The 57,671-nt window shown below is 68.9% G+C and carries 41 protein-coding genes and 1 pseudogene (1 of these 42 only partly in view); 23 read left to right on the forward strand and 19 right to left on the reverse strand.

Annotation, left to right across the window (positions count from 1 at the left end; translation table 11 throughout):
* Positions 1 to 58: 58 nt before the first annotated feature.
* From ACWGPE_RS02420 to ACWGPE_RS02450, 7 genes are all read right to left on the reverse strand, one after another.
* Positions 59 to 6,544 (reverse strand): DUF4011 domain-containing protein, encoded by a 6,486-nt coding sequence (locus ACWGPE_RS02420; RefSeq protein WP_452048042.1) that lies wholly within the window; start codon positions 6,542 to 6,544, stop codon positions 59 to 61.
* Between the two features lie 160 nt (positions 6,545 to 6,704).
* Entirely contained in the window at positions 6,705 to 9,884 is a 3,180-nt protein-coding gene (locus ACWGPE_RS02425; protein ID WP_452048043.1) for a type I restriction endonuclease subunit R, read from the reverse strand.
* The gene (locus ACWGPE_RS02430; RefSeq protein WP_452048044.1) at positions 9,881 to 11,356 is read right to left on the reverse strand and encodes a hypothetical protein; all 1,476 of its coding nucleotides are present in this window, start codon (positions 11,354 to 11,356) and stop codon (positions 9,881 to 9,883) included. Before ACWGPE_RS02430 ends, ACWGPE_RS02425 begins: the two co-directional genes overlap by 4 nt.
* Positions 11,304 to 12,542 (reverse strand): exonuclease domain-containing protein, encoded by a 1,239-nt coding sequence (locus tag ACWGPE_RS02435; RefSeq protein ID WP_452048045.1) that lies wholly within the window; start codon positions 12,540 to 12,542, stop codon positions 11,304 to 11,306. Before ACWGPE_RS02435 ends, ACWGPE_RS02430 begins: the two co-directional genes overlap by 53 nt.
* Positions 12,542 to 13,750 (reverse strand): restriction endonuclease subunit S, encoded by a 1,209-nt coding sequence (locus ACWGPE_RS02440; RefSeq protein ID WP_452048046.1) that lies wholly within the window; start codon positions 13,748 to 13,750, stop codon positions 12,542 to 12,544. The genes ACWGPE_RS02435 and ACWGPE_RS02440 overlap by 1 nt, the downstream gene beginning before the upstream one ends.
* Entirely contained in the window at positions 13,743 to 15,356 is a 1,614-nt protein-coding gene (locus ACWGPE_RS02445) for a class I SAM-dependent DNA methyltransferase (protein ID WP_452048047.1), read from the reverse strand. The genes ACWGPE_RS02440 and ACWGPE_RS02445 overlap by 8 nt, the downstream gene beginning before the upstream one ends.
* Before the next feature lie 8 nt (positions 15,357 to 15,364).
* Positions 15,365 to 17,989 (reverse strand): hypothetical protein, encoded by a 2,625-nt coding sequence (locus ACWGPE_RS02450; RefSeq protein WP_452048130.1) that lies wholly within the window; start codon positions 17,987 to 17,989, stop codon positions 15,365 to 15,367.
* Here ACWGPE_RS02450 and ACWGPE_RS02455 point away from each other — a divergent pair.
* The 3 genes from ACWGPE_RS02455 (at position 17,921) to ACWGPE_RS02465 (ending at position 21,995) form a co-directional block, all read left to right on the forward strand.
* Positions 17,921 to 18,718 (forward strand): DUF2130 domain-containing protein, encoded by a 798-nt coding sequence (locus tag ACWGPE_RS02455; RefSeq protein ID WP_452048126.1) that lies wholly within the window; start codon positions 17,921 to 17,923, stop codon positions 18,716 to 18,718. The two genes, ACWGPE_RS02450 and ACWGPE_RS02455, sit on opposite strands and share 69 nt — an antisense overlap.
* A gap of 195 nt (positions 18,719 to 18,913) precedes the next feature.
* Positions 18,914 to 19,768, forward strand: a complete 855-nt coding sequence (locus tag ACWGPE_RS02460) for an NYN domain-containing protein (RefSeq protein ID WP_452048048.1) — start codon at positions 18,914 to 18,916, stop codon at positions 19,766 to 19,768.
* Positions 19,769 to 19,889: 121 nt separating this feature from the next.
* Positions 19,890 to 21,995 (forward strand): GmrSD restriction endonuclease domain-containing protein, encoded by a 2,106-nt coding sequence (locus ACWGPE_RS02465; protein WP_452048049.1) that lies wholly within the window; start codon positions 19,890 to 19,892, stop codon positions 21,993 to 21,995.
* 75 nt (positions 21,996 to 22,070) lie between these two features.
* Here the strand turns inward: ACWGPE_RS02465 and ACWGPE_RS02470 are convergent, their stop codons facing one another.
* Positions 22,071 to 22,592, reverse strand: coding sequence for a hypothetical protein (locus ACWGPE_RS02470; RefSeq protein ID WP_452048050.1), 522 nt, complete (start codon positions 22,590 to 22,592; stop codon positions 22,071 to 22,073).
* Between the two features lie 174 nt (positions 22,593 to 22,766).
* On the opposite strand from ACWGPE_RS02470, the gene ACWGPE_RS02475 reads away from it, so the two are divergent.
* The 3 genes from ACWGPE_RS02475 (at position 22,767) to ACWGPE_RS02485 (ending at position 25,472) form a co-directional block, all read left to right on the forward strand.
* A complete protein-coding gene (locus tag ACWGPE_RS02475; RefSeq protein WP_452048051.1) occupies positions 22,767 to 24,044 on the forward strand; it encodes a sensor histidine kinase in 1,278 nt (425 codons plus the stop codon).
* A 77-nt stretch (positions 24,045 to 24,121) separates the two neighbouring features.
* Positions 24,122 to 24,712: a response regulator transcription factor gene (locus tag ACWGPE_RS02480; RefSeq protein ID WP_452048127.1), complete on the forward strand. Its 591-nt coding sequence runs from the start codon at positions 24,122 to 24,124 to the stop codon at positions 24,710 to 24,712.
* 55 nt (positions 24,713 to 24,767) lie between these two features.
* Positions 24,768 to 25,472, forward strand: coding sequence for an NADase-type glycan-binding domain-containing protein (locus tag ACWGPE_RS02485; RefSeq protein ID WP_452048052.1), 705 nt, complete (start codon positions 24,768 to 24,770; stop codon positions 25,470 to 25,472).
* A gap of 47 nt (positions 25,473 to 25,519) precedes the next feature.
* Here ACWGPE_RS02485 and ACWGPE_RS02490 read toward each other — a convergent pair whose 3' ends face one another.
* The 3 genes from ACWGPE_RS02490 to ACWGPE_RS02500 form a co-directional block, all read right to left on the reverse strand.
* Positions 25,520 to 26,284, reverse strand: a complete 765-nt coding sequence (locus tag ACWGPE_RS02490; RefSeq protein WP_452048053.1) for a DUF4328 domain-containing protein — start codon at positions 26,282 to 26,284, stop codon at positions 25,520 to 25,522.
* Between the two features lie 128 nt (positions 26,285 to 26,412).
* The gene (locus ACWGPE_RS02495) at positions 26,413 to 27,216 is read right to left on the reverse strand and encodes a hypothetical protein (protein ID WP_452048054.1); all 804 of its coding nucleotides are present in this window, start codon (positions 27,214 to 27,216) and stop codon (positions 26,413 to 26,415) included.
* A 56-nt stretch (positions 27,217 to 27,272) separates the two neighbouring features.
* Positions 27,273 to 27,542, reverse strand: coding sequence for a DUF1876 domain-containing protein (locus tag ACWGPE_RS02500; protein WP_275505342.1), 270 nt, complete (start codon positions 27,540 to 27,542; stop codon positions 27,273 to 27,275).
* A gap of 256 nt (positions 27,543 to 27,798) precedes the next feature.
* On the opposite strand from ACWGPE_RS02500, the gene ACWGPE_RS02505 reads away from it, so the two are divergent.
* Positions 27,799 to 27,984, forward strand: a complete 186-nt coding sequence (locus ACWGPE_RS02505; RefSeq protein WP_231429909.1) for a hypothetical protein — start codon at positions 27,799 to 27,801, stop codon at positions 27,982 to 27,984.
* 49 nt (positions 27,985 to 28,033) lie between these two features.
* Here ACWGPE_RS02505 and ACWGPE_RS02510 read toward each other — a convergent pair whose 3' ends face one another.
* Complete coding sequence (locus ACWGPE_RS02510; RefSeq protein ID WP_452048055.1) at positions 28,034 to 28,477, reverse strand: nitroreductase family deazaflavin-dependent oxidoreductase; 444 nt, start codon at positions 28,475 to 28,477, stop codon at positions 28,034 to 28,036.
* Positions 28,478 to 28,664: 187 nt separating this feature from the next.
* On the opposite strand from ACWGPE_RS02510, the gene ACWGPE_RS02515 reads away from it, so the two are divergent.
* Positions 28,665 to 29,072, forward strand: coding sequence for a hypothetical protein (locus ACWGPE_RS02515; protein WP_376930531.1), 408 nt, complete (start codon positions 28,665 to 28,667; stop codon positions 29,070 to 29,072).
* 287 nt (positions 29,073 to 29,359) lie between these two features.
* Positions 29,360 to 30,811 carry a hypothetical protein gene (locus ACWGPE_RS02520; RefSeq protein WP_452048056.1) on the forward strand — a complete coding sequence of 484 codons (1,452 nt, stop codon included), beginning with the start codon at positions 29,360 to 29,362 and terminating at the stop codon, positions 30,809 to 30,811.
* 49 nt (positions 30,812 to 30,860) lie between these two features.
* Here the strand turns inward: ACWGPE_RS02520 and glsA are convergent, their stop codons facing one another.
* The gene (glsA, locus tag ACWGPE_RS02525; protein ID WP_452048057.1) at positions 30,861 to 32,102 is read right to left on the reverse strand and encodes a glutaminase A; all 1,242 of its coding nucleotides are present in this window, start codon (positions 32,100 to 32,102) and stop codon (positions 30,861 to 30,863) included.
* Between glsA and ACWGPE_RS02530 the strand changes: the two genes are divergently transcribed.
* From ACWGPE_RS02530 to ACWGPE_RS02570, 9 genes are all read left to right on the forward strand, one after another.
* A complete protein-coding gene (locus tag ACWGPE_RS02530; RefSeq protein ID WP_452048058.1) occupies positions 32,101 to 32,862 on the forward strand; it encodes an NAD(P)-binding domain-containing protein in 762 nt (253 codons plus the stop codon). The two genes, glsA and ACWGPE_RS02530, sit on opposite strands and share 2 nt — an antisense overlap.
* 199 nt (positions 32,863 to 33,061) lie before the next feature.
* A complete protein-coding gene (locus ACWGPE_RS02535) occupies positions 33,062 to 33,862 on the forward strand; it encodes a hypothetical protein (protein ID WP_452048059.1) in 801 nt (266 codons plus the stop codon).
* Between the two features lie 5 nt (positions 33,863 to 33,867).
* A complete protein-coding gene (locus ACWGPE_RS02540) occupies positions 33,868 to 34,533 on the forward strand; it encodes a DUF5684 domain-containing protein (RefSeq protein ID WP_452048128.1) in 666 nt (221 codons plus the stop codon).
* Positions 34,534 to 34,536: 3 nt separating this feature from the next.
* The gene (locus ACWGPE_RS02545; RefSeq protein WP_231429915.1) at positions 34,537 to 34,902 is read left to right on the forward strand and encodes a hypothetical protein; all 366 of its coding nucleotides are present in this window, start codon (positions 34,537 to 34,539) and stop codon (positions 34,900 to 34,902) included.
* 302 nt (positions 34,903 to 35,204) lie between these two features.
* Positions 35,205 to 36,404, forward strand: a complete 1,200-nt coding sequence (locus ACWGPE_RS02550; RefSeq protein WP_452048060.1) for an ROK family protein — start codon at positions 35,205 to 35,207, stop codon at positions 36,402 to 36,404.
* Positions 36,405 to 36,732: 328 nt separating this feature from the next.
* Entirely contained in the window at positions 36,733 to 38,085 is a 1,353-nt protein-coding gene (locus ACWGPE_RS02555) for an extracellular solute-binding protein (protein WP_275505349.1), read from the forward strand.
* 4 nt (positions 38,086 to 38,089) lie between these two features.
* Positions 38,090 to 39,049 (forward strand): carbohydrate ABC transporter permease, encoded by a 960-nt coding sequence (locus ACWGPE_RS02560; protein ID WP_376930528.1) that lies wholly within the window; start codon positions 38,090 to 38,092, stop codon positions 39,047 to 39,049.
* Positions 39,046 to 39,882, forward strand: a complete 837-nt coding sequence (locus tag ACWGPE_RS02565; RefSeq protein WP_231429918.1) for a carbohydrate ABC transporter permease — start codon at positions 39,046 to 39,048, stop codon at positions 39,880 to 39,882. The genes ACWGPE_RS02560 and ACWGPE_RS02565 overlap by 4 nt, the downstream gene beginning before the upstream one ends.
* A gap of 12 nt (positions 39,883 to 39,894) precedes the next feature.
* Positions 39,895 to 43,221: a glycoside hydrolase family 38 N-terminal domain-containing protein gene (locus ACWGPE_RS02570; RefSeq protein ID WP_452048061.1), complete on the forward strand. Its 3,327-nt coding sequence runs from the start codon at positions 39,895 to 39,897 to the stop codon at positions 43,219 to 43,221.
* A 94-nt stretch (positions 43,222 to 43,315) separates the two neighbouring features.
* On the opposite strand, the gene ACWGPE_RS02575 is transcribed toward ACWGPE_RS02570, so the two are convergent.
* A complete protein-coding gene (locus ACWGPE_RS02575; RefSeq protein ID WP_452048062.1) occupies positions 43,316 to 44,287 on the reverse strand; it encodes a patatin-like phospholipase family protein in 972 nt (323 codons plus the stop codon).
* Positions 44,288 to 44,473: 186 nt separating this feature from the next.
* Between ACWGPE_RS02575 and ACWGPE_RS02580 the strand changes: the two genes are divergently transcribed.
* Positions 44,474 to 45,391 (forward strand): LLM class F420-dependent oxidoreductase, encoded by a 918-nt coding sequence (locus ACWGPE_RS02580; RefSeq protein ID WP_452048063.1) that lies wholly within the window; start codon positions 44,474 to 44,476, stop codon positions 45,389 to 45,391.
* A gap of 16 nt (positions 45,392 to 45,407) precedes the next feature.
* Here the strand turns inward: ACWGPE_RS02580 and ACWGPE_RS02585 are convergent, their stop codons facing one another.
* Complete coding sequence (locus ACWGPE_RS02585; RefSeq protein WP_452048064.1) at positions 45,408 to 45,722, reverse strand: DUF1905 domain-containing protein; 315 nt, start codon at positions 45,720 to 45,722, stop codon at positions 45,408 to 45,410.
* 135 nt (positions 45,723 to 45,857) lie between these two features.
* On the opposite strand from ACWGPE_RS02585, the gene ACWGPE_RS02590 reads away from it, so the two are divergent.
* From ACWGPE_RS02590 to ACWGPE_RS02600, 3 genes are all read left to right on the forward strand, one after another.
* On the forward strand, positions 45,858 to 46,370 hold the full coding sequence (locus tag ACWGPE_RS02590; RefSeq protein ID WP_452048065.1) for a methylated-DNA--[protein]-cysteine S-methyltransferase: 513 nt from the start codon (positions 45,858 to 45,860) through the stop codon (positions 46,368 to 46,370).
* Between the two features lie 164 nt (positions 46,371 to 46,534).
* Entirely contained in the window at positions 46,535 to 47,008 is a 474-nt protein-coding gene (locus ACWGPE_RS02595; protein ID WP_231429924.1) for a MarR family winged helix-turn-helix transcriptional regulator, read from the forward strand.
* 45 nt (positions 47,009 to 47,053) lie between these two features.
* Positions 47,054 to 47,914, forward strand: a complete 861-nt coding sequence (locus ACWGPE_RS02600; RefSeq protein ID WP_231429925.1) for a 3-hydroxyacyl-CoA dehydrogenase — start codon at positions 47,054 to 47,056, stop codon at positions 47,912 to 47,914.
* A 137-nt stretch (positions 47,915 to 48,051) separates the two neighbouring features.
* Here the strand turns inward: ACWGPE_RS02600 and ACWGPE_RS02605 are convergent, their stop codons facing one another.
* From ACWGPE_RS02605 to ACWGPE_RS02620, 4 genes and pseudogenes are all read right to left on the reverse strand, one after another.
* Complete coding sequence (locus tag ACWGPE_RS02605) at positions 48,052 to 51,159, reverse strand: M14 family zinc carboxypeptidase (RefSeq protein WP_452048066.1); 3,108 nt, start codon at positions 51,157 to 51,159, stop codon at positions 48,052 to 48,054.
* A 202-nt stretch (positions 51,160 to 51,361) separates the two neighbouring features.
* Positions 51,362 to 52,699 (reverse strand): annotated as a pseudogene (locus ACWGPE_RS02610) (MFS transporter).
* Positions 52,700 to 52,800: 101 nt separating this feature from the next.
* Entirely contained in the window at positions 52,801 to 54,888 is a 2,088-nt protein-coding gene (locus tag ACWGPE_RS02615; RefSeq protein ID WP_452048067.1) for an ABC transporter ATP-binding protein, read from the reverse strand.
* Positions 54,885 to 56,618: an ABC transporter ATP-binding protein gene (locus ACWGPE_RS02620; RefSeq protein ID WP_452048068.1), complete on the reverse strand. Its 1,734-nt coding sequence runs from the start codon at positions 56,616 to 56,618 to the stop codon at positions 54,885 to 54,887. Before ACWGPE_RS02620 ends, ACWGPE_RS02615 begins: the two co-directional genes overlap by 4 nt.
* A 288-nt stretch (positions 56,619 to 56,906) precedes the next feature.
* Between ACWGPE_RS02620 and ACWGPE_RS02625 the strand changes: the two genes are divergently transcribed.
* Positions 56,907 to 57,671 carry the 5' portion of an acyl-CoA dehydrogenase family protein gene (locus tag ACWGPE_RS02625; RefSeq protein ID WP_452048069.1) on the forward strand. 969 nt of this gene lie beyond the right edge of the window, so 765 of the gene's 1,734 nt are visible here — the first part of the coding sequence; its start codon is at positions 56,907 to 56,909; its stop codon lies beyond the right edge, outside the window.

Genomic DNA, 57,671 nt, shown 5'->3' on the forward strand with positions numbered 1-57,671 from the left:
GGTCGACTGTCGCACGACGAACTCTGCGCGAGTCAAGTGATTCGGCGCAGCGTCGGAGTCAGCGCCCGCGCAAACCATTGACGACATACCCGGCGGAATCTCGATCGAGACGTCGCGACTCAAGGCCGAACGCTAGCCCCGCTTCGAGGCGCTCGTTGATCGCCGTGGTGAGGCGCTTTCCGCCGAACATGGCAAGCGCTTCGCGCTTGACTTCGTCCTCGGTCATCCCACCCGACAGGTCGGCGGCAACGCGCATCGCGTTGGCGATCTCTACCAGCGAGATGTGTTCGACCTCGCGCGACGCCCCGGGCATGACCGCTTGAACACCGAGCCATGCGTCGGGATCGATCTGCTCCGGCCAGAGGAAGGTGCGTTCACCGTTCGCTCGATTGAGTTCCGATGGCACACAACGAAGGATCGCCGTTGCACGAGATTGAGCGACCTTCTGGAGCCCGAATCCGGATGCGACAAGCTTCGCCGCTCGAATTCGGTGGATCGGACCTTCAGTTCGGACGGCCGCGCGGATCGCCTCCTGTACTTCGGCAGTGGCCCGGCGGTTGCCCGGAAGCGCGTCGAGGACCGCGATGGGCCCGAGCCTGCCGGGCGCCCATTCCGAGAACTCCACGACGTCGGGGTGGCGGCGAGCAGTGGGAGCCGCCGACGACACTGGAGTCGCGAGCATACTCGGTGCCGCTCGGAACACATCCGCGACGGGATCGAGCGCAACAGGATCGGTGTGGTCGTCGAGGTCGGCAAGGTGAAGCGCACGAGCGTCAGTAGTCGCAACATGGAGCCCGGCCTCAGCCGCCTCCGCCGCCCGAGTCTTTGCCGCCTCGAGGAACTCCTTCGCGTCCTCGACTGCCTCACCCAGCCGCTTCATCGCGCCCTCGCGATCGTGCAACCATTCCGGCAGCCATACACGCTCGACGCTCGGCCAACGCATGAGTCCCTTCAGGACATCGACGGGGAGGCCGTCACGGTCGGCGACCGTCTGGCGCGCTCGCCAGTTCTCGCCGTCGAGGAGTACCGCGACGAGTGGTTGATCGGGATCATCGGCGTCGGCAATGCTGAGGTCGACACGGAACTCGGAAAGACCGACATCGGTGAGCACGACGTACCCTTCGGCCCGAAGCGCGGCAGCGATCTCGTCGCGGTGTCGGTCGATGCGCGGCATCCGACGCGCCTCGTCGGTGACTGCTTCGACTCCGCGAGCTGCGAGCTCGAGGTAAGCCTTGAGGTGCTTGATGCCGACAGAGCCGGTCTGCTCTGCACGTAGCTGGTCGGGGTCGAAGCTCGCAAACAGCACCACCTGGCGACGAGCGCGGGTGATCGCAACGTTGAGCCGCCGCTCTCCGCCGGCGCGGGACAATGGACCGAAGTTCAATGGGAGGACACCCCGGTCGTTCACGCTGAACGCGATCGAGAACAAGATCGTGTCGCGCTCATCTCCCTGTACGTTCTCGAGGTTCTTCACGAACAATCCATCGCGCGCATCCAACGCCGCGAGGATTCGCTCATCCCCGGTATCACGGAGCAGGTTGTCGACGAGGTCGCGCTGCTGAGCGTTGAACGTGATGATGCCGAGTGAGGGAATCGCGTCAGGGGATACTGCGAATCGACGGCGCACTTCATCGACGATCGCTTCAGCTTCGACGCGGTTCGTGCGCAGCGACTTTCCCTTTCCGGACCGTTCGAAGTGCCCGTTCACACGGGCGAACGCGATGCCGTGACCGTCGACGCCGTCGTCTGCTGCCGTGGGCATGGGAGCGGGGAACGAAGAAAGGCGGTTCTCGTAATAGTGGTGGTTGCTGAATGCGATGAGCGACTCCTCCTGGCTGCGGTAGTGCCACGAGAGCCACTTGCGAGGAACCTGCGCTTGAACGCTCTCGGAGAGGATCGACTCTTCGTCGACGACGGTCTCGGGCGTGTAATCGGTGTCATCATCGATCGACGCTCCGGCGTCGGCGAATGTGGTCGGCGGCATCTGCTTGCTGTCACCGACGACGACCACGGCCCGCCCGCGTCCCATTGCACCGACGGCATCGGCCACACGGATCTGCGACGCCTCGTCGAAAACGACGATGTCGAACAGGTCGGCTCGCGCGGGGAAGAAGCGGGCAACGGACTCGGGACTCATCAACGTGCACGGCATGAGCTCGACGATGAGATCGCCGTAGTTCTCGAGCATCGTGCGCACCGACATGCCGCCGCGTTGACGGTCGAGCTGACGGCGAAGCGCCCCCATCTTGCCGCCCGCGCTGGTCGAGATCCGTCGGTGTTGCAGCAGCTCGGCGGGAATCGCGCGAGGCAGTTCCGAGCGCACCGCATGCGTGGCCTGGGTAAAGCGGCCGATCGCGCGATTGTGCGCCTGCAGGTCGAACCCGACGAGCGCTGTGGCGTCCTGTCGTTCGAGCATCGAGGCGTCGGCGACGCCCTTGTCGAAGGCGATCGCGGCGTACTCTGCCGGGACTTCTCCGGTCACGAGCGATCTGCGTGCCGTCTCGAGGCCCGACGCCCGGAGCGGTTCGAGCGCGCGAATGAAGTCGAGCCACCGAGCCAGCCCGATTTGGCCGTTCTCGTTGATGCGACGCGCGGCACGGGTCATCCACCATCGAGTCACGAAGTGCGAGTCGCCCACCCACTCGACGGCAGCCGTGGAATCCGTCTGGGCGGCGGACTGCAGGTCGAGCCACGCCTTCTGGAATCGATCGAGCTCTCCGGCGGATGCGCCCGCCGGTGTGCTCGCGAAATAACCCCGTACGACCTGCACGAACGGGTCGGTGTGGTTGCCCAGCGTCGTGCAGAGCCATCCGATCCAGCCGAGCCGGGACAGGACCGCCTCCGTGTCGCCTCCGATGAGCGGATTGAACGATGCATCCGCAAGCGGGACCGGTACCTTGCTGAGGCGCTCTCGGAGAGCATCGAGCGACGTCGCCGTCGTGTCCATCTCGGCGGTGAGGAGCGAGAGCTCCTTCAACCGAATCGACTTCGCGTCGACCTCGAGCTCGTCGGTGAAGCGGGCGAGCACCGCACGTCGACGCTTCTTGCGGCCGAAGAATCCGGACGCGTCGGCGGCGATGGCGTCGCGGTGGATGCCGTGGACGTCGCGGGAGAGCACAGTCGGGCGCACCTGCGCGAGCCAGCCGGGCTTCGGGAAATTCGTCACCTCGTCGCGGAGGCTCGTCAGGTATGCAGTCCACGCCGGCTCGGCGAGGGTGTCGATCGTGGCGAGTGGATGACGAGGGGCGCGGCTGATCTGAGTCCACGTCGCAAGTTGGGCCGGAGAGGTCTGGATGGCGAGGTGTTCGAGTGGAATACCGCTCTCGACGACCGCGGCGAGGGCAGCATCGAAAGCGGCGGCGATCGCGTGCAGCTGGGAGCCTTCAACACGGGTCCCGACTCGTTCATCGACGAAACCCCATGGATGGTTCCGGCTCGGCCGCGCCAGATCCGCAGTGTCGGGGAGTTGGCGGAGCGCGGTTCGGAGGGACTCGAGCGTCTCCACGTCCGCGCCGGCGACCAGCGACGACGGGACCTCGAGCGTCGGCGCAGACGGGTCGAGGGCCAAACCGGTCGTCCGAGCGGAGTACAGCGAGAGGCCGGCTGCGTTCGGCTCGTGCAGGCGGTCGGCGTAACGAGCGAGCGAACGGCGGCTCGCCTGGGCTGCTTCGCCGTCGGCTCGCAGCTTCGCCGTGTCGGCCCGAACCGTGAGTTCCAGCGCACGCTTGATCTGTGCACGGACGGCTGCCGGGCGAGCGGACTTGTCGTGGAGGTCCAACGAGAGATCGCCGAGACCGACCGACTCGAGTCGGGTTTTCACGACGTCGAGGGCCGCGCGCTTCTCGGCGACGAAGAGCACGCGCTTCCCGTCTGCGAGCGAGCGAGCGAGGAGGTTCGTGATCGTCTGCGACTTACCGGTTCCGGGCGGGCCTTCCAACACAAACGTCCGTCCGGCCACGGCTTCTGCGACGGCGCCGAGCTGCGAGGCATCGGCCGGGACGGGCACTGCCTCGCCGAGATCGTCGAGATCGACTTCGGGCGGAACTGCAACCGGGTCTGAGAACGGGTCGAGCGGTGTCTGGATGAGGTGCGAGACGAGGGCGTTCTGTGCGAGCACCTCCCAGTTCTCGTCGAGGTCCTTCCAAAGGCGGAACTTCGCGAACTGGAGGATGGACAGGTCGACCGATTCCTCGACGCGGAACGGCAAGCCGGCTGTCTCGATGGCGGTGCGTGCTGCGTGGAATGCGGCAGGCAGATCGATGCCCGACTCATCTTCGAGCGGATTCGCGAGGCCGGGGATCTCCAGCCCGAACGACACGCGAAGCTTCTCGAGGAGGCAGTAGTTCGGGGTGGACGCGCCGGCCTCGTCGAGCGTCAGGCGGTACTCCTGCCCCCGATTCGCGGTCGTGAGGTTCACGGGCACGAGCACGAGGGGCGACCTCAGTTCGCGGTCGTTGAACTTCCAGTGGAGCATCCCGAACGCGAGGTAGAGATTGTTCGCGCCACTCTCTTCGACGACCGTCTTCGCCTTGTACGCGAGATAGCGGAGCTTGCTCGTATAACTCGCGCCGGTGATGTCGATGTATGCACGGCGCTTCGAGGCGAGGGTCTCCTCACGGTTCGATTCGGGGAGGTCTCTCGCCCAGCGGATGCCCCGCACCTTGTCGACGGTCGGAATATCGTCGGACGCATTGAGCGCGATCGCCTGGCCGGCGTTGATCGTGTCTTCGAGTCGAGCGACCGACGACGGCGGAACCTCGAGGCGGTAGCCGGCGCGGTCCGTGTAGTTGATGAGCTTGTTGCGCAAGCTGAGGTCGAGCAGTGCGTTCTTCCACAACTGCACGCGACGAGGGACGGCGGGTCCGGCTGCAGCCGTGCCAGTGCCACCGCTCGACGCGAAGAACGCCTCCGGGGCGGTCGGCTTGGGCGCTTCGTACGCCGTGATGACGACAGTGCCGTCGCTCGAGATGGCACGGCTCGGAAGTGGGAAGATCTTGTGCTCGCGCGCTTCGCGGACGTCGGTCACTCCGAGGAGTTCGTTCCACTCGGCATCGGGGCGGAGGAATCTCGCGCGGGGTGCGCGGTTGGCCTCCCCGAACGGCCGTGATTCAGCACCACCGGTGAGCATCGTGGTCTCGAGGAGCCCGATGTGGCCGAGATCGACGAGATTCGCGAGTTCCATCGGATCTGTCGTGGCGAGGGTCCCGAGCGATCGATCTGTGCGCCAGTAGCCGAGGAAGATGTGTCCGTTGGTGAGCCACAAGGTCGAGTTGATTCCGGCGAGCTCGAGTGCCGAGGCCATCGTGATCGTGGTATCGAGACAAGTGCCGAGTCGCTCGTCGAGCACCTCACCGGGAGTCCGCACTCGTTGACCACGTTGGCCCCACGTTGCGGGCGGCTCGGCGTAGCGGATGTCCCGTTGGCGAATCGCATCGTAGATCGCCGCCGCGATGGAGTCGACTCGCTCAGGGCTCTCGGACTGGTAGCCGTCGAGCGCAGACCGCCCGGTTGAGACGCCGAGATGGTCGCTGGCATCGACGAGCAGCGGAGTGAGTGCCGCCGCATTCGGCTGCACATGAGCCGCAAGAAGCTCGAGACCCAGCTGAAGCGGATCCGCGATCCACTGGTTGGCCGCGAGCACACGGACTTCCGTCGACGACTGGGCGAGCATGTCTCCGGCCGCGTTGCGCAGAGTGACACGGAGCACGCCGTGCTGCTCGACGTCGACCGCGAGCATGCGCTGCGGGTCCAGTTGCAGTCCGATATCGCGGATCGTCGTCGACTGCTCAGCCTCCAAGTCGACGAATTGCACCTTCGGGTCGCCGAGCGAGCCTGTGGCGCTGACGACGTCGATCTCGACTGACGCGCCGCGGTGGTCGTCGACCACATCGGCGATCGTGATCTCATCGAGGACCGGGATCTTGTTCATCGCCATCGGATAGCTGAGATGGGTGATCGCGTTCATCTCGATGCGGGCAGCGGGCTGCACGGATTCGGCGGCGAACGCGGCCGCGGTGGTCTGCACGGCGGTCTCGTCGGGCGTCTGTGCGCTGAATGCGACGATGGATGCGTCCGGCGTGGGCGGCTCAACTGCAGCGATGGGCGCCGCCGGCAGTAGAGGTGCTTTCAGCGCCGCGATCTCGGCCGCCTGATCGTCTGCAGCGATGAGTCGAAGCAGCAACTCCATCGAATCCAGGGCGCGATACGCCTGGGCGGTGGAGAAGTGCTGATTGTGCGCCCAGTCGTTGCGAACCTGTCGCAGTTCGCTCGCGTAGAGCTTGCCCTGTCGCGACAGCGAACGTTCGAACGGGTACCCGATCTCACCGAGATGCTCCGTCATAGCACGCAGCATCAACGAGAGGTCGCGTCGTGAGTAATCGGCGACTCTGCGACCCGCACGGCGATCCTTGTGCTGAAGGATCGACGTCCAATCGCTGACGCCGGGCGCAGCGTCTGCGAGCACGCGATCAACGAACGGGCGCAAGCCTTCGATCAGTACGCCGAGCGCATCTCCGATGTCGGAGTGGTGGTTGGTGTCGTGCACGGGTCGCCTCCTGCTGAACAGTTCGATGCCGAGTCGATCGACGATAGGGGAGACCGACGACATCGCAGAGAGTAAGGCGAGGCTATCGAACGGTCGTCGGACGATGGGGCTCGATTGGGCTGCGTCGTGTACCCAGTTTTGGGGACGCACGCACCATGCGTCAGGCGCGCCGTTCCTCCGCATACCGCGGCGCCATCGACTCCATCTGGTCCATGACCAGCTTGATGGCTTCCGGTTGCTTGTCGGGCGGGTACTTGTACTTCACGAGCAGCCGCTTGATCGACGCCCGCAGCTTCGCGCGTACGTCGTCGCGCACGGTCCAGTCGGTGCGCACGTCACGCCGCATCACAGCCACGAGTTCACGTGCGATCTGCGCGAGCACGTCCTCTCCCTGCAGATCGATCGCGGACTCGTTGGTCGCGACGGCGTCGTAGAACGCGAGCTCGTCGCTCGAGAGCGGCGGCGAGAATTGCGAGCCACGGGATGCCTCGGCTGCGACCTCCTTCGCCAGCTCGACGAGCTCCGCGATCACCTCGGCCGATGTGAGCTGTTGGTTCGTGTACCGGTTCATGATCTCGGCGATGCGTTCCGAGAAGGCTCGCTCCCGCACAAGGTTGCCGCGCGTCACCGCGGCCCCCGCATCGGTCAGCGACTTGCGCAGTGCCTCGATCGCGAGGTGCGCGTTCGGCGCTGCCTGGGCCTTCGCGAGGTACTCCGGCCCCAGGCCGTCGAGCGCCAGGCGAGGGAGGCCGGCGGCGTCGTAGATGTCGACCACGTCACCCGGGGCGATCGAGTCGGCGACGAGATTTCCGAGCAGGCGCGAGATCTCCTCCGGGATCGGCTCGTCGCGCGACTGACGCTCGGCGGCGTCGAACTTCGCCATCCAGACTCGCACCTCTTCGTAGAAGGCGATCTCGTCGTGCAGTTCGGCGAGGCCGTCACGGCCCGACGCGAGCGCCCAGGCTCGGGCGAGTTGGCCGGTCGTGGTGCGGTACCGCGACGCGAGACGTTCAGCGCCGAGTTCCGGTGCGTTGAGCGGGTTCGAAGCATCCCGCAGGTAGTTTGTCGCCGTCGTCGCCGCCGTGCGCCATGCCCGCGACCCGCCCTGCGCCACGATCGAGCGCCAGGGGCAGTCAGCGAGCATCTCGCGGATCTGTGCTACCAGCTCGGTCGCGATCGACACGGCCTCGTCGACGTCGCGACCGATTGGCTTGTTCTCCTGGTCGGAGACGGTGTATTCCGACAGCGCCTTCGCGAGGTTGTCGGCCAGCGGGGCGTACGCGACGAGCAGTCCGTCCTCTTTGCCGCGGAACGTGCGGTTCACGCGCGCGAGGGTCTGCATGAGCAGCGCACCCTTGAGCGGCCTGTCGAGGTACAGCGTGTGCAGCGGCGGGGCGTCGAAGCCGGTGAGCATCATGTCTTTCACGATGACCAGTTCAAGCTCGTCGGACGCATCCTTCAGGCGCGCCTTGATCGCCTTGTTCGCGGAATCGCGCCGCACGTGGTCGCTCACCGGCGGCTGATCCGAGGCCGACCCCGAGTAGACGACCTTGATGCGCCCCTTGTCGAGCGCATCCGAGTGCCACTCGGGTCGTAGCGCGACGATCGCCGTGTACAGTCGCGCGCAGATCTCGCGCGTGCCGCCCACGACGAGCGACTTGCCCGGCGACTGGAGGAAGGGCTTCATTCGCTCGCGCCGCTCCTCCCAGTGCTGCACGAGGTCGGCGGCGAGGGTCTCGATGCGCTCTGGCGCTCCGTATACGGCGTTGACGACGGCGACGGATGCTTCGAGCCGAGCCCGTTCGGTGTCGTCGAGTCCGAGCGTGTACTCGTCGGCTGCTCGATCGATGTCCTCTTCGGTCGCACCGTCGGCGAACGAGACCTTGATGAGCCGCGGCTCGAAGTACACCGGCACGGTGGCGCCGTCGTCGACGGCCCGGGTCAGGTCGTAGATGTCGATGTAGTCGCCGAACACCGCGCGGGTGTCGCGCTCGGCGAACGAGATCGGGGTGCCCGTGAAGGCGATGAGTGTCGCGTTCGGCAGTGCGTCGCGCAGGTGGCGGGCATACCCGTCGAGATCGTCGTAGTGGCTTCGGTGTGCCTCGTCAACGACGACGATCACATTCCGGCGATCGGTGAGCAGCGGATGCTGCGTGCCCGACTGCTTCTCGGTTTCGGTGAGCCCGAACTTCTGCAGCGTCGTGAAGTAGATGCCGCCCGTGACCCGGTTGCTCAGTTCGTCGCGCAGTTGCGCGCGCTCGCGCACCTGTGCGGGTTTCTCGGCGAGCAGCAGGCTCTGGTCGAACGTCTGGAAGAGCTGCCCGTCGAGCTCGGTGCGGTCGGTGACGACGATCACGGTCGGGTTCTTGAGCTTCGGATGCCGCGACACGAGGTTCGCGTACAGCTCCATCTCCATCGACTTGCCGGAACCCTGGGTGTGCCACACAACGCCAGCCTTGCCGTTGGTCTCGACCGCCTGAACGGTGCTGCCGACGGCCTTCGTCACGGCGAAGTACTGGTGCGGTTTCGCGATGCGCTTGGTGAGTCCGTCGGCGTTCTCGTCGAACGCGGTGAAGTTGCGCACGAGCTGCAGGAACCGTTCGGGGTTGAAGAGGCCGTTGAGCGCGTCGTCGATCGGCTCGACCGAAACCCCTTCTTCGATGCGCGGCTGCGTGAGGGGCACGCCGTCATCGTCGACGTTCCACGGTGCGAAGTGGTTGAGCGGCGTGAACGGTGTGCCGTATTTGGCCTCGAGGCCGTCGCTTGCGAGTGTCAGCACGCAGAAGCGGAACGCCATCGGAAACTCGCGCAGGTATGTCTGCAGTTGCGCGTGCGCGGCGGCGACTCCGGCGGACGCCGAACCCGCTCGCTTCAGCTCGACGATCACCAGCGGCATCCCGTTGACGTACAAGACGATGTCGAACCGGCGGTGCAGGTCGCCGCGCCGAATGGTGACCTGATTGACCGCGAGCCAGTCGTTCTCCTGCTCGGCGCCGAGCAGGCGCAGCCGGGCGTTCTGTTCGATGCCGTCGGGGTCGATGTAGCTCAGCGGATAGCCGCCGACCAGGTACTGGTGGATGCGGTGGTTCTCGGTGATCGCATCCTGCGACTTGGGAGCCGCGATCTCGGCGACCGCCTGCTGCAGGTACTCGCCGGGCACGCCCGGGTTCAGCCGACGCAGCGCCTCGAGCAGGCGCGGGCGGACGAGCAGGTCGTCCCACGTGTCGCGCTCGCCGGTGCCTGGGGCGATTGCTTCGCCGGCAACCGGCCGCCACCCCAGTGGCTCTGCAAGCAGGTCGAGAGCATCGTTCTCCCAGGTCGCTTCAGACAACTCTGTCATGTCAGCTCCGTGTCATTGGTTTCAGTGGTTCCGGTGTCGCTGGTTCCGCCGGTGCGCTGGAGACGGTTCGCGAGCTTCTCCGCGAGCCGGCCGGTCGTCGTGCGGGCGCTCTCCAACGCTTCGGTGCCGAACCGACCGGCAGCCTGAAGTCCGTCTTTGCCGGCACCGACGACGTCATCGCGCGCATCGATGGCCGCGGCCGACCAACGTCGCGCTTCGAGAGCTGTGCGCTCGTCGGCGACTCCGAGGGTGACGTGGAGGTCGCCGACCCCGGCGGCGACCTGGTTACTCGCATGGACGACGACCTTCGCCGACACCGGGTTCAACAGCACCTTCGCGTTGGCTCGGTTCGCGGCCGCGTCCATGCGGGCGACGAGCTGAACGGTGGTCGTGGCGATGAGTTCGAGACGGCGCTGCCGCGCGGTCTGCAACGCGATGCGATGCTTGTCGAGCTCGTCTGGCGAGGCGTCGAGCACGCGGTCGAGCTCGAGCACGCCCATCGCCTCTTGAAGCTGAACGCACCGAGCGAGGACGGCCAGCCACTCCACGACCGTGTCTTGCGCCTGCTTCGCGAGGTCGGCGAGCTCGCCGATCTTCGTCTCGCGCTCCAGCTTCTCGGCAAGCCCGTCGAGTTGCCGCAGCGCATACGCCTGAGTGCGCGCGATCGTCGCGGCGGAGCTCTGCACCTTCGACCACGTCACTTCGGATACCCGGCCGACCTCTGCTCGCACGACCATCGCCTCGTCGAGCATCAGTTCGACGCCGATCATGTCGGCGATCACCGCATCTTTCTGCGCGCGGAGGATGTCGTCGACCTTGGCGTCGATCTTCGCCAGATACTCGGTGATCTCGTCCATGGCCTGCTGCATCGCGTATTGTGCCATGATGCCGCCGACGCCGGCGAGGATTGCGGGGTTGGTGAGCATCGCACCGGGCTTGGTGACGAACTGCAGGTTCTTGGTGAACTGACCGTTGGTGCCACGGGTGGTCGCCTGGACGAACTTGCCGCCCGATCGTTGCACGAGGGTTGCGCCGTGGGCGGCGCGCGCCGATTCCTCGGTCAGCTTCATCCATCGCCCGGCGTTCGCTGAGACCTCCGACGCAGTCTGCAGCGCTGACCCGCCTCGTGCGATCGCCGGCGCGAGCGGCCGAAGGTCGAGGTCGCGCGTCGGCACGCCCGCCGTCGCGACGAACCGTTCGACCGCTCCGGGATCGCCGAAGACGACCAGACCGTCGCCGTCGCTGATGAACTCGATCTCGTTGCCGATCTCCTCCACGGGGATGTCGTCGGGGTTGAACTCGGTGGTCACAGTGCCATCGCCTTCTCTCCTGTGTGGGGCTCTCGCATCAGATCGTGAAGAAGATGAACTCGAAGCTTCCCGGTCGCCTCTGGGGTGATGAGTTCGTGCGTCGTCCAGGTCACGAGGCCTCCGAGGCTGCTTCCGCGAGGAACCGAACGAGCCAATCTTCACCGACGATCGGGATGCCGTAGTCGCGCGCCTTCTTCGCCTTGCCCGACAGCGAGTCGGGATCGGCGGCGACGACCAGGGCGACCTTCTTCGTGACGGTCGGGTGCGGCAGGTATCCGTGCTCGCGAAGCTCGGCCTCCCAATCCGAACGTTCGCGCGACATGTCGCCGGTCAACACGATGACCGCGCCGGGATGCAGCGCGAACGCCTCGGTCGATGCCTCGTCCACGGCCGCGGGAGCCACCTCATCGACGGCTGCAGCGATATCGGCCTCGTCGAGTTGCAGCAATTCGCCGACCGCACGCAGGTCGGCCTTCTCGTCATCGGTGAGCACGCCGTCGGCCCACGCGCGTCGCTCGAGCTCGACGTAGTAGTCGCGGTGGATCGCATCGACCGCCGGGCGGGTCAGCCCGAGTTCGGTCGCGACGGCAGCGAGTTGGTGGCCCTCTGAGACCGAGATGAAGCCGTCGAGCAGGCACCGATCGAGGAGCGCGGCGTATTGCGCGGCAGCGCCATCGACCGCTTCGCGCTCGGCGTCGGTCGAGATGCGTTCGAGAAAGCTCGGCGGTGTGGCGGATGCCTCGGCGCGAGGTTTCACGACGACCCCGGTCCTGCGGGTGACGGGGTACGTGTACGCCCGGCCGGCGTTCGCGGTCCGAACCCAATAGTCCTCCCAACCCGACCATTCGAGGCTCGTGCGCCGGTAGTGCGAGAGCAAGCAGGCAGCGGCGAACGAGTCGGATCCGGCGCTGTGCGCGAGGCCGTGCTCGATCGAGTGGGCCGCGCACGCGTGGCTGAGTGACCCGGACGCTCCGAGCCCGAAGCTCGCCCCGAGACTCATGGTGCACACGCTGGGGGTGTCGGGCACGAGCGTGTAGCCCGCCCGCGCGAACTCGGCGTGCAGAAAGCGCAGGTCGAAGCTCGCGTTGTGCGCCGCGAACACGCGCCCGGCGAGCAGTTCGGCGAACTCGCCGACGATGTCGCCGAACACCGGAGCGTCGAGGATGTCTGCCGCCCGGATGCCGTGGATCTGCTGCGGCCCGAGGTCGCGCTCGGGATTGATCAGGGTCTCCCAACGACCGGTCACCGTCCCGTCGTCGTCGACATGCGTCACCCCGATCTCGACGACCCGATGGTGGTACGAGGGCAGGAGACCGGTCGTCTCGAAGTCGACCACTGCGAACGCCATCAGACACCCGCCTCGGATGCAGCGGCCTCGGCATCGCGAACTCGAAGCTTGCCCGACATGAGCTGGGGGAGGAGAGCGTCGCGCGTTGCACTGATGATGCGATTCTCACGGAGATTCGACGCCATCGACGACCACGTTTGCTCGAATCTGACTGCATAGTCTCGTAGTTGCTGCTCTTCAGGCAGTGCAATGTCGGTGGCGACGATAACCTTGGCGTTCATGTTCTTCTGGACCGAGCCCTGCATAGCGCCCTCGGCATAGCGGATGTACTCCGAGCTCCGCAAGAACTGGTAGATGAATGGCGCCTGAAAAGGTTCGACCGCGCGCAAGCGGACCAAGTACGAGGCAAATACTGCCGGTGGGTCGCCGGCAGCGACCCAGCCTGTCTTGCCTGGATCGGCCATGCGCGCCACGACGATGTCACCCGCGTGCAGCAGGTACTTTTCACGTTCCCTCTCATCAACGACACAACCTGGCACACCATCCCAATCGATCCAGGGCCGCTTGTTGATGTCAGTCACTCTCAAGAGCCCGGTGCCCTGCGCGTCTGGGACTGCGGAGGTCGTCACGCCATATTGCGTCGTTACCAAATTGGTGAGTGGCACGGTTTCGGTCGCAGCTCGCGCCACGGCGAGGTAATCCGTCGCCAAGAGCTTTGACAACGTCTCCGCGAGGGCGGTGTTGGCGGCGATCTTGTCGTCGAGCGCGCCCAGCACCTCGGCGATCGCCCGCTGCTCGGCGAGGGGCGGTAGCGGAATTCGAAGCCGCGAAAGCTGCGCCTTCGTGAGGGCATTGCGGGTTCCGCCCGCGGTGGCGATCGTGAGGAGGTGAGATTTCATCTCAGGGGCGACGAGCAGCTTCTGGAGGAACAGCGAATTCAGCGACGGCGTCGGGCGAAGGATCGCGACGTGCTGGTTGACGCGCGCGGGGAGCAGTGACGGGTCCATGATCGCCGACCGCGCCACCGAGTCGCCAGTGATGTTGATCAGCACATCGTCCGCCTCAACCGTCACGCTGCGCAGCGACTCCGCCGCTCCGTCGGAGATTCGTGCGAGGCCCTCCGTCTTCATGGCGTTGTCGAGCACATTCTGTGATCGGATCAGGGAAACTCCGTTTGCTTGGTAGACCGACTGGCCTCCGCGAGGCGTAGCGCCCGATCCAATCTTCGTCGTCACCTCGCCGAGCGTGACGTAGGGCCACTCAGGCATGAACCCTCCGGAGTTGCTCGCGGACAACTTCGGCAAGCCGCGCCGACTCCGAAAACTGCGTATCCAGCTCCGCCCGAAGGCGTGCCAGCTTGTCCTCGATCGGCTCGCCGTCGTCTTCGGCCTCAGTCGCGCCGACATACCGCCCTGGCGTTAACGCGTAGTCCGCTGCCTTGATCTCGGCCAGGGTCGCCGAAAAGCAGAAGCCCGGGACATCCGCATACTCATCGAGCGCGGCATCCGATTCGACTCCACGCCATGCGTGGAAGGTGCCCGCGATTTTGGCGATGTCCTCATCACTCAGTGCGCGCTCGGCGCGGTCGACCATGTGGCCGAGATTGCGGGCGTCGATGAACAGCACCTCACCGGCGCGGCCTCCCTTGTCCTTCGCGAAAAACCAGACGCACACCGGAATGCCCGTCGAACGGAAGAGCTGCGTCGGCAGCGCGACCATGCACGAGACGAGGTCGGCCTCGACGATCTCGGCGCGGATCTTGCCCTCGCCGCCCGAGTTCGACGACATCGAGCCGTTCGCCATGACGACACCGGCCTGCCCGCCGGGCGCGAGCTTCGAGAGGATGTGCTGGATCCACGCGTAGTTCGCGTTGTTCGCCGGCGGCACGCCGAACCGCCAGCGCGAGTCGTCTTCGTTGCGCGCCCAGTCCTTGATGTTGAACGGCGGGTTCGCCATGACGAAGTCGGCCTGCAGGTCGGGGTGCAGGTCGCGCGCGAACGTGTCGCCCCAGCGCGGGCCGAGGTTGCCCGAGAGCCCGTGGATGGCGAGGTTCATCTTCGCCATGCGCCAGGTGCGCTCGTTGAGCTCCTGCCCGTACACCGAGATGTCGCTGCCCTCACCGTGGTGGGCGTCGATGAACTTCTCGGCCTGCACGAACATGCCGCCCGATCCGCACGCCGGGTCGTACACCCGGCCGCGCGTCGGTTGCAGCAGTTCGACGAGCACCCGCACGACGCCGGCGGGCGTGTAGAACTCACCGCCGCGCTTGCCCTCGGCGGCCGCGAATTTCTCGAGGAAGTACTCGTACACCTCGCCGAGCAGGTCGCGGGCGCGGCGTCCATCCGATCCGCCCTGCCCTTGGGCCGCGAACCGCGCCGAGTTGAACAGGTCGACGAGCTCGCCGAGGCGACGCTGGTCGACGTTGTCGCGGTTGAAGATGCGGGGGAGCGTGCCCGAGAGCTGCGGGTTCGACTGCATGACCGCATCCATCGCCTCGTCGATCAGCAGCCCGATCGACTTCTCGGTCTCGCCCATCGCGGGGCCGATGCCCTTGGCGTTTTCGGCGAGAAAGCCCCAGCGCGCATTCGCCGGAACCCAGAACACGCCGCGGCCGGTGTACTCGTCGGTGTCGTCGATGAGGTCGGCGATCTGGTCGTCGTCATACCCATCGGCGGCGAGCTCCGCCCGAATGCCGGCTCGGCGCTCGTCGAAGGCGTCCGACACGTACTTGAGGAAGACGAGCCCGAGGATGACGTCTTTGTACTGCGAGGCATCCATCGACCCGCGCAGTTTGTCGGCGGCCTTCCAGAGCGTGTCTTTCAGCTCCTTCATGGTCGACGGCGCCTGCGGGGCGGCTTTCGGTGTGCGGGCCATGTACTTCCTCACTGCGTGGATGCCGCGACAGCGGCGGTGGTGTCGGTGGATTCGTTCGGGCGGGGTTCGGGTTCGAGGGTGACTGCTCCTGCGACGACACCGGCGGCGAGCAGTTCCGCGTATCGATCGAGTCTGGCAGCCCGATTGCGCAGTGCCTCGCTCTGGGCGGCGATGTCGGCGAGTGCCCCCCGAAGTGGGGCAGCGGCTTGAGGTGCGACGCGGCGCAGCATCCATCGCTTCCAAGCGCCGGGTCCGGCCGGTTGACCGACGATGTCGGTCGCCACGAGTTCGGGGATGAGCCCGCCGGGGTCGGCGGCGGTGATGCGCAGCACGCGCGCCGGGTAGGCGACGACCTTCGAACCGTCGACATCGACCCAGGCGGCCGCCGTCGGGCCGGTGCGGAAGATCACGTCGCCCGGGCGGGTGAGACCCGCCGATGGATGCTCCTTCGCGAACGCGAACTGATCGACGCGGATGTCGCCGATCACGGCAGGGTCGTCGAGGTCGGACGCGCTCACGACGACGAGACCCTCGGAACCGTGCAGATCTGAGGTGAGGCGCGTGCCCGAGATGACGCGGAGGTGGCCATCGCGCACCAGGTCGGCGACCGATGTCGGTGCGGGCGGCGGCGACGGCGCGCGGGCGCCGATCGCGAACGGAGCGAGGTCGGCCGCGACCGCATCGGCCGCCGCGTCGATCAGCACGGGCAGGTCGGCAGGGTTCGACTGCACCTGGCGCGTTGCCGTCTTGGCGACAACCAGCGATCCGGCGCGCGCCAGCAGGTTTCGGGTCTGCACGAACTGTGCGAAACGGAACGCGTGCGCGAGAACCTCGCGCCTGCCGCCCATGCTCGCGACGAGGTCGGAGACGAGGTCGGCGCGGGTCGCCGGGGTGAGGGGAGCGTCGATGAGGTCGGCCACGACGGTGAACCGATCGGCGATCGCAACCTCGCCCATCGGTGCACCGAGCACCCACAGCGCCAGCGACTCGCGCGGGGCGGTCTCGACGAGGCCTGTGGTGAGGCGGGCGATGCCGCGCACACGGCCCGAACGTAGCGCATCGTCGCGCAGCAGTTCGTCTGCAGGGTGGAGCGAATCGACGAGTGCTCGCGACGGCCCGATCACGATGGCGGCGTCGTGCTCGCGCAACGAGAGAGCCACCTCGTCGATCGCTCGAAGCACGGTCGCGATGTCGTCGGTGCCGGCGGCGGGAACCCGCGCCACCACCACCGCGCGGCTCGAGGTCGCATCCTTGGCGTCGACCAGAAAGTGGCCGGCGGCAACCAGTCGGCGTCGTGCCCGTCGGGCATCGGCGTCGGTCGGCAGCGCGAGGTCGGTTTCATCGCCGACCGCCGTCGCCACGGCAAGGGCGAGCTCGACGTCGTGGGCATCGAGTGTCACCGTGACGTCGGCCGTTGCATCGGCGATGAGCGCCTGGGTCGCCGCTACGACGAGCGCGATGGCATCGGCAGTGAGCGGACCCGCCGACCCGGTCGTGCTCAGTGATGCGGCACGACGTCGCCCGACGAGTTCGAGCGCGGCTGCGGGGGAGTACGCCGCATCGATCAGGCGCTCGGCGTAGTCGAGCCACGGCGCGCCCCGACCGGCGTGCGCCGCGAGTTCGGTGCGCAATGAGCCGTCGCTCGGGTCTGCCTCGATTGCCGCGTGCAGCAGATCCTCGGAGGTGAGGTCGTCGAGCGTGCCTCGATGCGCGTAGAGCGCGATCAGCGCTTCGAGCTCGGCGACGGCCGGTTCATCCGTGAATGCGAAGCCTGGCGGCACGGCTTCGGCCGCGGCATCCGCTCGCGCTTCTGGATTGTTGCCATGTTCGGTACGCGAGAGCCACTCGGCGACCTGAGCGGCGTCGAAGACCGGCCGGCCTGCCCGTTCGGCGACCGCCTGCGGGAACGGGTCGCTCGTTGCGACGAACCTCTTGCGCCACATCGACGGCACGGCTCGCCGCACGCCGGCCAACCGGGCGACGCCGGTCAGGTCGAGGAGGAGCGGTGCAGTCGTGGGCATGGACTCACAGTACCGAGGACTGGGCGTCAACGGGCGATGTAATTGATAAGGGGACTTATCAGGTGCAAAGCCCAATTGGTCGGCGCAGGCGCACATGATCGCCACATGAACAACGTCACGCCGAACGGTGCAACCCATGAGATCAAGTGCCCGCACTGCGGGACCGTCTTCACCATCGATGAGGCGAAGTACGCCGACATCGCGCAGCAGGTGCGAACCGTCGAGTTCGAGACCGAGGTCCACACGCGTCTGGCCGAGGCCGAGAAGGTCAAGCAGGCCGAGATCGCCCTCGCCGTCGCGAATGCCGCGCAGCAGTCGCAGGAGGCCGCCGCGAAGAAGGAGGCGGAGATCCAGAAGCTGCGGGCCGAGCTGAAGTCCGCCGGCACCGAGCAGGATCTCGCGGTCGCGAAGGCCGTCGCGGCGGCCGAGAAGCAGCTCGGTGAGACGCGCAACAAGCTCGAGCTGCAGTCGGCCGAGCAGAAGGTCAAGGACGCCGCGCTCAAGGCGTCGCACGCGAAGGAGCTCGCGCTCAAGGACGATCTGATCGCGCGCTACAAGGACATGAAGGCGAAGCTGTCGGTCAAGCTCCTCGGCGAGACGCTCGAGCAGCACTGCGAGGTCGAGTTCAACCGCATGCGTTCGCTCGCGTTCCCGAACGCGGAGTTCGGCAAGGACAACGACGCGTCGGCCGGCACGAAGGGCGACTATGTCTTCCGCGACTACAGCGACGAGGGCGTCGAGTACGTCTCGATCATGTTCGAGATGAAGAACGAAGCGGATGCCTCGTCGACCCGCAAGAAGAACAGCGACTTCTTCGCCAAGCTCGACAAGGACCGCAACGACAAGGGCTGCGAGTACGCGGTGCTCGTCTCGATGCTCGAAGAGGACTCCGACCTCTACACCGGCATCACCGACGTCTCGCACCTGTACCCGAAGATGTTCGTCGTCCGCCCGCAGTTCTTCCTCGCGATCATCGCGCTGCTCCGCAACGCCGCACAGGACACGATCCTCGTGAAGGCCGAGCTCGAGCAGGCGAAGAAGCAGCACATCGACATCACCGACTTCGAGTCCGAGCTCGAGGCGTTCAAGGCGTCGTTCGGCCGCAACTACGACCTCGCGAGCCGCAAGTTCACCCAGGCGATCAAGGACATCGATCTCGCGATCGACAAGCTGCAGAAGGTCAAGGACGGCCTGCTCGGCTCCGAGAACAACCTCCGCCTCGCCAACGACAAGGCCACCGCGCTCACCGTCAAGAAGCTGACGAAGGGCAACCCGACCATGCAGGCGAAGTTCGCCGAGCTCGAGGCGGCCGAGGCTCCGGAAGACCAGGACGCGGCCTGAGCGCTGGCAGGTGAGCGGCCTAGATCCTCGTAAGGATTAGGGCCGCTCACCTGCAACCTCGGCCCCCGCCGAGTTCGTTCGGCTCAGCTTCAGGCACCTTCAGGCATCGGGCGACTGGATGCCTCGGGATGCCCCGATGGATCGTCGAACCACCGAACACCGACACGCATCATCCGATACCGAAGGAGCAACACCATGACGAACCGCTCACGCCGCCTCGATTCAGGCCTCGCCGCTCGACCGCGCCGCTCGGGGTCATCCCGCCGTCACAGGCTGCCGCGCTGCGAGCAGACCGGCCTTGCCCGGTACCGCGATCGACACCAGGCGCGACAGGCCATCGACGCCCGCCGTGCCGGTGACCTGCGCGTCTCGCTCGTGACGTACGCGTGCCCCGACTGCCGCGGCTACCATGTCGGCAGTTCGTCCGCTGGGTCGCTCGTGTCGGTGTCGGATTCGATCGAGCGAGTGCCGACGTTCATCGACTCGCTGCCGACGCGTGCGCGCCGGTACGTGCTCTTCGACGTCGAGAACCCGACGTGCGGAGCTCAGGCATCCCGCGCAGAACTCGCGAAGCTCTGGAGCATCCTGAAGGGCCAGGCGCCGGGGTTCAGCGAACGCGACCACATCGTGATCGGCGCCGCGCGCTCTGTCGCGGCCAAGTACCGCGGCGTCATCGACGAACCCAACGTGAAATGGGTCGTGGGCGCCAACGCACCCGACGCGGCCGATCGAGCGCTGCTCGCCGCGATCGACCTGCACCGCGTCGCGCGCAAGTACGACGAACTCGTGATCATCTCCGGCGACCATGCGTTCGCACCGCTGGCCCGACGTGCGAAGAAGTTCGGGCTCCGCGTCCACGTCGTCACCGCGGAGCATCTCGAGCAGCGCTCCGCGCTCGCTCGCGAACTCTCCGAGGCTGCGGACCTCCGAACGCTAGTTCGCCTCTTCCCGCGTTCGGTGAGGGAGCTCGTCACCGCTAAGGTCTCGGCCGGTGGTCAGCTTCACCGGCGCGTCCACTCGCCGGCCGGACCCGCATGGTCGCGGTTGTGAGCTCCAGTGATCACGCCAAGGCCCTGCTGACGTCGACTGAGCGGGGGCAATGCGAAGCCTCGTGGGCAAAAGTCGCGGTTTGTCTGGGCTCTTGTCGGAGATGCACGGCAGGATTGGGCCTGTGGAGACTTTCAAGCGGACACCGTTGCAGCTGTTCAACCTTCCGCAGAATTTCGTGATTCCGCTGTTCCAGCGTCCCTACGTATGGAAAGAGGATGAGCAGTGGGAGCCGCTGTGGAAGGACATCCGCCGGATCACAGAGCTTCGCCTCAATGAGCCGCACCTCAACGCGACGCACTTCCTCGGCGCCGTCGTTATCCAATCTCACGAGGCGCAGAGCAAGCGCCTGACGACCTGGAATGTGATCGACGGTCAGCAGCGCCTGACGACTCTGCAAATTCTCGCGGATGCGACGGGCGCACTTCTCGCGCAGGCAGGTTACGCGAGAGCTGCCGCTCAGCTTGAGCGGCTCACTCATAATGACGAGATCTATGTCGAGAACGGCGACAGTCGTTTGAAGGTTCGCCACCTCAACAAGGACCAAGCTGCCTTCGATGAGGTCATGTCTGCTGAGCCCCCGGTCGACCACGGTGATCTGCGGCACTCCGACTCACAGATAGTGGCGGCCCATGGCTACTTCTCGACGGTGGTCGCCCAGTGGCTGGGCTCGCCAGAGTCTGAGGAGTACTCGGCCAAGGCTCAGGAGCTTGCGAACGTCCTCCTCGACGGGCTTCAGTTGGTCTCGATCGAGCTGGAGGCCGCTGAGAACTCTCAGGAGATATTCGAGACGCTGAACGCACGCGGCACGCCGCTCACTGCTGCGGACCTCGTTCGCAATTTCGTGTTCCAGCGCCTTGCCGCAGAAGGCGGCGACACGATGAAGGCCTACCGCGAGGACTGGCCGTTCGAGACGAAGTTCTGGATGCGCGAGGTGAGCGTCGGACGCAACTTGGTCAGCCGCAGCTCGCTGTTCCTCAATCAGTGGCTGGTGGCGCGCACCGGAGAGGAAGTCAGCCCTCAGGCGACCTTCAATCGGTTCAAGACGTACGTCGAACTGGAGTCCGGCCATGAGATGGCTGACCTGTTGCCCGTTATCAAGCAACAGGCCCAGCTGTACGAGTCGTGGACTGAGGCTGCCAGCCGCCCCGGTGGGAGCCTGGGCGCCACGGAGATGGCCGTCTATCGCATGCAGGCCGGCGGCGTCGAGGTCCTCAAGCCGCTCTTGATTTGGCTGCACGAACCGGGACACAATCTGCCGGACGACGTGATTACTCGTGTCATTCGGGCGGCAGAGAGTTGGGTCGTGCGCCGACAGCTTCTCCGTCTGACGGGTAGCGATCTCGGGCGCATCGTGGCCGATCTCATCGCGGCTAACTCCGGCGCGCCCGCCGGTGAGTTGGTCGATCGAGTAAGTGGACACCTAGCTCGACTGAATGTCACGAGTACGTACTGGCCGGGTGATGAAGAGCTTCGGATGACCCTGTCGACCGAGGCCGCCTACTCCCGGTTCCCTCGGGGGCGACTCCGCATGTTTCTCGAAGGAATCGAGGATTCCTACCGTGCAGAGACAGCTCAGCCGCAGATCGAGCGAAAAGGGTATCCGATCGAACATCTCCTGCCCCGGAGTTGGAAGGACACCTGGCCTGTGGCGACTCCTGAGGAAGCCGAAGCGCGACAAGAGCGAGTGCACCGACTGGGCAACCTGACTCTCTTGACGACTTCGCTGAACGCGAAGGTTTCGAACGGCCCTTGGTCAACGAAGCGTGCAGCCCTGCTCGATCACAACACGATCACTCTCACGGGCAGAGTCATCAAGAGGACTGAGCAGGAGGCTTGGGACGAAGATCTCATTGACGAGCGCACGACGGCTCTCATCGACGCGCTCATCCGTGTTTGGCCCGTCCCTGAAGGACACCACGGAAAGGTCATCGACCCTCAGACGAAGGCGGGCGACTGGGTCGAACTGAAGCACCTGATTGAGGCGGGATTTCTCGCACCCGGCGACAGGCTCATCGCAACGCACCGTGATTTTAAGGGCAAGGAAGCGACCTTGACCGCTGACGGCGCAATCGACCTGGACGGCAGACGCTATACGTCGCCATCGGCTGCAGGACATGCGCTCCGCAAGCGGGCGACAAATGGCTGGTACTTCTGGGCAGTGTCGGATGGGCGGCGACTCAGAGACGTTCGCTCGGAGTTCCAGAACGCGGTTCCAGCCGACGAATAAAGGTGGTGAGGACCGCTCCGCTCGACCTCGCAACTCACGTCTCTTCCCGCGGTTTGCTGTCATCACCGCATGTCGCTACCGCACCAACGCCACCCCGAGCGACGCCGCCACCCCGGCCACCACACCCCAGATCACGATCGAGACGATCTGCCATGTGATCACCGCGTTGCGGTTCGCACCGAACGAGACCATCGCAGCCGAGGTGAACTGGCTGGGGAGCACGAACGGACCGAGCAGGCTCACGCCGGCGACGCCGTACTTGTCGAATGCGCGGCGCACCTTCTCGCGGCGCGGCGAAGAGACGCCGTCAGTCGCCGAAACATCAGCAGACGAGGCTGAGCCGGCACCAGCCGCTGCCGCTTTCCCCGCCACTACCTTCGACCGCACCCCGCTCGCGGCGAACACGAACCCGAGCATCGAGATCACGTTGCCGATCACGGCGACGCCGATCGCGACCGCGGGCGGCAGTCCGATGAGCACGCCGACGACCGAGCCGAAGTAGGAGTCGATGAACGGAACGGCCGAGATGAGCATCACTCCGAGCCACTGCATGACGCCGGGAAGCGAGCTGGCGAAGTCCTGGAGTGCGTCGATCATGACGAGTCCTTTCAGAAGGTGAACCGAGAAGCCGGAGCCGCAAGAGGAGCGGCGAGCTGATGCTTCAAGCCTCTGAGAACCGCGTGATCTGCGGCAGTGCCGTCGTGTCACGCATCGAGGTGCAGAAGCGCACGCCCACGCCGTGACAAATGTCACTGGCATAGGCTCGGCCCCATGCCTGCCGAACCAGCCGCCCGCAGCGTGCACACCACGTGGCTGTACACGCTCGCGTCGATCGTGTTCTTCTTCGGATTCTTCGATTTGATCGTGGTGCTCGCGATGGGGGAGACGGTGATGAGCGCGGGTGGGGGTGGTCTCGATACGGTCGCTGGCGCTCCCTACTCGACCGGCGAGACGGGGCGAGCTCTCGCGGTCGCGGTGCTCGTGCTCACCCTCATCGCCGCGGCCACCCAGCTGCGGTACTGCTGGTTCCTCCGCGTCGGACGCGGCGGCGGCCTGCCCCACCCCGGCTGGAGGACGGCAGCACTCATCGCCCCCGCCGCACTCGTCTGGCTCCTCGGCCTCGCGGCCCACGGCGAGGCGCTCACCGCGGCCGTGCCGCTGTGGGCCGCGGCATCCCTCGTCGCCGCCCTGCTGCAGAAGACGCCGCGGCGACTCGTGCTGCTCGCAGCGCTCATCCTGACGGTGGCGCACGTCGCGATCTTCACCGCGCTGCACGGCGCACCAGAAGGCCCGCAGAGCTCGAACACCTTCTTGATCGGCCTCTTCGCCGTGATGCTGCCGATCATGCTGCTTACGAGCCTCTGGTGGTGGGAGGTCGTCGTGCAGCTCGACCGCAACCGGCGCACCGCCGCCGAGCTCGCCGTCACGCAGGAGCGGCTGCGCTTCGCCTCCGACCTGCACGACATCCAGGGGCACCACCTGCAGGTCATCTCGCTGAAGTCCGAGCTCGCCGAGCGCCTGCTCGAGCGCGATCCGGCGGCCGCGCGCGAGCTCGTGCACGAGACGCGCATGATCGCGAAGGAGGCCCTCGAGGAGACTCGCTCGCTCGTCGCCGGCTACCGCCAGGTCGCCTTCGACGACGAGCTCGAGAACGCCCGCGAGGTGCTCACCGCCTCGGGCGCCGCGTGCGAGCTGCAGCTCGGCCCGCTTCCGGCGGATGCCGCCGCGCAGAGCGCGCTCGCCTCGGTCGTGCGCGAGGCGACGACGAACATCCTGCGCCACAGCGAGGCGACGGCCGTCACCATCGCGCTCACGACCGAGGGCGGGCGCTGCGAGCTGCGCATCGCGAACGACGGCATTTCGAACGTGGATGCCTCGGCGCCGGCCACCTCCCGCGGCACCGGGTCGCGCACGCCCGGCTCGGGACTCGCGGGCCTGCGCGATCGGCTCGCCGCCGTCGGCGGCACGCTCGAACACGACGAGGATGCCTCGGCCCGCACCTTCGAGCTCAGGGCCACCGTGCCCGTGCGCGCAGAGGTGACGGCATGAGCAGCGCGAGTGGCACCAGCGCCGCGGTGGGTGAGGCCGTCGCGGACGAGGCCGGCGCCGCACGAGGCATCCGCCTCATGGTCGCCGATGACGAGCACCTCATTCGCGGCGCGCTCGTCGCCCTGCTGAACCTCGAGCCCGACATCGAGGTGGTCGCGACCGCCGACAACGGGGCCGCCGCCGTCGAGCAGGCGATCGCCGCGCGACCCGACGTGTGCCTGCTCGACCTCGAGATGCCGGGCGCCGACGGCATCGAGGCGGCCGCGCGCATCCTCGCGCAGGTCTCGACGCGGGTCGTCATTGTGACCCGGCACGCCCGCCCGGGCGTGCTGCGGCGGGCGCTCGCGACGAAGGTGTCGGGCTTCGTGCCGAAGTCGACGCCGGCCGAGGAGCTCGCGCACGTGATCCGCGACGTCGCCGGCGGGCGCCGCTACATCGACCCCGAGATCGCCGCCGCCGCCCTCACCGCCGAACGCTGCCCGCTCACCGACCGCGAGCTCGACGCGCTGCGCTTCAGCCGCGGGGTGATGAGCGTGCAGCAGATCGCCGAGCGCCTGCACCTCGCGCAGGGCACCGTGCGCAACTACCTCTCGTCGGCGATGACGAAGCTCGACGCCGGCTCGCGCCACGAGGCCGCCGAGAAGGCGTGGCAGCAGGGGTGGATCTGAGGGTCGCGCCCAACGCACCGCACATGGGGGTTTCGGCGGGTCCGCGACATCCCTAATGTCTGAAGTCGACGGGGGAGTCGGCATGGCGGGCGAGCACAACAGCACCAGTGAGGGGGGCGCCGAACCCGCCGCGCGCCGTGACCGGTGGGCAGGGCTCGGCACGCAGGCGCTCGTCGGCGTGGTCGCGGGTGTCGTCGCCGGGGTCGTCACGAGTCTGCTGCTGTGGCTGACCCCCGTGGTGCGCGAGACGTGGCTGTCCGAGCCGAGCTGCGACGATCCGGACGATCTGGTGATCGCGACGCCGATCGCTGTCGAGGCGTCGGGCCACATGCAGAGCGACCCGATGGCGGTCGACGCGGAGCACGGGCATCCGGCCGGAGACGCGATCGACGGCGATGCGGGCACCGCGTGGGCGGAGGGCGCCGACGGTACCGGTCGAGGGGAGTGGATCGAGGTCACGCTCGAGCCGGGCACCGACCTGCGCATGATCTGCATCGTGAACGGGTATGCGAAGACCTTTGCCCTGTACCGCGAGAACTCGCGGGCGCGGCAGCTCGAGGTCGCGACCGCGCAGGGCACGCGGGTGTCGGTGCTGGGCGATGCCGGTGCGGGGTCGTTCCAGCGGTTCCGCCGCTTGGGCGTCGTGCCGGGCTCGACCGATCACGTCACCCTCACCATCAGGACCACGTGGTCGGGTGCCGGCGACGAAGGCGCCTACGACACGTCGATCAGCGAGCTGGAGTTCTGGCGGGCGGGGTGAGCGCGTCGCCGCTCACCCCGCCTCCCGAATTCGTTGCGGTGCGGTCGTCAGGCCGCGAGCGAGTGCACAGGCTCGGCGGCGCGCTGCACGATGCCACGGGTGATTCCGCGCACGACGAGCCACGCCATCGGTGCGGCCGCCACGAGGAGCACCTCGCCTGCGAGGCTCAGCCACATCGCGACACGCAACGTTTCGAGATCCTCGGCGGCCAGGTAGAGACGGGTCGAAGCCTGGATGACGTAGTTGCTGACGACCCACAGCAACCACCAGGCGATCTGCCAAGAGGGTCGGGTTCGCCCGACGGCTCGCCAGAGGTCCGAGATGTTCTGGTACGGGAACCAGAGGCTGATGACGGGCACGAACCAGGCTCCGGCGTGCCAGCCCGGTGCGCGGCGCGTCTGGCCGATGACCTGCTTGGCGACGCGGTACTGCCAGATCACCCAGATCACGCCGGTGGTGATGAGGAAGACCGACGACAGAATGCTGACCACGAACGTGCCCTGGTCGTACAGGTCGAACCGGTCGAGGGTCGTGTCGTCGCCGCTGAGGAAGTCGGCGACCGCGAAAATGCCGAATGCCTCGACGCCGATGGTGGCGACCGATAGCACGACGCAGACGATCAGGAGCACCTGGGTGACCAGCGCGAGCTTCGAGATGGTCTTCACCGCACCCGGTCGCTGGTCGGGCTGCAGGCGGGCCTGCTGCGGCTGCGGCTGTGTCCACCGTGCGCCGTCCCACCACCAGTTCACCGGCGATCCGTCAGGCGCCGGGTACCAGCCGGGTGGGGTAGCGGTAGGGGCGTTGTTGGTCATCGTTGGCTTCCTCGCGGATCTTCGTCGACACGGCGTGCGATCCGGACGGTTCTCTCCGCCGGATCGCGTGCAACTCTAAGGGATCCTGCGAAGCTCCAAGATCACGATTTCGACACCGTGCGGTGGCACTAGTCCGCGAGGATCGCGGCGAGCCACTCGACTGCGATCACGTCGTACGCCTTCGCCCCGTCGGTGCGCTCGGCCGCGGCATCCTCGGGCCAGGCGGCGAGCGCGTGCGCGACGCCGTCGACGTAGCGCACCTCGCCGATGCCGAGGCGCTCGAACTCGCGCGTCGTGTCGATGAACGGCGGCTCGTCGTCGGCGCCCTCGATGATGAGCAGCGACCCGTCGGCAGCCGCGAGCTCGCCGGCGCGCGCGACGAAGTCCATGCGAGCGGCGACGGCATCCGAGTCCGGCGTCCACGCGTAGGGCTCCGGCAGGAACTCGGCCATCGCGTCGATCATCGGGCGCAGCCGCAGCAGCGGGTTCATGAGCACGCACGCGGCGATGCCGTGCGAAGCCGCATGCGTCGCGAACACCTCGGCGGTCACCGACGCGCCGGCTGACCCGCCGAGCACGGCCCGCGCCGAGGCATCCGACGCACCGAGCACCCCACGAAGTTCGGCGAGCGCCGCCGGAAACTCCTCGAGCGCCTGCTCGTGCATCGGCCCGAAGTACTCGGTCACCATGTCGATGCCGCTCGTGAGGAACTCCTCGAAGTCGGCGTACGGCGCGCGCTCGCCGCTGAGCGGCAGGCCGAGATAGATCACGTGCGCGTCGAGGCCGTCGAGTGGCAGCGCGGCGGCCAGCGCGGCGGGCGTCGACGGCGGGTCGAGCAGGTGCCAGCCGACGACGATCGGCGCCTCGGGGTGCGTCGCTGAACGGGCGGTGTAGGGCACGCCGGCGGAGGTGGTGCCGTGCATCCAGGTCATGCGCGTGAGGCTAGCGCGTGCGGGGGAGCGCGGCCAGTGGTCGCTGCCGACGTGCGCTATCGATGCACGTGCGACGGCTGCCCGGTGATGCTCGAGATGTCCTTCTCGGTCGTGTGCAGCAGCCGCTCGGCGAGATCGCGCAGCGCGCGGGCGACCGCGAGCTCGTCGCCGATCGCGGGCACGTTCGGATCGAGTGGATTGCGGTCCGCCTTGCCGACGCCGGTCACCTCCCGACCCGTGGGGGTGCGCACCGTGGCCTCAGCCATCGTGGTGTTCTCTTCTTCGTCGATGTCGACGGTGACGCTCCACTGCTTCGTCGCATCCATGGAACTCACCACCTTCCGGTCCGGTTCCACCTTTCAGCGTACCGACCTGCCACGCGTGCGGCGAGGGGATGTCGCGCCCGTTCTCGGCCCTATCTGAGGTACCTCCCCGAGGCCTGAGGTACCTCAGACGCAGACCTCGGGCGGCGCCTCGGTGAAGATACGGCACACGCCCGATACGACCCCGGTACCTCAGCGACGAATCTGATCTCAGGCGGCCGGAACGTCGGCCGCGAAGCATCCGAAAGGGATCGGAACCATGGACCTCGCAGCCGGCTTCATCGCCACCACCATCAACCGCAACGACGCCGAGGTCGCGGCCGCCGCGAACGAGCGCCGCCGCACCGAGGGCGAGCGCCACGCCGTCGAGCGCGCCGAGCGCGGGTCGCGCGGCGGGCGCCTGCACAGCCTCGCGCACCGCCTGCACCTGCACGCGGCGCACTGACCGCGGCATCCGGTTCACGACCACGAACCGGATGCCGCGGCGCGGCGTTTCACGACGACGCGGATGCCTCGCCGCCACCAGTCCGCGAACCAGGCTCGGACGTCGACTCGCGCAGCAGCCGGAACTCGTGCCGCCGCAGCAGCTTCAGCAACCACGACCTCGCCGGGCCGAAGGCGCGCAGGCCCGCCGACGTCTCGATCGGCTCGATGCCGACGACCTCGAATTCGCGCCCCTTCCACACGACCGTCGCCCGGTTCGCGGCGACGACGTTGCGGTACCAGTTCACCTCGGGCCCGTAGGTGAGCTCAGCGACGAACCCCTCGGGCACGCGGGCGAGCACGAGCGGCGTCTCGTAGGCACGGCCGCTCTTGCGCCCCGTGGTCCGGATGAGCGCGAACGGACCCGCGCCGCGCCGCGCCATCCAGAGCGTGAGCCGGTTGAGCGTGTGCTGGATGAACGTCAGCCACCCCCGCTTGAACCAGCCCATCGCCATGGTCCGATTCTCGTGAGGTCGCGCGGCGCTGTGAACCCCCACCCCGCCCGCTGGTCGAGGAGCGCCGACGCGAAGCGGCGACGCGTACCGAACGCAAGCACCCGTTGCCAACCTCGACCCGAATGTCGGAGGCCCCGTCTAGCGTCGTGATCTTCGGCTGAGCCCGGAGTCACTTCAGGAGACGACCATGGGGTTCGACTCTTCCCGCACGGTGCCGACGTCGGCACCCGCCCGCCCGACCACCACCGCTGCGGAGCTCGCCGCAACCGAGGCCCGCCAGGCCGCGACCGTGCGTCGCCGCGCCGACCTGACCCGGTTCGCCGCCGACGTCAAGGGGCTCGAACTCCGCCTCGCCCTCATCGACGACCGCTTCGAGCGGCTCGCCTCCCGCCCCGACGAGCTGTACCAGGACTGGCGACGCGACCTCGTCGGCCGCATCCGCTCGCTCGCCCAGAAGGCCGCCGTCCTCGAGGCCGCCGATGACCTCGAGCCGCACCATCGCGACCGCGTCGCCGCACTGCTGCTCACCATCCGCCACCGCCTCGGCGCGCTGGACGCTCGTCACGCAGCCCGGCAAGGACGCCGTGGCCGGTGACAGCAGTGCGCGCAGATCGGCGCTGGACGAGCGCCTCCGTGCGGGCGGCCACATGACCACATCACCACACGTGGGCAAGCCACAATTCCACATTTCCACACCCTTGGCGGTCACAAGTCCACTTGTCCACAGGCCCCGCGACGGTGACTCCCCGCCGCCGGTCGTCGGGTCGAGCCGGCTGCGGCTCGGGCCTCGATACCCGTGCCCGTTCTTCGAGCGCTTCGAACCCGGCGGGACGGTTACGATCGATCCTCAGCGACCCACGCTCCGACCCGAATGAGAACCCCGTGACCGACGACCCGACTCCACCGCAGCAGTCGGCCTGGCAGCCGCCCGACCTGCCTCCGCGTCCGCCCGCGTCTCAAGCGCCGCTCATCCAGCCGTACCCCACGTACCCGCCGCCCGGAACCCCCACGTCGGCCCCGCAGCGGCCGGCCCGCCCGAAGGGGCTCGGCGGCGCGCTCGCCGCGGCGATCATCGTCTCCACGCTGCCCGTGCTCGGGTTCGTCGGAGTCATCAGCTGGGCGGCGGCCATCGTCGTCGCCGAATCGACCGCGTCCACCGGCGCGGCCGCCGGGCCCGTCATGCCCGTCGAGGCCGAAGGGCCGGCCAGCCCGCTCGCCGCCGTGATCCCCGACGACCTGCCTTGGGATGTGCGACTGGGGGGCGACGCCTACACCTGGATGGTCGACTCGTTTCCCACCGATCCTGCGTGGGAGCAGACGGGCGACGCGAACGAGCCGGACTACAACTTCACGAACATCGCGTACGAGAACCTCGAGACCGGATGCTTCGTCTGGTTCGCGAACGGACCTCTCGAAGCCATCGACGTGACCCACGGCGACCGGGTCGCGAGCGTCGGACTGCTCGGCTACGCGCTCGAACTCCAGCCCGCCGACGCCGACGTGGCCGACGGCTCCATCGCGACCATCAGGGCCGACGGCACACGACCGGGCCGGGCCGATGCGGTCGAAGTCGACCTGAGCGAGGGCGGCTGGTCGGGCGTTGCGGTGGCCCGGGCGTTCCCGAGCATCGGCGAGGGCGTCGTCTACACGGTCGAATGTCCCGACGAGGTGCAACTCGATGCGGCTCGCGGCGAGGTCGACGACCTCCTTCAGATCGCGCTCACCTCGGTGCTCCCGGGGGCATCTCCCGACGCGAAGCCCGCCGCTGAGGCGCCGCCGACGCCGGCGGAGCCGACGCCGATGGCGACCGAGCAGTCAACGCCGCCCCTGTCACCCGTGATCATCCCCCGGGACCTTCCGTGGGACGTGCAGCTCGGCGGTGAGGCGTACACCTGGATCGAGAACTCGTTCCTCAGCTCGCCGGACTGGCGGGAGATCGGGAGCGCCGGAACATCGGGAGAGTACGAGCACCGTGAGAACGGATGCCGCGTCGCATTCGGGAACCAGCCGTTGACCGGCATCGACGCCACCCACGGCGATCGAGTCGCCAGCGTCGACCTCCTCAGATTGTCCGTCTACTTCGACGTTCCTGCAGGCGACGTCCACGACACCCGGATGGTCGGCGTCGGCGACGGAGTGCAGTCCGGCATCGTGGACGCGGTCGCCGTCGACATGCCTGCGCCCTTCGGCCCAGGGGTCGTCGTCGCGCGGGCGTTTCCGAGCACCGGTGAAGGCGTGAGCTACTCGATCGAGTGCGACGACGAAGCACTGGTGCCCGCGATGCGTGCGGAGGTCGACGAGCTTCTCGCGGTGAAGCTCATTCCCGCGTCCTGAGTTTGTTCGGGGCGGTCTTCGATACGCGTCCGACTTCGTCGGGCGCTCGTCAACCGGCGGCGGGGCCGGCGAGCACCCCGTCGGGGTCGCGCACCTCGACGCGCGGGCGGCCGTCGTCGAGTCGGCCCATCGTCTCGGGCAGGGCGCTGAAGATCTTGCGCGAGCCCGCGGCCACCCTCGTCACCGCGGTGAAGTCGAGCACGAGGCATCCATGATCGCCCACCAGGGGAGCGAGGCGGCTCACGATCTCCTCGGCCTCCGAGAAGAGGATCTCGCCGCGCAGCATCGCGACCGTGTCGCCCGAGCCGTCCGATCCGTCGCGCGAGAGCGACGCGATCGGCGACAGCGGCGCCCCGTGGTGCTGCAGCATGTGCAGGCCGTGCCGCTGCGACAGCAGCTCGAGCGTCGCGACGCCGCGCACGCTGTTGCCGCGCGCGTCGAGGCGCGGGCTGAACGTGCCGATGCCGAACTGCCCGGGCTGCACGGCCGCGATGCCGCCGCCGACGCCGCTCTTCGCGGGCAGGCCGACCCGCACCATCCAGTCGCCCGACTCGTCGTACATGCCGCAGCTCGTCATGACCGCGGTGGTCCAGCGCGCGGCATCCTCGCTGATGACGCGCTCGCCCGTCACGGGGTTCACGCCGCCGGTCGCGAGCGTCGCCGCCATGATCGCGAGGTCGCGGGCGTTGACCGAGATCGAGCACTGGCGGAAGTACGCGAGCGTCGCCACGTCGACCGCCGACCCGAGGGTGCCTGCCGAGCGGGTCAGGTAGGCGAGCGCGCGGTTGCGGTCGCCGGTCGTGGCCTCCGACGAGTACACGTCCTCATCGACTCGCAGGTCGCGGCCCGCGAACCGCTCGATGCCCGCGAGCACGGCGGCGGACTTCTCGTCGGCGGTGTCGCCCGCCATGAGCGAGGTCATGACGATGGCGCCCGCGTTGATCATCGGGTTGCGAGGGCGGCCGGATGCCTCGTCGAGGCTGATCGCGTTGAACGGTTCGCCGCTCGGTTCCAGGTCGACGTGCGTGCGCACCTCGTCGAGCCCCCGCGCGTCGACCGCGAGCGCGAACACGAACGGCTTCGACACCGACTGGATCGTGAACTCCGCCTCGACGTCGCCCGCCTCGTGCACGACGCCGTGCGTGCTCGCGAGCGCCGCACCGAGCTGGTCGGGCTCGACCTTCGCGAGCTCGGGAATGTACGACGCGACCGCCCCGTCGGCGCGATCTCGCACGGCGTCGAGCACCGACTCGAGTGCGTGACGAACCGGATCCCCCAGAGCGGCAGCCATGCGGTCAGCCTACGACCGCGGCCGTCGGTTGAGTAGGGGCGATACGGAGCGACGGCCCGTATCGAAGCCACGGGAACAACCCGCGCGCGTGGGCGTTGCACTCACCATGACCACCCTCGGAATCATCGGTGCAGGACACATCGGCAGCCAGGTCGCCCGCGCGGCCGTCAAGAGCGGATACGAGGTGGTGATCGCGAACTCCCGCGGACCTGAGACGCTCGAGGGGCTCATCGCCGAGCTCGGCCCGCACGCCCGCGCCGCCACCGCCGCCGACGCCGCGACCGCCGCCGACATCGCCGTCGTCACGGTGCCGTTCAAGGCATACGGGTCGATTCCGGTCGAGCCGCTCGCGGGCAAGATCGTCATCGACACCGACAACTACTACTGGGAGCGCGACGGCCACGTGCCCGCCCTCGACGAGGGCCGCGACACCGTCACCGGCATGCTGCAGAAGCACCTCGCGACGAGCCACGTCGCGAAGGGCTTCAACCACATCACGGCCGCCGACATCACGACCGACGGTCGCCCCGCCGGCGACCCGGCCCGCCGCGCGCTCGCGACGGCGAGCGACCACGAGGATGCCGCGGCCTTCGTCACCTCGCTCTACGACGAGTTCGGCTTCGACACCGTGAACGTCGGGCCGCTCGACGAGAGCTGGCGGGTCGAGCGCGACCAGCCCGCCTACGAGTCCGGCGCGCAGACCCGCGACGAGCTCGCCGCCAACCTCGCGAAGGCGAAGCGCATCACCTCCGCCGGTTGAGCAGCGCCGGTGCGGAGCGACGACGCGTATCGAAACCAAGCCCCCTATCGCACCGGGGGGCTCGATACGCGTCGCCTGCGGCGGCGCTGCTCAACCGACGAGGTTGGAGAAGGGCAGGGGTCCCCATCGTGCAAGTGGGCGGTGGACAGTAGCATCTGATCCCAGTGCCCTGTCCGGCACGGAATCCGTTGGAGGACTCGTGACGTTCGACCCGTCCGCGCCGGTGCCCCCGGTACCCCAGCCGCCGGCGCAACCGCCCGCCGCGCAGCCGCCCGTGCCGGGCGAGCCCGGTCAGCCGGCTCCCGGTGCTGAGCGTCCGAAGGGATTCGCGGGGGCGCTCACCGCGGCGATCATCGTGTCGGCGCTGCCGATCGTGATGATCCCGCTGCTCGCGATCTGGATGATCGTCGCGCTCGCGCAGCTGCCCTCGACCGTCGACGACGTCTATGACGACGAGTGGTCGAGCAGCGACCCGCTCGCGGAGGACCCGCTCGCCGCGGGCGACGTGCCGATCGACCTGCCGTGGGACGTCGACCTCGACGGCGACGCCTACCTGGCGCTCGCCTCGAGCTTCCCCGGCGACGACGCGTGGACCGCGGGCGAGAGCGACGGCACGTCGATGACGTACGACAACGCCGCCACCGGCTGCTCGGTCTGGTACACGAACGGCAGCGACGGCTCCGACCTCACCGGCGAAGACGACCGGTCGGCGAGCCTCACGCTCATCGACTCCACCTTCGGTACGACGGTCGACCGGGCGAACGCGTACGACGTCGCGCTCGTCTCGGGCGACGGCGTCGAGACCGGCGTCGCCGATGCCGTCGCGATCGACCTCGAGGGCGACCGGTACTACACCGTGATCGCGCGCAGCATCACCGATGTCGGCGAGGCCGTGATCATCTCGGCCGAGTGCGACGCGGCCGAGCAGCTGCCCGAGACCGTCGCCGCCGCGACCGACCTCTTGACCGTCGGCGTCGTGCCGGCCGAATCCGTGGAGTGACCGAGATGTTCCTGACCGAATCGCAGGCGAACCCCGGTGACGTGTTCGCCGTCTTCGTGCCGATCATCCTCTTCTACGGCCTGCTCTTCGTCTTCGCGATCGCGACCTACGTGCTCATGGCGATCTTCCTCTCGAAGGTCTTCGTCAAGACCGGCAACGAGGGATGGCCGGCCTGGGTGCCGGTGTACAGCTCGTGGCGCGTGCTCGAGATCGCCGGATTCCAGGGCTGGATCGCGCTGCTCTCGTTCGTGCCGTTCGGCAACATCGTCGCGCTCGTGTTCCTGATCATGGCCGTCAACCGCATCAACAAGGGCTTCGGTCGATCGGCCGGCTGGACGGTGCTGTACGTCTTCCTGCCGCTCATCTGGGGTGCGCTCATGGGCTACGGACGCACCGAGCCCTGGCGCGGGCCGGCCGCGTGGCTGCCCGAGGCCGGGTACTACGCCTACCCGCCGCAGGCACAGCCGTATCCCGGCGCGGCGCAGGCGCAGCCCTACCCCGGTGCGCCCCCGGCGCAGTCGCAGCCGTATCCGCCGCAGCCGACCGCGTACCCGCCGGCCGCGCCGCCCGCAGTGGCCGCACCGGCCGCGCCGGCCGCACCGGAGCCGCCTGCCCCTCCGGTGCCGCCCGCTCCGCCCGTCCCGCCGACCGACCCGAACCAGGGAGCCTGAACCATGACCCAGCTGATCCTCTCCGGCAACGACCAGCAGACCGTTCCCGTCGTCATCGAGATCTCGCGCGGCCTCGGCTACGAGGCGACGCAGCCGACCCCGGGCAGCATCAAGCTCGAGCGCGGCGACTTCTCGAAGACGATGCTGCTCGGGGCGATGGCGGGCAAGAACTTCCACATCTCGTTCACGTTCGACATCGGGGTGGACCAGTACGGCAACACCTGGCTGCGCTTCGACGAGGGGACCGGGCTCGGCGCGGTCAAGGGCGGCGCGATCGGCTACTCGAAGACGAAGAAGGCGTACGCCGAGTACCTCGACGCGCTGCGTCGGCAGACGACCGAACGCGGCATGCTGCTCGGCGAGCAGTAGGCGGCGCTGCGCGCTCTGTCGGTCGAGGAGCGACGAAGGAGCGTATCGAGACCACGACCGGGTGGTCTCGATACGGCGCTGCGCGCCTGCTCGACCGACCGGGGCGAGATAGTGAGAGCGCTCCCTCCCAATTTCTCCATCGATGTGACAAACTCGGAGGAGGCGGTTCGCGATGCAGCGAACCCGTGGGGAGGGGGCACGAGATGGCACAGGCTCCGACACCCACGCTATCCGACCCGGCTTCGCCGGCGCAGCCGCAGGCATCCGCCCCAGCCGCCCGCCGCGGTACCAACCTGCCGCGCATGGGCGACTTCAACCGCTCGGTCATCTTCGATGCGATCCGCCGCGCGCCCGAGGGTCGCAGCCGCGTCGAACTCGTCGAGATGACCGGCCTCTCGACGCAGACCGTCAGCAACATCGCCCGTCGCCTGCTCGACGACGCGCTCATCGTCGAGGCGGGCAAGACGAGCGCGGCGGGGCTCGGCAAGCCGCGCACGATCCTGCGGCTGAACCCCGACGGGCTCTACGCCGCCGGCGTGCACATCGACCCCGCAGTCATGACCTTCGTGCTGCTCGACCTCACCGGCCGGGTCGTCGCGCACAGCCGGCTGAAGACGCCGAAGGCCGCCGACCCCGATCACGTGATGGCCCGCATCGACGACCGGTTCGAACAGCTCGTCGCCGACTCCGGAATCGCCCGCGAGAAGATCGTCGGCCTCGGGCTCGCCGCCCCCGGCCCCATCGACCAGGAGCGCGGCACGATCGTCGACCCGCCGAACCTGCACGGCTGGCACCGCGTGCCCCTGCGCGACGCGCTCGAGCGGTCGACCGGCCTGCCCGTGCTCGTCGACAAGGACGTGACGGCGGCCGCCGTCGCCGAGACGTGGGTCGGTGGCGAGAGCGGCACCGGATCGTTCGTCTTCTTCTACATCGGCACCGGCATCGGAGCGGGCCTCGTGCTCGACGACGAGCTCATGCGCGGCGTCTCGGGCAACGCGGGCGAGATCGGCCACATCGTCGCCGATCCCGACGGGCCGCCGTGCTTCTGCGGCCAGCGCGGCTGCATCGCGGTCACCATCACGCCGCAGGCGATGGTCGACGAGGCCGAAGACGCGGGCGTGCTCGCGCCCGCCCCGCACGAGACGCCCCGCGAGATCGACGCCCAGTTCGACCTGCTCTGCGAAGCCGCGGCCGCTGGGGACGCCTCGGCGGCAGCCATCCTCGACCGCGCGGCCGACCGCACGGCCCGCACCGTCGCCGTGCTCACCAACCTGCTCGACGTCGACCGCGTCGTCTTCGGCGGGCCGTTCTGGGCGCGCCTCGAGGCGCGGTACCTCGAGCGCATTCCGCCGTGCCTCGACGAGTACAGCGCGACGGCGGCGCTGCGAAGGATCGAGGTCGCGGGCACCGGAGTGGGCGACGACGTCGCGGCGATCGGCGCGGCGAGCCTCGTGCTCGAGCGCAGCTTCACGCCCTCGGCGACCCGGCTGCTGCTCGGGTAGACGCGAGTGGGGTGAGGGGCGCCCCGACGGAGGGGCGGCATCCACCAGCTGGTTGAGGAGCGCCGCCGCGGCGCGGCGACGCATCTCGGAACCAACGTCACCGGACAAATTGCCCCTTGCCGACTAACTCCATTCGATTTACTATGTGCAGGTGGGGAACGCGAACGCCCCGCGGAGCGCGGTTCGGGGGAGCCGACGGTCTCCACGGGGCGTGTCGCTTCCGCACGCCCACATGAGTCCCGATGCCCCAGCGGGTCAGCACCATCACGCGCACCACCCGACAACGCCCGAACCGCCTGCAAGCACTCGAGCAAAGGAGCACGAGACCATGCACCGCACCCGCGCCACCCTCGCCTTCGCGGTCGTCACCGCCGCGACCGTCGCCCTCGTCGGCTGCAGTGCCGACTCGGGCGGCGGTGACGACGACACGATCCGCATCGTCTACCAGAAGACCGACGCGTTCGTCGCGCTCGACGACCTCTTCAAGAAGGTGAAGCCCGAGTTCGAGAAGGCGAACCCGGGCATCACGGTCTCGCTCGAGCCGATCGTCGCCGACGAGGCCGACTACGGCACGAAGCTCGCGCTCATGCAGCAGAGCCCCGACACGGCACCCGACGTCTTCTACGAGGACACGTTCAAGGTGCGCAGCGACGTCGACGCCGGCTACCTCCTGAACCTCGACGAGTACCTCGCCGACTGGAGCGACTGGTCGCAGTTCAACGAGGGCGCGAAAGAGGCGGGCCGCGCCGACGACGGCAGCGTCTACGCGGTGCCGCTCGGCACCGACACGCGCGGCATCTGGTACTCGAAGTCGGTGCTCGAAGAGGCCGGCGTCGCCTTGCCGTGGGAGCCGAAGTCGTGGGAGGAGATCCTCGACACCGCCCGCAAGGTGCACGCCGCCTCGCCCGACAAGGTCGCGTTCAACGTCTACTCGGGCAAGCCCGCCGGCGAGGGCTCGGTCATGCAGGGCTTCGGCATGCTGATGTACGGCACCGACGACGAGCTCTACGACGCCGACGAGAAGAAGTGGGTCACCGGCTCGCAGGGCTTCGTCGACTCGCTGGCCTTCATCGAGACGCTGTATTCCGAGGGCCTCGCGCCCGCTCCCGACGTCGCGCTCGACGGCTCGATGTGGCAGAAGCTGTTCGGCGAGTGGTTCCCGAACGGCCAGATCGGAGGCACGATCGAGGGCTCCTGGTCGCCGTCGTTCTGGATGGAGGGCGGCCAGTACGCCTGGCCCGAGTACGTCGACGACATCGGCGTCGCGGCCTTCCCGACGCAGAACGGCCAGGGCGACGGCGCGGTCAGCCTCTCCGGCGGCTGGACCCTCGCGGTCGGCGCGAACAGCGGCAACCCCGACGCGGCGTTCGACTTCCTCGCGATGGCGCTCGACAAGGAGAACGCGCTCGACTACAACATCGCGAACTCGCAGATCGCGGTGCGCACCGACGTCGCCGAAGACCCGGCGTACCTCGAGGCGAACCCCTTCATCGGGTTCTTCACCGACCTGGTGACCTCCACGCACTTCCGGCCGGCGACTGCCGACTATCCCCAGATCTCGGCTGAGATCCAGGCGGCCACCGAGGCCGTCATGACGGGGCAGATGACGCCGGAAGAGGCGGCCGCCGCCTATGACGAGGCGGTGGTCGGAATCGTCGGCGAAGACAACGTGACCGGCTAGGAGCATGGTCGCGGTCTCATCGCCGCCGATCGATGGCGGCCGGCCGACGCGGGATGACCCGAACTTCCGCGTCGGCCGGCAACCGCCTCGGCACGGCCGGCGGGCGCTCGTGCGCCTGCTGCCGGTCGCCCCGTCGATCGTGCTGCTCGCCCTCTTCATGGTGGGCCCGGTCGTCTGGGCGTTCTACGTCTCGTTCACGAACACCGCGCTGACCGGTCGCGCGGCGCGCGACCCCCAGTGGGTCGGACTCGACAACTACGTCGACCTCTTCACCGACCGTGCGTTCCCGCTGTCGCTGCTGCTCACGTTCGTCTTCGTGCTCGGCTCGGCCGTGATCGGCCAGAACCTCATCGGCCTCGGGCTCGCGATCCTCATGACGCGGGCGAACCGCGTCGTGCGCGCCGTCGTCGGCACGGCCGTGGTCGCGGCGTGGGTACTGCCCGAGATCGTCGCGGCGTTCGCCGCGTACGCGTACTTCGCCGACGACGGCACCCTCAACCAGCTGCTCGCCGCGATCGGCATCGCCGGCCCCAACTGGCTGTTCGACTTCCCGATGCTCGCCGTGATCCTCGCGAACGTGTGGCGCGGCACCGCCTTCTCGATGCTCGTGTACGAGGCCGCCCTCAACGACGTGCCGCCCGAGATCACCGAAGCGGCGATCGTCGACGGCGCGGGCGGTGCGAAGCGGCTCTGGTGGGTGACGCTGCCGATGATCCGCTCGTCGATCGCGACGAACCTCATGCTCATCACGCTGCAGACGCTCGCCGTGTTCACGCTCATCTGGGTGATGACGAAGGGCGGCCCGGGCATGGCCAGCTCGACCCTGCCGGTCTTCGCCTATCAAGAGGCGTTCAAGTTCCAGCAGATCGGCTACGGCTCGGCCATCGCGGTCGTCATGATCGTCGTCGGCGCGATCTTCTCGGTGGGCTACATCAGGATGCTGCGTCCGGAGCGTGACACGTGAACCTCGCGTCGCCGCGCCGTGCCGCGGCATCCCTCGCCCGCAACCTGGCACTCGTGCTCATCGGCCTCTGCTTCGTCGTGCCGCTCGCATGGCTCGTGCTCGCCTCGATCGACACGTCGCCGAGCCAGCGCACCGAGGTGCCCGAGGGGTTCACCCTCGCGAACTACCAGGCCGTGCTCACGTTCGACGGCACCCTGCTGCCGCTCTGGAACTCCACCCTGCTCTCGACGGGCACCGCGATCGTGACGGTGCTCGTCGCGGTGCTCGCGGCGTACCCGCTCTCGCGGTACCAGTCGCGGTTCAACAAGCCGTACCTCTACGCGATCCTGTTCGGCACGTGCCTGCCGATCACGGCGATCATGGTGCCGGTGTACAGCCTCTTCGTGCGGCTCGGCTACCTCGACAACCTCGCTGCGGTCACGTTCTTCATGGCGGCGACGAGCCTGCCGATGGCGATCTGGATGATGAAGAACTTCATGGACTCCGTGCCCGTCTCGCTCGAGGAGGCGGCGTGGGTCGACGGCGCCTCGGCGATGGGCACGCTGCGCCGCATCGTCGTGCCGCTCATGCGGCCGGGCATCGCGGTGGTGTTCATCTTCGTGTTCATCCAGGCGTGGGGAAACTTCTTCGTGCCGTTCATCCTGCTGCTGAGCCCGGCGAAGCAACCTGCCGCCGTGAGCATCTACAGCTTCTTCGGCCAGTACGGCACGGTCGCCTACGGCGAGCTCGCCGCCTTCTCGCTGCTGTACTCGTTGCCGGTCATCGCGCTGTACGTGCTCGTGTCGCGCGGCATCGGCGGTTCGTTCGCGCTGCAGGGCGCGGTCAAGGGATAGGGGAGAGCCCGCATGCACGACGATTCCGCCCTGGTCGAGACCCGCATCGCCCGCTTCGTGCGCGAGCGCCTCGAACCCGCGATCTACCGCGAGCGGGTGCCCGCGCGACTCGAGCGCTGGGAGGCGCCGGGCGAACCGGTACCGTTCGCCGAGGCCGTCGCACAGCAGTTCGCTCCCGTCGCCCCCGGCGACGCGTGGGGGCGCGCGTGGGGCACGACGTGGTTCAGGGTCACGCTGCCGGAGGTACCCGGTGCTCGAGGAGCGGAGCGAATCGAGACCCCGTCGCAGGGCCCCGAAACGGTCGCTGCGTTCCCCGCTCGAACATCGGAGGCTCACTGGGAGCTCGTGGTCGACCTCGGGTTCATCGGGGTCGCGCCCGGGTTCCAGGCCGAGGCGCTCGTGTGGCGCACCGACGGCACGATCGTGAAGGCGGTCGAGCCGCGCAACCGGGCGGTGCCGCTCGAGCTGATCGCCGGTTCTGCCGGTCGAGTCGGCGCGCAGCGCCGCATCGAGGCCACGGGGCCCGGGGGTCTCGATACGCGTACCGCTTCGCCGGGCGCTCCTCGACCGGCGACCACCGTGTACCTCGAGGCGGCGTCGAACCCCGACATCAGCCAGAACTGGTCGTTCGCCCCGACGCCCCGCGGCGAGTGGGAGACGGCGGGCGACGACCCGATCTACGTGCTCGGCGACGTCGACCTCGCGCTCCGCGACGTCACCGTCTGGGAGCTCGTGCAGGACGCCTGGACCCTCCGCGGCCTCGAGGCGCAACTGCCCGAGGCATCGCCGCGCCGCGCCCAGATCGTGCGCGCGCTCGAGCGCATGATCGACGAGATGGACCCCGACGACATCGCCGGCACCGCGGCGCTCGGGCGGAGCATCCTCGCGCCCGTGCTGGCGGCGCCCGCCTGGGCGAGCTCGCACCGCCTGCACGCCGTCGGGCACGCGCACATCGACAGCGCGTGGTTCTGGCCGACCCGTGAGACGGTGCGCAAGGTCGCGCGCACCTTCTCGAACGTCGACGCGCTCATCGAGGAGCACCCGGGCCTCGTGTTCGCGGCGTCGTCGGCGCAGCAGTACGCGTGGCTGAAGCAGCAGTACCCGCAGGTGTTCGAGCGGGTGCGGGCCCGCATCGCCGAGGGGTCGTTCGTGCCGGTCGGCGGCATGTGGGTCGAGTCCGACACGAACCTGCCGGGCGGCGAGGCTCTCGCGCGCCAGTTCGTCGCGGGCAAGCGCTTCTTCATCGAGGAGTTCGGCGTCGAGCCGCTCGAGGTGTGGCTGCCCGACTCGTTCGGCTATTCGGCGGCGCTGCCGCAGCTCGTGCGTGCGGCGGGGTCGCGGTGGTTCCTCACGCAGAAGATCTCGTGGAACGAGACGAACCGCTTCCCGCATCACACGTTCCGGTGGCAGGGCATCGACGGCACCGAGGTGTTCACGCACTTCCCGCCGGTCGACACGTACAACTCAGAGCTGTCGGGCGAGGAGCTCGCCCGGGCCGAACGCCAGTACGCCGAGAAGGGCACGGCGAACACCTCGCTCGTGCCGTTCGGGTGGGGCGACGGCGGTGGCGGGCCGACCCGCGAGATGATCGCCGCGGCCTACCGCACAGCCGATCTCGAGGGCTCGCCCCGCGTGACGCTCTCGTCGCCGCGGCGGTTCTTCGAGACCGCCGAGTCGGAGTACCCGCACCCGCCGGTGTGGTCGGGCGAGCTGTACCTCGAGTTCCACCGGGGCACGTACACGTCGCAGGCGCGCACGAAGCGCGGCAACCGCCGCAGCGAGCACCTGCTGCGCGAGGCCGAGCTGTGGGCGGCGACGGCGGCCGTGCGCGGCGCCGCGCCCTATCCGGTCGACGAGCTCGACGACGCCTGGCACACGGTGCTGCTGCAGCAGTTCCACGACATCCTTCCCGGGTCGTCGATCGCGTGGGTGCACCGCGAGGCCGAGCGCCGCTACGCGGAGGTCGCCGAGGTGCTCGAGGCGATCATCGAGCGCTCGGTGCGCGCGCTCGCCGGGTCGGGCGACGGGACGCTTCGCCTGAACGCCGGACCCTACGACGTGTCGGGCGTGCCGGCGCTGGGTGGGGCGCGTCGATCGAGCGACGAAGGAGCGCACCGAGACCACGCCGCCGGCGGAGCGGCCCTCGATCTGGCGCTGCGCGCCGACTCGACCGGCGACGGGCGCATCACCCTCGCGAACGCCCATCTCGAGGCGGTGCTCGACGCCGACGGACTGCTCGTCTCCCTCCGCCACCGCGAACCCGACGGCCGCCTCGGTCGCGAGGCGATCGCGCCCGGTCGTTCGGCGAAGCTGCTGCAGCTCTTCCGCGACACCCCCAACCAGTGGGACGCGTGGGACATCGACGCCCACTACGCACGCAACGTCGTCGAGCTGCGCAAGGCGGAGTCGGTCGAGGTGTTCGGGTCTCGAGACGGCGGCGACGCGCCTCCTCGAGCACCCGGCGACGAGCGGGTCTCGGTGCGCATCGTGCGCCGGTTCGGGGCATCGAGCCTCGTCGAGACGGTGTCGCTCGGCGCCGACGACCGCGCGCTCGAGGTCGAGTTCGAGGTCGACTGGCACGAGCGGCAGAAGCTCCTGAAGCTCGCGTTCCCGCTCGACGTGCACGCCGACCGGGCGACGAGCGAGATCCAGTTCGGGCACATCCATCGGCCGACCCACGCGAACACCTCGTGGGACTCGGCCCGCTTCGAGACCGTCGCCCACCGCTGGGTGCACGTCGGCGAGCCGGGCTACGGCGTCGCGATCGCGAACGACGCGACGTACGGCCACGACACCCAGCGCGCCGCCGATGTCTCGCGCCCCGGTGCGACCGTCACGACCGTGCGGCTCTCGCTGCTGCGCGCCCCGCAGTTCCCCGACCCCGAGGCCGACCAGGGCGCGCACCGCATGCGCGTCTCGATCGCGCCCGGTGCGGGCATTCCCGAGGCGATCGTCGAGGGCTACCGCCTCAACCTGCCGCTGCGCACCTTCACCGGTGTGGATGCCTCGGCGATCGACCCGCTCGTGCGCGTGACGGGCGCCGTGGTCGAGGCGGTGAAGCTCGCCGAAGACGGCTCGGGCGACGTCGTCGTGCGCGCCTACGAGGCGCACGGGGCCCGCGCTCGGGCGCGGCTCGAGGCATCCTTCGACGCTCGAGCCGAGTCGACCGACCTGCTCGAACGCCCGCTCGCGGGCACCGGGGGCACGGGAGCCGGGGTCGGCGTCGCGCTCGCCGAGGCCGGCCCGCGTGCGTGGGAGTTCGACCTGCGACCGTTCCAGGTCGTGACCCTGCGCCTGCGCCTGCGGCGCACACCGGTGGCGGAGGCGTCGGTCGAGTAGGCGCCGAGCGCCGCCCGGTCGGTCGAGTGGGCGCGCAGCGCCGTATCGAGACCACGCGGCGGCCGGCCCCGGTGCGGGGCCGACCGCCGAGGGGTCAGTCCCAGAACTCCGCGATGCGCGCGGCGACCGCGCCGCCCCGCTCGAATCCGGCCCGCGCGGCGGCCGGCCGCAGGGCGACGTTCATCGCGTTGTCGAACAGGTGCGCATCCTCGCTCGTCGGGAAGATCGTCTCGACGTGGCTGCCGCCGGCGCGGAGCGCATCGACCTGGTCGGCGAGCTGGAGCCGCCACTCGAGCGGCAGCCTGGTCCTGCCGCCGAACGGCGACAGCACGAGCACCCGCTCGTACCCGGTCGCGAGGTCGGCGTTCTCGGCGTTCGTGCGGTAGCCGCCGTCGATGTACGGGTGACCGTCGATCCGGTAGGCGAACCCGCCCGCGCAGCTCGCGGCGACGGCGTCGACCAGGTCGACCCCGCTGTCGCGATCGAAGACGACCGGTTCGCCGGTCTCGGCGTCGACCGCGGTGAGGAGCACCGTTCGCAGCGGCCAGTCCGAGCTCGGGAAGCGCGAGGCGACGGTGGCCCGCCAGCGCGCCTGCTGGGCGTCGTCCGACGAGGCGTCCAGTTCGAGGGCGGAGACGCCCATCTTCCGGCGCATGTCGTCGGCGTCGGTGGCGGCGGCGATGATCGCGCCGGTCCGTGCGAGGTGGTCGACCGGCCGGCCGGCCGGCCGGAGCCCGGGACCGGATCCGTGCGTCGTACCCGCCCAAGCCTGGCCTGCGATCGGGGCGGGCTGCGGCGGTGCCGCCTCGACGATCGCGGCGTACAGGTCGGCCGGGCTCGCGCCGGCCAGCTGGGCCGCCGCGGTGGATCCGGCGGACGTGCCGATGGTCACGTCGGGTGCGGTCACGTCGACGCCGGCGTCGGCGAGGCCCGCGACGACGCCGACGAGCCAGGCGTTGCCGGTCGAACCGCCGCCGCCGAGGACGAGGGCTCGGGCGCCCGAGGCGGGCACGCGCGCGGTGGCGTCGACGAGCTGTCGGGAGAGAGAAGAAGGTGTGGTGTGCATGGGAGTCGCCTTTCGCGAATTGCCTGTTCGGCGCTCCCGGCGGCGACTACCTCAGTCGCGGATCGTGGACTGCAGGGGAGCGCCCACTGATACTGCGTTCATGGGTCTCACCTCCTGTCTCGATCACGATCACCGGGGACGGTATCACGATGGGGATGCCGCGGCAATCGTCGTAGGCTCGCGAGCATGACTGAAGCCGAAGCCGGCATCGCGCCGACGGGCACGCGCGACGTGCCCGTCGCGCTGCACGTGCCCCGCCCCGACCGCCCCGCCCGCATCGCCGTGCAGGTGAAGCCGCAGCACGCGAGCTACGCCGAGCTCCGGGCCGCGGTCGTGGCCGCCGAGGAGGCCGGTGCCGACGTCGTGCTCGGGTGGGACCACTTCTTCCCGCTCAGCGGCGACCCCGACGGCGCGCACCTCGAGGCGTGGTCGCTGCTCGCGGCCTTCGCCGAGGTGACCGAGCGCGTCGAACTCGGCGTGCTCGTCTCGTCCACCGGCTACCGAAACCCGCAGCTGCTCGCCGACATGGCCCGTACGGTCGATCACATCAGCGCACGCGACGGCGGTCCGGGTCGGGTCGTCCTCGGCATCGGAGCGGGCTGGTTCGAGCGCGACTACGAGGAGTACGGGTACGAGTTCGGCACCGCGCCCGATCGGCTGCGCAGGCTGCGGGCCGACCTGCCGCTCATCCGCGAGCGGTGGTCGAAGCTCAACCCGCCGCCCACTCGAGCGATCCCCGTGCTCATCGGCGGCGGGGGCGAGCAGGTCACGCTGCGCATCGTCGCGGAGCACGCCGACGTCTGGCACGGATTCGGCGACGCCGAGACGATCGCGCACAAGCACGCGGTGCTCGACGACTGGTGCGGCCGGATCGGCCGTGACCCGGCCGACATCGAGCGCAGCGCCGGCGTCTCGCCGAAGCCCGGTCGCTACGCCGAGGACCTCGACGACTACGCCGGCCATGCCGAGGCGCTCCACGTGGTCGGAACGCGACTCTTCACGGTCGGCCTCGAAGCCGAGACCGGTTGGGATCTCGGGCCCATCCGCGAGCTCGTCGCGTGGCGCGACGAGGTGAACGCGCGCACCGTCGGCGCAGCCGGTTGAAGGACGACCGCGGGCCTCAGCCGTCGTGCACGGTCAGGCGCACCTCGATCACATCGCCCTCGCCGATCTGCTCGGCCTCGAGCACCGCGCGCCTCAGCGGCAGGGCGTACGTGTCGCCCGAGGGGAAGATCGACGTGCTCCACGTCGTGCCGCCGACCGTCGCCGTCACGCGAGCGGAGTTGAACCCCCGAGGCATCCGCGGCCGGTCGGAGATGTCGGAGCTCGGCTCGGGCGGAACGTCGACGAAGAACCAGTTGCGACGCGACGCCCACTCGTAGATCTCGGCGGTGAAGGCGACGCGCATTCCGGTCGCGGGGCGAGGGTCGCGCATGCGGTCATCGTACGGCGACCGGCCGACACCATGGGCTCGGCCCGTCGGCGCGAAGCCCTGCGCCGGCCGGGACGAAGTCCGATTCCCGCCGCCGGATCGAGCACCGCAGACCTCGAACGGCGTGAGGATGGAGACATGACCCGACGCCACGCCACGCTGACGACGGCGCTCGGCGAGCTGCTCGTCGTCGCCGACGGCGACGCGCTCGCGGGCATCTACTTCCCGGGGCACTGGCATCCGCCGACCGCGGGCACGATCGGCGTCGAGGTGTCCACGCGCGACGACGCGCTCATCGCACGGCTCGGCGTCGAGCTCGACGAGTACCTCACCGGCGCCCGCACCGAGTTCGACCTGCCGACGGCGCCCGAGGGCGACGAGTTCCAGCACGCCGTCTGGGGCATGCTCCGCGGCATCCCGCTCGGCACGACGGTGACCTACGGCGAGCTCGCCGAGCGCCTCGGCGATCGCAACCTCGCCCGGCGGGTCGGGGGTGCCGTCGGGCGCAATCCGCTCAGCATCATCGTGCCGTGCCACCGGGTGGTCGGCGCCGACGGATCGCTCACGGGCTACGCCGGCGGCCTCGAGCGCAAGAGGTTCCTGCTCGAGCTCGAGGGCGCGCCCGTCGTCGCGCAGGCGCGCCTCTTCTGAGCTGAGCGCGGGAGCGGACGACCGCCGACGGGTGTCGGTGGATGCAGGCGACCCGGCGCCCCGGCGACCCGCTGACTCGGCACTCCGACATCCATCCGGCTTTTTCTGTTGCGGAATGCAACGCACGAGCGTAGCGTTGCATATGACAACAGAAGGAGCCGGGCATGGTGAAGCGCACACCCCGCGACGAGCACGCCGCAGCGATCCTGCGCGAGCTCATCGTCATCACCCGGCGCGGCGTCGCCGACGCCCGCACCGCGCAGTTCAGCCTGAGCATGACCGACCAGTCGATCCTCGGCTACATCGTCGACCACCCCCAGTGCCGCTCGACCGACATCGCCGAGGCGTTCCGCCTCAACCGCTCGACCGTGTCGCGCCAGCTCGCGGGCCTCACCCGCCTCGGCGTCGTGCGCGAGATCGCGGATGCCTCGGGCCGAGGCCGCCCGCTCGAACTCACCGACGCCGGCTGGTCCGCGTACCGCGAGGCGATCGCGCTCCTGCAGGGTGTCGTCGACCGTCACCTCGGTGACTGGAACGACGCCGAGGTCGCCCGCTTCGCGACCGACCTCACGCGGTTCAACGACGCCGCGACCGACGGCGACCGGCCGAGGCATCCCCGAGACGAACGCGCCGGCTGAGGCGCGCGAGGCCCCACGAGGGCACGACAGGAAGAAGGAATCATCATGACCGCAGTGCAGCACGTGACCGTGCTCGGAACCGGAGTGCTCGGCTCGCAGATCGCGTACCAGACCGCGTACAGCGGCCTCGAGGTCGTCGCCTACGACCTCGACGACGCCGCGCTCGCCGCGGCGAAGCAGCGCTTCGAGAAGCTCGCCGCGACGTACGTCGAGGAGGGCGTCGACGGTGCCGCCGACGGGAGGGCGCAGGCCGCGCTCTCTCGCATCACCCTCTCGGCCGACCTCGGCGAGGCGGTCGCGAACGCCGACCTCGTCATCGAGGCCGTGCCCGAGAGCATCGACATCAAGCGCTCGACCTACGAGAAGCTCGCCGCCGTCGCCCCCGAGCGCACGATCTTCGCGACGAACTCGTCGACGCTGCTGCCGAGCGCCATCGCCGACGCGACCGGCCGCCCCGACCGGTTCCTCGCGCTGCACTTCGCGAACCGCATCTGGGCGCACAACACCGCCGAGATCATGGGAACCCCGGCGACCGACCCCGCCGTGTACCGCACGGTCGTCGAGTTCGCCGAGGCCATCGGCATGGTGCCGATCGAGATCAAGAAGGAGCAGCCGGGCTACGTGCTCAACTCGCTGCTCGTGCCGTTCCTCTCGGCGGCCGGCCAGCTGCTCGTCGACGGCGTCGCCGAGCCCGAGGCGATCGACGCGACCTGGCGCATCGGCACCGGCGCACCGATGGGTCCGTTCCAGATCTACGACATCGTCGGGCTCACGACGGCCTACAACATCTCGATGATGGGCGGGCCGAAGCAGCAGGAGTTCGCCGCGCTCATCAAGGAGCGCTACATCGACCAGGGCAAGCTCGGCGTCGCCACCGGCGAGGGCTTCTACCGCTACGGCGCCTGAGCCGGGTCACGGCGGGGTCGGGTCGGAGCGCAGCGACGTATCGAGGCCTCTCGCGCGAGGTCTCGGTACGCTCCGCTGTTCGGCCACCTGTGGTCGCGAGGTCTCGATACCGGTCGCCCATCGACCACCGGGCGGCGTCAGTCGAGCAGGTGCTCCAGCGCCCGGCCCATCCACTCGGCCCGGATGCCGGCATCGTCGATGCCCTCGAACCCGAACCCGGTCATGAGCGACCCCGGCGTCGCCACCACCGCGGCCTCGGGGAACCCGGCCGCCGTCGTGACGATGAAGTCGTTCGGGTTCGGTGCGCTCCCCTCGGGCGGCCCGGTGACCTCCCAGCCACCGGTGTCGCCGCCCTCGAACGACGTCGTGCCCTCACCGGTCGACACCTCGATGTCGTCGACGAAGACGCCCAGCCCCTGCGTCGACCAGTCGCTGATGTACGCGATCGACACCTCGACCTGACCGCCCGCGAAGGCATCCAGGTCGACCGACCACTGCTGCCAGCCGCCGGAGTTGCCGGAAGCGGCCTGCCAGACGCCCGACGTGCCGGTCGGTTCGCAGGTGCTCGCCGCCTCGTCGTACGTCTGGTAGTGGTCGAGGTGCGGGTGCAGCTCGCGCCATCCGGCCGGGCAGCTCTCACCGACGCTGTCCGACGTGCTTCCGCCCAGCTCGGGCAGCGTCGTCCAGTCGTCCTCGCCGGGAGTGTGCGCCTCGACGGCGACGTGGTCCCAGTCGGCCTCGGTGTCGTACGACGTCCAGAACGAGAGGTCGGCGCCGTCGGCGGGCACGTCGATCGTGCGCGTCAGCCGCTTGTACGACACGTCGGCGATCTGCGAGTACGCGTAGGCGTCACCGGTGTGCGGCTCGAACGGCCCGCCCGTGCGGTCCCAGCGGCCTGCGACCCAGCTCTCGAACTGCGGGTACTGCTGCGGGTCGAGGATGCCGCTCGTCGTGATGAACGAGTTGCTGTGATCCTGGTTCGGCGCGCTGTCGGTGCCGCTGAAGCCCCAGTCGAGGCCGGTGAACGGCGTGTCCACGCCGAGCACGTCGAGGAGTTCGCCCTCCTCCGTCGTGCCGGCGTCGTCGACCACGAGGTAGGCGCCGAGCCAGTACTGCAGCGTGTCGTTCGTGGCGTCGCCCGACCCGCCGAGCGGCCGGCACCGGGGAAGGATGCCGCCGGCGGTCCGGCACTGCGCGTTCGCCGCGGTCGGGTCGTACAGCTGATCGGTGCCCGCGTACTGCGTGCCGGCGTACTTGCCGGTGTAGAGCACCTGACCGCCCTCGTTGAGGAAGTCGCGCACTTCGAGCGTGTTGTCGAGCGCCAGCCGCGAGGCGGTGCCGCCGGGCCACCCCGGTTCTCGGGTGATGATGTCGTCGCCCGTGTACCAGATGACGGCGTCGTAGTGCGAGAGCACTCCGAGGGCATCGGGCGCCGTGCGGCCGCGCGCATCGACGTCGTAGACGTCGTACCCCGTGCCGTTGGCCGCGAGCGCCTCCTCGTAGAAGTCGAGGTAGTTCGGTCCGCCCGCCTGCACGGGCGAGGCGCCCGTGTAGTCCTCGGCCGCGAGGACCAGCACGTCGTCGGTCGATTCCTCGACCGCCCGGTAGGTGAACGAGTCGCTCGTCTCGCCGCCGCCCTCGAACCAGACGTCGACCTCGTCGCCCGGCTCGGTGCCGGTGACGAAGCCGCTCATGATGCGGTAGTGCACGGCCGTCTTGCCGCCGTAGCGATCACCGCCGGTCCACTCCTCGGTCGTCGCGCTCACCGGATCGCCGCCGTTGATCGAGTACTTGAGCGTGATGTCGCCCAGGTCCCGCTTGGCGATGACGCGAACCTCCTGCGGGTCGCCGTACGAGTACTCGAAGGTGAAGTCCGCAAGCGGCAGGCCCGCCTTGTAGGTGTCGTCGCTCTCCAGGTAGAAGGGCTTCGTCTCGATGCCCAGGTGCGACACCGGGTCGTCGGGGTCGGCCGCGGACTTCGCGACATCGAGCGCGAACGGCAGCGCGCGCTCGAACTCGGCCTGGACCTGCGCCTCGTCGTCGGGGAACACGAACCCGCCACCGGTCGGGAGGCCCTCGCCGAGTTCGGGCGTCCATGCGAGGGTGCCCCGCTGGGCGTGCGCGAAGTCGGTCGTCTCGCCGTTGGTCACGTAGAGCACGTCCGACGACAGTCCCGGCTCGAAGTCGGGGATCGCCGGGTCGTCGAGGTTGCCCGAGAGCGCGTAGTAGATCGGGTCGTCGGCGGTCGGGGTGCCGGTCTGCCAGCCCTCCGCGTACAGCAGCCACTGCCCGTAGGAGTGGTAGTTGACCTGGAACGAGAAGTCGGCGCGATCGAGCAGGGCCATCATCGCCTGCGTCTCGGGCTCGGACCCCGCCGACGGGCCGCGGTACGTGTCGCTCGAGATCTGCGACGACGACCCCTCCTCGTCGTACCCGAAGTGCTCGGGGTAGTTGCGGTTGGGGTCGACGCCGTCGGCGCGCGTGATCCGGCCGTCGCCGTCGTTGTCGCGCAGGTTCTTGCGCCACAGCCGCTCGTGGTCGAACGTGTACTGGTAGCCGTCGGGGTTGGCCACGACGAGGAACCAGAACTCGTTCTGCCTGAGCAGGTTCTTGATCTCCTGGTCGCCGCTCCTCCACCCGTCGACGAAGTGGTGCAGCAGGCGGCGGTTGACCTCGGTCGAGATCCACTCGCGGGCGTGCTGGGTCGAGCTGTAGAGCACCGCCGGCCGCGCGCCGTCGGGCGTCGCCTTCGCCGCCTGGGTGACCTTCATGGCGATGAGCTCGCGACCCTCGTAGGTGTGCCCGAGCACCTCGAGCTTCACCACGTTCGGGTTCTTCTTCGCGAGTGAGTACAGCTCGTCGCGGATGCCTCCCGGTTCGTCCCACGACCGGAACACGTCGTAGCCCGCGGCGGCCTGCTCTTCGGCGAGCTGACGGGCCGACTTGCCGTCCTTGTTCTTCTTGACGGCGACGTCGAGGCCGCGGGCCTTGAGGGCCTTCGCCTCGCCGGGCGTGAGCACCAGGTCGATGGTGACCCCCGACTCGGTCACCGTGCTGTTGGCGACGTCGAAGCCGGCCGCGGCGATGTCGGCGGCTTGATCGCCGGTGACCTCCGCCGTGTACATGTCGAGGGCGCTGTCGTTCTCGGCGGCGCCCGCGCCGACGGGACTCAGCATCGTGAACGTCAGCGCGAGTGCGGCGGCGATGAAGACGGCGCGATTGCGTATGGAGCGATTTCCAGCCATGAGCGGACTCCTTCGGCCCGTCTCCGGCCCAGGGCGGATGGTGACGACATCGTCGTGCGACCCCATGTACGTCACGCCTCTGGCGCTCGCTGCGGACCCTACGGGATAGCCTCCCGTGACCACGGGCGCGTGTCAACCCGGTTCTGAGGATTGCTCGCGATGAGTCGAGCGGATGTCGCGAGCTCGGCCGCGAGCGCGAAGCTCAGCCGCGATCGCGATCGCGCCGCCGTGGTCGCGGCTCGTCGAGCCCCATCCGCACGCGGGTGCGCCGGCGCTCGACGATGATGAACACCGAGCCGAGGATCCAGAGCGGCATCTGCGTGAGGAACGCGATGCGGAACGCCTCGAGCGTGTACGTCTCGGGCGTTCCGGCGCCCTGCAGGTCCATCGCGAGGCCGATCAGGAAGATCGCGATGAGGCCCGCGATGAACCCGCCGCCGTTGACGATGCCCGTCGCCGTGCTGAGCCGGTGGCTCGGATTGTGCGTGCGAGCGTGGTCGAACGCGATCATCGATGCCGGGCCGCCGGTCGCGAGCGCGAGCGCGAGCAGGAACAGCAGCCAGACCGGCGCCGGTCCGGGCCACACGATCACGATGAGCCACGCCACCGCCTGGATCGCGATCGTCGGCAGCACGAGCATGCGCGAGCGGCGCAGCGGGTGCCGGCTCGAGAGCGCCCCCATGACGGGCCCGACGAGCATGCCGAACACGACGAACGCGCTCACGACCAGCGAGGCCATCGCGGGCGTGAGCCCTTCGCCCGCCGTCAGGAACGGGAAGCCCCACAGCATCACGAACGCGGTGCCCGCGAACGGCGTCGTGAAGTGCGACCAGAATGCGAGCCTGGTGCCGGGGTGTCCCCACGACTCGCGGAAGCCCTGCCGGAGGTCGGCCGACGAGCGCACGACGGCGATCGCCCCGGTCTCGGTGTTGACCGAGACATCCGCGTCGCTCGTCGGCGGGTGGTTGCGGATGATCGCGAACGTCAGCACCGCGAACAGGGCCCCGAGGCCGGCGAGGCTGCCGAATGCGACCGTCCAGCTCGTGGCGTGCAGCAGCGCCGCCATCGGCAGCAGGGCGAGCAGCTGGCCGGTCTGGCCGACGATGCCGGTCATCTGCACGACGAGCGGCGCGCGCTGCTGCGGGAACCAGGTCGCCACGACGCGCAGCACGCTCGGGAAGACGGCCGCATCGCCCGCGCCGAGCAGCACGCGGGCGAGGATCGCCGTGCCGACGTCGGTCGAGACCGCCATGACGAGCTGGCCGACCGCCATGAGCACCATGCCGGCGGTGACGATCGGACGGGCGCCGAACCGGTCGAGCAGCAGCCCGACGGGAATCTGCATGCCGCCGTAGACGAAGAGCTGGATGACCGCGAACATCGACAGCGTCGAGGCATCCGCGTCGAACCTCAGGGCCGCATCGGAGCCGACGGCGCCGAGCGAGGTGCGGTTCGTCACCGAGACGACGTAGGCGGCGACGCCGACCCCTCAGACCAGCCAGAGCCGCCACGGGCGCACGGGCTGGGGGAGGATCGTCACCGATCCATTCTCTCCCCCCCCCCCCCCGGCGGCTCCGGGGCCGAAAACGCGATGAGCGGATGCCCCGAAGGGCACCCGCTCACGCGTCACGAACCGTGCGACTACTCGCTCGCCTCGACGATCTCCTCCTCCATGCCCTTCAGCAGGCGGGACTCGGGTTCGGCGTCGGCCGAGGTCACGACCGTGCCGTCACCGAGCGCCTCTTCGGCGTCGATGTCGGATGCGGCCTGCTCGAACTGCGAGTTGTAGAGGCGGTAGTACGCGCCCTTCGCGGCGATGAGCTGCTCGTGGTCGCCCTGCTCGACGATGTCGCCGTGCTCCATCACGAGGATGAGGTCGGCGTCGCGGATCGTCGAGAGACGGTGCGCGATCACGAACGAGGTACGACCCTCGCGGAGCGCCGCCATCGCATGCTGCAGCAGCAGCTCGGTGCGGGTGTCGACCGAGCTCGTCGCCTCGTCGAGGATGAGCACGCTCGGCTGCGCCACGAACGCGCGCGCGATCGTGATGAGCTGCTTCTCACCCGCCGACACGTTCGAGGCGTCCTCGTCGAGCACGGTGTCGTACCCGTCGGGCAGCGAGTGCACGAACCGGTCGACGTACGTCGCCCGCGCGGCGGCGATGATCTCGTCGTCGGTGGCGTCGGCGCGGCCGTAGCGGATGTTCTCGCGGATCGATCCGGCGAACAGCCACGGGTCCTGCAGCACCATGCCGGTCTTCGCCCGGACGTCGTGCCGGGTGAGTTCGGCGATGTCCTGCCCGTTGAGCAGGATGCGCCCAGAGTTCAGCTCGTAGAACCGCATGATGAGGTTCACGAGCGTCGTCTTGCCGGCGCCCGTCGGGCCGACGATCGCGACCGTCTGCCCGGGCTCGACCCGGAACGACAGGTCCTTGATGAGCGGGCGGTCGGGGTGGTACGAGAACGCGACGTGGTCGAACACGATCGTGCCGTCACCGTCCACCGGAGCCGGGGCGTTCGCCGCGTCGGCCTCCTGCTCGTCGGCGTCGAGCAGCTCGAAGACGCGCTCGGCCGAGGCCGTGCCCGACTGCACCACCGCGGCCATGCCGCCGAGCTGCGACAGGGGCTGCGAGAACTGCTGCGAGTACTGGATGAACGCCTGCACGTCGCCGAGTCGCAGCGAGCCGCTCGCGACCATGATGCCGCCGAGCACGGCGATGCCGACGTACTGCAGGTTTCCGATGAAGGTCATCGCGGGCATCATGATGTTCGACAGGAACTGCGCCTTGAACGAGGCCTCGTACAGCTCCTGGTTCTCGGCCTTGAACGCCTCGCGGCTCGCCGCCTCGCGACCGTAGACCTTGACGAGCGCGTGGCCGGAGAACGACTCCTCGACCCGGGCGTTGAGCCGGCCGACCTTGCGCCACTGGGTGCCGAAGGCCTTCTGCGACTTCGGGCCGATGACGCCGAAGATCACGCCCATGAGGGGCAGCGAGACGAGCGCCACGAGCGAGAGCTGCCACGAGATCGAGAACATCATGACGAGCACGCCGATAACGGTGAGCACGTTGGTGAGCGCGCTCGACAGCGACTGCTGCATCGTCTGCGTGATGTTGTCGATGTCGTTCGTGACTCGCGAGATCAGCTCGCCGCGCTGCACCTTGTCGAAGTAGCTGAGCGGCAGCCGGTTGACCTTCGCCTCGACGTCTTCGCGCAGCTTCCACATCGCGCGCACCATGATCACGTTCACGACGTAGCCCTGGATCCACATGAGGATCGACGACGCGATGTAGAGGAACAGCACGAGGATGACGACCTGGCTGAGCGCGACGAAGTCGATTCCCTCGCCGGGAACGAGGTTCATCGCCTGCACCATGTTCGCCTGGTCGGTCTGGCCGGCGGCCTCGAGCTGGTCGACGACCTGCTCCTTCGTGACGCCGGGCGGCATCTGCGCCGAGATGAAGCCCTCGAAGATGAGGTTCGTCGCCTCGGCGAGCACCTTCGGCGCCCAGACCGTCATCACGACGCCGATGGCGCCGAGCACCGAGGCGACCGTGAACCCGAAGGCGTGCGGCTTCAGCAGGCCGAGCAGTCGGCCGAACGACTGGCGGAAGTTCGCGGCCTTGCCGGGCGCGACACCGCCGCTCCAGTCGTCGGCGCTGATGCGGGCCTGTTCGGCCATCTCGAGTTCGAGCTGGTCTTCTTCTGACAGCGGGGTCGGGCTGGTCATCGTGCGGCCTCCACTCCGAGCTGGGATTCGACGATCTCGCGGTACGTCTGGCACGTCTCGAGCAGCTGCTCGTGGGTGCCGACGCCCACGGCGACGCCGTCGTCGAGCACGACGATGCGGTCGGCGTCGGTGATCGTCGAGACGCGCTGCGCCACGACGACCTTGGTCACGCCGGGCAGTTCGCGCCAGAGCGCCTGCCTGAGTCTCGCGTCGGTCGTCAGGTCGAGCGCCGAGAACGAGTCGTCGAAGACGAGGATGTCGGGCTGGTGCACGATCGCCCGCGCGATCGCGAGCCGCTGGCGCTGGCCGCCCGAGACGTTGGTGCCGCCCTGCGCGATCTTCGCGTCGAGCTGGCCCTCCATCTCCTCGACGAAGTCGCGGCCCTGCGCGATCTCGAGCGCGTGCCACAGTTCTTCGTCGGTGGCGTCTTCGCGGCCGAACCGCAGGTTCGATGCGACCGTGCCGGTGAAGAGGAACGGCCGCTGCGGCACGAGGCCGATGCTCTTCCACACGAGGTCGAGGTCGGCGTCGCGCACGTCGACGCCGTTCACGAGCACGCTGCCCTCGGTCGTGTCGAACAGGCGCGGCAGCAACGACACGAGCGTCGTCTTGCCCGCACCCGTCGAGCCGACGATCGCGAGCGTCTCGCCGGGCTCGGCCTTCACGGTGATGCCGCTGAGCACGGGGTGCTCGGCGCCCGGGTACGTGAAGCCCGTGCCGCGGAACTCGACGGTGCCAGGCGTCGGGAACACGGTCACCGGGTTCGCGGGCCGTGCGAGCGTCGACTTGACGTCGAGCACGGCGCCGATCCGCTCGGCCGACACCGCGGCGCGCGGGATCATGATCGTGATGAAGCTCGCCATCATGACGCCCATCAGGATGAGCATGACGTACTGCATGAAGGCGAACAGGACGCCGATCTCGGTGTTGCCCTCGTCGACCTCGATCGCGCCGAACCAGATCACGCCGACGAGCGTGACGTTGAGCACGAGCATGACGAGCGGGAACATCAGCACGAAGAGCGAGCCGACCTTGCGGCCGACGACCATGATGTCGGTGTTCGCCTCGCGGAAGCGCGCCTCCTCGATGTCTTCGCGCACGAAGGCGCGCACGACGCGGATGCCCGTGAGCTGCTCGCGCATGATGCGGTTCACGCCGTCGAGCTTCACCTGGTACGAACGGAACAGCGGCACCATGCGCCAGATGATGAGGCCCGCGACGATGAGGAGCGTGGGCACCGCGACCGCGATGATCCAGCTCAGCCCGATGTCGACCGACAGCGCCTTGTAGATGCCGTAGAACGCCATGATCGGGGCGGCGACGAGGAACGTCGCGCCCATCATGGCGAGCATCTGCACCTGCTGCACGTCGTTCGTGTTGCGGGTGATGAGCGAGCCGGGGCCGAAGGTCGACACCTCGCGCTCGGAGAAGCCCGACACGCGCTCGAAGACGTCGTCGCGGATGTCGCGGCCGAGCTTCATCGCGGCCATCGCGGCGAACCACGTCGCGACGAGCTGGGTGACGATCTGCAGGAGCGACATGCCGAGCATGACGGCGCCCGACTGCCAGATCACGTCGGTGTCGCCCTTGGCGACGCCGTCGTCGATGATCTGCGCGTTGAGCGTCGGAAGTTGGAAGTTGGCGTAGGCGGCGACGATCTGGAAGGCCAGCACGCCGAGTAGGAGAGGCCAGTACGGCCTCAGGTATCTGAACAGGAGTCTTCCGAGCATGTGATCTCCAGGAATCGCGAACGGCGTTGGCCTCGGTCACGGCGGGTTCGTGCGCGCACGACCGCGGGCAGGGCTGATGACCCGTGTGCCCGGCTGCATCGTCGCACCCCCGTCCGACATTGCAGCGTTACAGCAAAACACGCGCTCACCCGGGACGCAAGCGGACCGGGGCATCCGACCCACTCCGTTCACCGAGGGCGAAATCCGACGCGACCAGCGGGTTGAGCAGGAGCGAAGCGACGTCTCGAAACCGCGCCCGAGCGACCAGAATGACGGTGGAGGTCGACGATGACACGGACGCACGAGGTGCAGAACCAGGTTCCGCCGCGCGAGGCGGTCGACGAGTACGCGACGAACCTCGCGCTCGTCGAGGCGGTCGCGAGATGGGGGCGGGATGCCTCCGCGGGAGCCGCGGGCGGGTCGATGCGCGAGCGCGGTGGCGGCACCGACCTCTCCGAGATCGGCCGGCGCGTCGGCTCCGCCGCCTTCCAGCGCGACGCCGAGCGCGCGAACACGCACCCGCCCGTGGTGCACACCCACGACCGGTGGGGCCGCCGCATCGACGAGGTCGAGTACGACGACGCGTACCACCGGGTGATCGCGGCGGCCGTCGGCGCGGGCGCGCACACCGGGGCGGTCGCCGAGCCCGGCCCCGGCGCGAACGTCGATCGGGCCGCGGCCTTCCTCCTCTTCGCGCAGGTCGAGCCCGGCCACGCCTGCCCCGTGTCGATGACGCATGCCGCGGTGCCGACGCTCCGGCTCGCGGCATCCGGTCTCTCAGGTCACTGGATGCCTCGCCTGCTGAGCCGCGCGTACGACCCGGCCCTCGGCGGCACGTCGAAGGCGTCGGCGCTCATGGGCATGGCGATGACCGAGAAGCAGGGCGGCTCGGACGTGCGCGCCAACACGACCCGGGCCGAGCGGCGCACGGGCGCGGGGCTCGCACCCGAGTGGGGCGCCGAGTACTCGCTGACCGGCCACAAGTGGTTCTGCAGCGCACCGATGAGCGACGCGTTCTTCGTGCTCGCGCAGGCGCCGCACGGACTGAGCTGC

This window comes from Agromyces sp. NPDC055658 (genome assembly GCF_053618155.1).

What these genes read in the sequence shown, in the direction of transcription:
- ACWGPE_RS02460 (WP_452048048.1), top strand. Translation starts at nt 18,914, where the DNA reads ATGACGAACCGCTCACGCCGCCTCGATTCAGGCCTCGCCGCTCGACCG.
- ACWGPE_RS02555 (WP_275505349.1), top strand. Translation starts at nt 36,733, where the DNA reads ATGCACCGCACCCGCGCCACCCTCGCCTTCGCGGTCGTCACCGCCGCG.
- ACWGPE_RS02475 (WP_452048051.1), top strand. Translation starts at nt 22,767, where the DNA reads ATGCCTGCCGAACCAGCCGCCCGCAGCGTGCACACCACGTGGCTGTAC.
- ACWGPE_RS02615 (WP_452048067.1), bottom strand. Translation starts at nt 54,888, where the DNA reads ATGACCAGCCCGACCCCGCTGTCAGAAGAAGACCAGCTCGAACTCGAG.
- ACWGPE_RS02480 (WP_452048127.1), top strand. Translation starts at nt 24,122, where the DNA reads ATGGTCGCCGATGACGAGCACCTCATTCGCGGCGCGCTCGTCGCCCTG.
- ACWGPE_RS02435 (WP_452048045.1), bottom strand. Translation starts at nt 12,542, where the DNA reads ATGGCGTTCGCAGTGGTCGACTTCGAGACGACCGGTCTCCTGCCCTCG.
- ACWGPE_RS02600 (WP_231429925.1), top strand. Translation starts at nt 47,054, where the DNA reads ATGACCGCAGTGCAGCACGTGACCGTGCTCGGAACCGGAGTGCTCGGC.
- ACWGPE_RS02620 (WP_452048068.1), bottom strand. Translation starts at nt 56,618, where the DNA reads ATGCTCGGAAGACTCCTGTTCAGATACCTGAGGCCGTACTGGCCTCTC.
- ACWGPE_RS02585 (WP_452048064.1), bottom strand. Translation starts at nt 45,722, where the DNA reads ATGCGCGACCCTCGCCCCGCGACCGGAATGCGCGTCGCCTTCACCGCC.
- ACWGPE_RS02445 (WP_452048047.1), bottom strand. Translation starts at nt 15,356, where the DNA reads ATGGCCCGCACACCGAAAGCCGCCCCGCAGGCGCCGTCGACCATGAAG.
- ACWGPE_RS02595 (WP_231429924.1), top strand. Translation starts at nt 46,535, where the DNA reads ATGGTGAAGCGCACACCCCGCGACGAGCACGCCGCAGCGATCCTGCGC.
- ACWGPE_RS02495 (WP_452048054.1), bottom strand. Translation starts at nt 27,216, where the DNA reads ATGACCTGGATGCACGGCACCACCTCCGCCGGCGTGCCCTACACCGCC.
- ACWGPE_RS02515 (WP_376930531.1), top strand. Translation starts at nt 28,665, where the DNA reads ATGGGGTTCGACTCTTCCCGCACGGTGCCGACGTCGGCACCCGCCCGC.
- glsA (WP_452048057.1), bottom strand. Translation starts at nt 32,102, where the DNA reads ATGGCTGCCGCTCTGGGGGATCCGGTTCGTCACGCACTCGAGTCGGTG.
- ACWGPE_RS02605 (WP_452048066.1), bottom strand. Translation starts at nt 51,159, where the DNA reads ATGGCTGGAAATCGCTCCATACGCAATCGCGCCGTCTTCATCGCCGCC.
- ACWGPE_RS02510 (WP_452048055.1), bottom strand. Translation starts at nt 28,477, where the DNA reads ATGGCGATGGGCTGGTTCAAGCGGGGGTGGCTGACGTTCATCCAGCAC.
- ACWGPE_RS02490 (WP_452048053.1), bottom strand. Translation starts at nt 26,284, where the DNA reads ATGACCAACAACGCCCCTACCGCTACCCCACCCGGCTGGTACCCGGCG.
- ACWGPE_RS02580 (WP_452048063.1), top strand. Translation starts at nt 44,474, where the DNA reads ATGACTGAAGCCGAAGCCGGCATCGCGCCGACGGGCACGCGCGACGTG.
- ACWGPE_RS02570 (WP_452048061.1), top strand. Translation starts at nt 39,895, where the DNA reads ATGCACGACGATTCCGCCCTGGTCGAGACCCGCATCGCCCGCTTCGTG.
- ACWGPE_RS02540 (WP_452048128.1), top strand. Translation starts at nt 33,868, where the DNA reads ATGTTCCTGACCGAATCGCAGGCGAACCCCGGTGACGTGTTCGCCGTC.
- ACWGPE_RS02425 (WP_452048043.1), bottom strand. Translation starts at nt 9,884, where the DNA reads ATGACAGAGTTGTCTGAAGCGACCTGGGAGAACGATGCTCTCGACCTG.
- ACWGPE_RS02590 (WP_452048065.1), top strand. Translation starts at nt 45,858, where the DNA reads ATGACCCGACGCCACGCCACGCTGACGACGGCGCTCGGCGAGCTGCTC.
- ACWGPE_RS02500 (WP_275505342.1), bottom strand. Translation starts at nt 27,542, where the DNA reads ATGGATGCGACGAAGCAGTGGAGCGTCACCGTCGACATCGACGAAGAA.
- ACWGPE_RS02545 (WP_231429915.1), top strand. Translation starts at nt 34,537, where the DNA reads ATGACCCAGCTGATCCTCTCCGGCAACGACCAGCAGACCGTTCCCGTC.
- ACWGPE_RS02530 (WP_452048058.1), top strand. Translation starts at nt 32,101, where the DNA reads ATGCGGTCAGCCTACGACCGCGGCCGTCGGTTGAGTAGGGGCGATACG.
- ACWGPE_RS02505 (WP_231429909.1), top strand. Translation starts at nt 27,799, where the DNA reads ATGGACCTCGCAGCCGGCTTCATCGCCACCACCATCAACCGCAACGAC.
- ACWGPE_RS02560 (WP_376930528.1), top strand. Translation starts at nt 38,090, where the DNA reads ATGGTCGCGGTCTCATCGCCGCCGATCGATGGCGGCCGGCCGACGCGG.
- ACWGPE_RS02575 (WP_452048062.1), bottom strand. Translation starts at nt 44,287, where the DNA reads ATGCACACCACACCTTCTTCTCTCTCCCGACAGCTCGTCGACGCCACC.
- ACWGPE_RS02470 (WP_452048050.1), bottom strand. Translation starts at nt 22,592, where the DNA reads ATGATCGACGCACTCCAGGACTTCGCCAGCTCGCTTCCCGGCGTCATG.
- ACWGPE_RS02550 (WP_452048060.1), top strand. Translation starts at nt 35,205, where the DNA reads ATGGGCGACTTCAACCGCTCGGTCATCTTCGATGCGATCCGCCGCGCG.
- ACWGPE_RS02485 (WP_452048052.1), top strand. Translation starts at nt 24,768, where the DNA reads ATGTCTGAAGTCGACGGGGGAGTCGGCATGGCGGGCGAGCACAACAGC.
- ACWGPE_RS02440 (WP_452048046.1), bottom strand. Translation starts at nt 13,750, where the DNA reads ATGCCTGAGTGGCCCTACGTCACGCTCGGCGAGGTGACGACGAAGATT.